This is a genomic window from Pseudorhizobium sp. NPDC055634 (genome assembly GCF_053618655.1).
In genome coordinates this window covers 389,713-444,094 of sequence record NZ_JBSHHW010000002.1, presented here as the reverse complement: position 1 = coordinate 444,094, position 54,382 = coordinate 389,713, and the positions used below count along the sequence as shown (strand labels likewise).

Below are 54,382 nucleotides of genomic sequence, written 5' to 3'. Positions count from 1 at the left end.
CAGCAAAAGGCGGATGGTCAGACGAAACAGGTGGGGGGTCAAAATTGGACGCCGGTCACCCCGCCAGAGGGGTCAATATTCCACGCCTAAACACAGCCTGGCAGGCGCTTGCTCATCATTTCGGGCAGGACGATCTCACCGATCTGTCCTCGTCGCGCCGCCGCTTCGCCCCGCATCTCCTGCCTGACCTGCAATGCGTCATCGAAGAGCAGCTCGCGCCGCTGTCTCCGCGGCTTCTCGGTGTTCACCAGCACCACGAATTCTACGCCCCGAAGCTTTCCGATCTGGTGATCAGCGAAGGCCAGCACGTGGTGGCGCTGACGCCGCTCCAGTATCAGGACATTGATGTCGGGCGGGACGAAACCTTTTCCTCGCTCCATAGCGGGCTCTGGCTCGCCAGGATCGAGGGCAGGCCGCTGGCAATCCTCCTGTCCCAGTTCATGGAGCCCCGCGGGGGCCGCGTGGTCCAGGTCGAGATCGGCTACCTGCCCGGCGATCACGCCAGCGCCTTCGCTCGGGCGTTCCTGCAGAAGATCCAGTCCGCGGGCGAGGCGTCGCGCTTCTATCGCGGTAAAATCCTCTCCTTCGAGCCGAGTGCCGGTTATGACGGCATGCACAGCACGATGAAGGTCCACGACCTTCCCGCTGTTTCGCGCGAGGACGTGATCCTGTCCGATGCCACGATGAGGCGGCTCGACGCGCATGTCTTCGAGTTCGACAGCCATCGCGAGGGGCTGAGACGGCTCGGCCAGTCGACGCGCAAGGGCATCCTGCTTTATGGCCCGCCCGGCACCGGCAAGACGCACGTGATCCGCTATATCTCCGCCAACCTAGGAGGCTGCAGCACGATACTGGCGACGGCCGAGCAGATGCCCTCGATCGGCCAGTACATCGCCCTTGCCCGCACGCTCCAGCCGAGCATCGTCGTCCTGGAGGACGTCGATCTCGTTGCGCGAGCGCGCGAGGAGATCAATAGCCAGAAGACCGAAAGTCTGCTGAATCGCCTCCTGAACGAGATGGACGGGCTCACGCCAGACGCCGACATCCTCTTCATCCTGACCACCAACCGGCCCGAGGATATCGAGGAGGCACTGGCCTCGCGCCCCGGCCGCGTCGACGAGGCGATCGAGATACCGCTGCCCGACGAGGAATGCCGCCGGCGTCTGATTGCGCTTTACGGACAGGCGCTGTCCTTTGCGGACGGTGCGGTGGACGAGGCGGTCCAATGCTCGGATGGCGGCAGCGCAGCCTATGTGAAGGAGATGGTCCGGCGGCTTGCTCAACGCGCGCTGTCGCGCGACGGGGGCAACAGGGTGACGCTCGACGACGTCCGCGCGACCTCGGCGACCTCGCAATTCTGTCCAGTCGCGTCAATCGGCGGATTGTCGGACTGGGCGACCAACGTACCCGCAGGCCAATCGACGGGGACGCCGACAGCTGCTGCGAGGCGTGATTCGTTCTCGTGTCAGTGATGGATAGCCTCGGTGCGAAGGCGCCCGCATCGGCCGTCCGGACTAGAAAAGCTTCGCCCGGGTCAGTTCGCTGGCCGTTCTCCGCAGGAAGTTGACGACCTGGGCGGCGCGGGCTTCGTCCGCCAGCGTGCTGGAAAGCTCCGAGACGCCAAGTGCCGCGCGAACCTCGCCCTTCAGTCCGATCGGGACGGCAATTCCCGTGACTTCATTCTCGAACTCGTTGCGGACGATCGCAAACCCCTTGCGCCCGACAGCCTCGACTTCGGCGGCGATCGCGTCGCGGTCGGTGAGGCTTTCGGCGGTCAGGGGCTGGATCGGCGCGTCGGCAAGATTGGCTGCCGACCACGCGTCCTCGCCATAGGCAAGAAGCACGCGCCCGGCCGCCGTGTGCATCAGCGGAAGGCGACTGCCGATGGTGAAGCCGTAGGTTATGGATGTGGTGCGCAGGGTCGACTGCGCGACGAGCAGCACGCTCGTTTCGTCGGCCATGTAGAGCGATACGGCAAGGCCCGTCTCGCTCGCGCAATCGTTGAGGAGGGGCTGGATGAGCTTGCCGAACTGGTTGCCGCGCAGGAACCCGCTGGCGAGGATCAGGACCCGCGGCGTCAGCGAAAACGTCCGGTTGTTTTTGCGCACGTAGCCCAGGCGCACCAGCGTCAGGACGAGGCGGCGCGCGGTTGCGGGATCGAGGTCTGTGGCCCGCGCAATGTCAGCAATCGACATCTGCGGCTGATCTTCGTCAAACGCCCGGAGAACCGACATCCCCTTCAGGAAGGTCAGGGAGATGTCGCGATCGGATTCCATCAATGATCACTCGTATGATTTCAGTCAAATGACTAGGTTTTAGGCAGCCTGCCGCACCACGACAACTCCAATGATATCGCAGCGATGATAAACTTTCGACAGGAAACATTGTTGCTACCCGTTTTGCGCGATAAACGACGGAACAGGCGTATTCCGCCTGTTTTCCGCTGGCCTCGTGAGCGCAAGCGTGTAAATTGACCGGGCTTTGGCGGGCGCCGGTTGGGTGGCGACGTCATGGAACGAGGTCGCCTGGAGACCGGGCGGAGAGGGAATATGACGAGGATCAAGGGGCGTCGATGGGACGGAGTGTGAAGCAGAAAATTGGCGATGGGGCGCTGGCGCAACTCGGTCTCCTGTCCGATGCCGCCATCGAAAAGGCCGTCGAATTGATCGGCAGGCTTGAAGGCGACGGAGTGGAAACGGTGCGGGTGCTGTTTCCGGACCAGCACGGGGTGCTGCGCGGCAAGACGATCGTGGCCTCCGCACTTCCGTCGATCTTTGCAAGCGGGATGGCGGCTCCCTCGACGGTGCTCCTGAAGGATACGTCCAACCGGACGGTCTTCAGCGTATGGGATGGAGAAGCGAGCGGAGCATGGGTCCCCATGGGCGGCGCTGGCGACATCCTCCTCTGTCCCGATCCGGATACGTTCCGCATTCTCCCCTGGGCGCCGCACTCCGCCTGGCTTCTGTGCGATACCTACGGGAAGGCCGGCAACGCGATCGGGTTTGCGCCCCGGACTGTCCTGAAGCGCGCGCTTGGCGGACTTGATGCGCTCGACCTCGAACTGGTCGTCGGCCTCGAGGTCGAGTTCCACGTCTTCGAGCTCGTGGATGCGAAGGTGGAGCATGCCTCCGCCACGATGCCGGGACAGCCACCCGTCACCCGTCCGCTGGAGCAAGGTTATCAGTTCCTGAGCGAAGTCCGTTACGATCGTCTTGAATGGATCATGGACGAATTGCGGCGAAACGCGCAGGCGCTGAAGCTTCCGGTCCGTTCCACCGAAGTCGAAATGGGTCCGAGCCAGTTTGAATTCACCTTCGATCCGGCCGACCCGCTCACCCATGCGGACAACATGGTGATGTTTCGCACCATGGTGAAGGAGGTCTGCGCCCGCAAGGGGCTGCACGCCACCTTCATGTGTCGCCCGAAGCTCGACAATGTCGTGGCGAGCGGCTGGCATCTCCATCAGTCCATCGTGCGCAAGGGCAGCGGGGACAACCTGTTCATGCCCAAAGGGACCGACTGCACGACGGAGATTGCCGGGCAGTGGATCGCGGGCCTGCTCGCCCACGCGCGGGAGAGCTGCATCCTCACCACGCCGACGATCAACGGCTACAAGCGCTATCAACCGTTCCAGCTCGCGCCGGACCGCATCCAGTGGGGTCAGGATAATCGCGGCGCCATGATCCGGTCGCTGATGCGTGCGGGCGACGGCGCAAGTCGTGTCGAGAACCGCGTGGCGGAAACGGCCGCCAATCCCTACTATTTCTTCGCGTCGCAGATCCTGTCCGGCCTCGCGGGTATTCGCGGAAGGCTAGTTCCACCGCCGCCGGTCGAGACACCCTATGCCAGTGACGCCACCGAGCTTCCGAAGAGCCTGATCGCGGCCGTGGAGGAGTTCGAGGCCTCGACCCTCTATCGCGCCGAACTCGGAGAGGAGTTCGTTAACTACATCTCCCACCTCAAGCGGGCTGAGTGGAAGCGGTACATGATGACCGTCTCGGAATGGGAACAGGCCGAGTATTTCTCGGTATTCTAGGGAGGGGAAATGCCGGATTTCACGCAAGCCTATCTTCGGCGGATCGGCCTCGACCGGATCCCGGCCGGCATCGAGGGGCTGCAACTGTTGCAGTCGATGCAGATGAAGGCCATTCCGTTCGAAAACATCGACCCTCTTCTCGGACGCATTCCCTCCATCGAGCCGACGGACGTCGAACGGAAGACTGTCGCCAGTGGGCGCGGCGGCTACTGTTTCGAGCTCAATGCCCTGGCGGGTGCAGCCCTCGAGGAATTCGGTTTCCAGGCCCGCACGATCCTCGCGCGTGTGAGGAACGGTAATCCGCAGGGAGGCGCCCGCATGCACCAGGCGTTCGTCGTGGAGGAAGCGGGCCGCAGATGGTTGTTCGATACCGGCTTTGGCGGGCCGGGACCGATCGCACCCATCGACCTCGACGACGAAGGGCCGCAGGCGTTCGCCAACGGGACCTACCGCACACGCTTCGACGAAGCCGCCGGAGAAACCGTGCTGGAGCGCCAACAGGCGGACGGGTGGTTTGCGCTCTACGGGTTCGATGACGATCCGGTCCGGGCGATCGATCTGGATGCCGCCAACCATCTGGCGGCCACCTGGCCCAACTCGCCCTTCACCCGCCATCTCATGATGTCGCGGCATGGCGGTGGATCACGGACCACGCTCTTCAACCGCCGGTTCCAGGGCGCGGGAGAGGCAAGGTTGCTGGAAGGTCCGGACGAGCTTCGGAGCGTACTCGTCGAGCATTTCGGCATCGAGCTTTCGCCGGAGGACATTTCGGCTCTCTGGGCGATCATCGAACATGCCCCGACGACCCGTCCGGGCTGAAAAGGCAGGAAACGATGCCCCACTGCGTAATCGAACACTATGGCGCCCTGGCCTCCGATGAGCAGCAGACCGAAGCGATGGAACTGGCGCTCGCGGTCTGCAGCCAAAGCGGGATCATGAATCACGAAGACATAAAGGTTCGTGCCGTGCCGGTCGCGGCCATCCTGTTCGGCGATGGCCGGACGTCGTTTCTCCATCTCACGCTTTCCATGCTTCAGGGGCGGACCGCCGCGCAGAAACTCGCGCTTGCCGAAAAGCTGCGGGACGGCTTCCGGCAACGCTTTCCCGCCGTGCAGAGCATCAGCGTGGATATCAGGGACATGGACCCGGATTGCTACAAGAAATCGCTGGTCTAACGCGCGCTTCGGCGGCAAGCCATCCTCAAATGGAGGGCTTGATCCGCGTCAGGATGTCGAGCGCTTCGGGTGATGCCGTTCCCGGCGTGGCGTCGATCAACAGGTAGCTCATCGGGGTCCTTGCGCTATTGCTCACCAGACCAGGCTCTTCCCCGACCCCCAACGACACGCCGACCGGAGGAGTGCCGTTCGCTGACTGCATCGGGCGGATCGCAGCCTCGCCGTTTTCCATGCTCCAGAGCCAGGACGTCGCCCAGCCGAGGTCCTTGGCCACGCCGGCGAGGACGGAGATATCCTTCTCCGCCTGAACCATGGCGAGGCGGACGTCGAAGGGCGTCTCCTCGCCCGGGTCACGGGAAATGCCCACGCCGCGCACGAATGCCGGCTCCCCGAGCCTCACGGAGGGCGAAAGGTTCGCGCTCCGGTTGGACGGGTCGATCCAGAACCAGTCGCCGCAGCCGTTCAGGCGCGGAGCGCCATCTGCCTGGACCGCCTCGATCGCCATGTAGTCGATCATCCCGGCATAGACCTTGCGCAGCGACAGGGGTACGGGATCGGTGGGGGCGAGGCCCGGCAGGTCCATGGTCGGCGCATGAAGGAGTTGCAGCCACGCGCGCGAGAAGCCCTGGCGCTCCATCATTTGCCGGACCGATTCCTCAAGCGGAAAATAGCCGTCCAGGATGTCCTCGAACGCCCGGCCCCGTCCCTCGAGGAGGTCGTGTTTGGTCAGTAGTGCGGAAGCCATTGCGTCGCCCTTCATGCCTGCGGACGCGGCAGGGCCGCGCCCGTCCAATTCCTGCCGCGTCGGCTTGCTCAGACGGATGCATCCCAGGGGCATTCCGCCCGCCGTTGCATGTCAGCCTGCCAGCTTGCCGCCTGCCAGTCATCGGTCACCGCGATGGCGTCATTGGAAAGCGGGCCGATGATGCGCGCCACGTCGGGCCCCCTCTGCATCAGCAGTGATTCCGTCTTGTCGGTCTCCACCGCCTTGATCGCCTTGCGAAGAAGCAGACGGTAGCGGACGATGGCGGCGTCGCCGCGGCCGAGGTGCTCGCGCGTGCGATCCTGGATCGGCCCCAAACCTTCGACGGCCCACTGGTCGTGGACGTTGATGTCCAGGCCCATGCCGGTATAGGTCAGCGTGCTCTGCTCCTCCGGATTGTAGTGGTAGTTGTTCGACCTGTTCTTCAGCGGCGCGTAATCGGGAAGCCTGTGCTCCTTCAGGCGCTGGTCGCGCATGATCTCTTTGTCGACCGGTTTGGCGAAGCTCGTGAACAGCGTGTACCAGTAGCAGTTCTCATCATCGATCGGCACGTGCCACTGCGTGATGATCATCTCGCGCGACATCGGAATGCAGATCGCCTGCGGGAAGATCTGGTTCGTCACCCGCACATGAGTCAGGTTGTTTTCCATGTGCCGCAGGGCGGTGATCTTGAGGCCGAAATCCGTTTCCTCGACCTCGATATCCGGGCGGGGATACTCCCGCAGGATCTGGGTCATCGGCATGTCGGTATGGGCCGCCTTGTCGCGGAACTGCTTGCCGTAGCTGTCGGAAGGATCTTCGTCTTGCAGGAAGCGGTGAAGGAAGGAGGCGTGCGCCGGATCGATCCCGACTTCCAGGGCCTGCAGCCAGTTGCACTCCCAGAGCCCCTTGAACGCGAAGACATGGCTGTCCGGTGCCCGAAAGCAGTCGAGGTTCGGAAATTCCGGCGGCTCGCCCGGACCCATATAGGTAAAGAAGATGCCGTTCTTCTCCACCACCGGGTAGCGGGCCGCGCCCTCGACCGTCTCGATAGAACCCGGATCGGGAAAATGCGCCGGCGGCTCGTCTGCGGATGCCACGCGTTGCGTCAGCACGAGTTCGCCCGAGGCTTCGTCACGCATCAGGACCAGGCGCTCGCCCAGCAGGTTGACGGGCAGGAGCGGATGGTTGTTGCCCTTAACCTCGTCGGTGAGAGCTGCGGGTTGCCAGTAGCGGCGCAGCACCGCACCAGCCGGCGAGCCGGGGCCGATACGGGTGATCTGGCTGTTCAGCTTTTCGCTAATCATGACGCGTTCCTCTCTTCATATCAGTAGATCGATGGCCGGCGACCGGCCATCCGTCGCGGACGTCTAGATCTGCGCCCCGCCATCGACGGCCGGAGGCTCGCCTTCGCCCATATAGGCAAAGATGGCGCCGTCCTTTTCCACGACGGGATAACTCGGCAGCTTGATCGTCTTGTACATGGTGGAATCTTCCGGTTCTGCCGGCTGCTCCACGCACTGGCCCGTGCGGTCGAAATGCCAGCCATGGAAGGGACAGCGCAATCCGTTGTCCTCGCGCCGGCCGAAGCAGAGGTCGGCGCCCCGGTGGGGGCAGTGCCGGCCGATCAGGCCGAGCTCGCCCTCATCGTCGCGAAAGAGAACCAGGCGCTGGCCGAACAGCGTCACCGGAATAACCGGACGCGGCCCGGCAAGGTCAGCGCTGTCCGCTGCCTTGACCCAGGTTTGCGGCAGTGCCGCCTCCTGCCGTTGTGCGCCCGGAGTGTCCTCGAGTTCAGTCACATGCATCCCCATTGTCCGCACCGGCCTTCCGCGATCCGTGTCTTGCAAAAGCTCATTTTGTGCGATATTCGAGTTTTCTATCGTTTATCGAAGATACGTTGTTTTTTCGGTAAGTCAACGTCGACGGCTGACGATGCTCGTTCTGGAATCATGGCTTGCTTCCCGAATGCTCGAATGCACTGCGCCCCTCCGGAAGGCGAAGCTCGTGGCGGCGGCGGAACATGGGAGCTCTTATAATGTCGGCAAAGATCGCCATCGTGGGATCGGGCCCATCCGGCTGCTATCTCGCCCAGGCGCTGCTGAAACTGGATAGCGGTCTCCAGGTCAATGTCATCGACGCGCTGCCCGTGCCGTATGGCCTCGTTCGCTACGGCGTGGCCGCCGATCATCAGGGCACGAAAGCCGTCACACGCCAGTTCTCCCGTATATTCGAACGGCAGGGCGCGCGGTTCTTCGGCAATGTCCACGTCGGACGCGATATCTCCCTCGATGCGCTGCGCCAGGCGTTCGACGTCGTGGTCCTGGCCGCGGGGCTTTCGCTCGACCGCCGGCTGGGCATTCCGGGCGACGATCTGCCCGGCATATATGGAGCATCCTGCCTGACCCGGGCGCTGCATGAGCATCCGGAAGCAAAGACGCTGCCGGATCTCGGGCCCAATCCCGTGATCGTCGGCAACGGCAATGTCGCCATCGACCTGCTCCGTCTGCTTGCGAAATCGCCGGACGAACTGGAAGGCACCGACCTCGGACCGCTTCCTTCCGACTGGCTGGGACGCAATTCGTTCGAGAGCATCACCATCCTCGGTCGCTCGCCTGCCTCCCAGGCGAAGTTCGATCCGGTCATGATCCGCGAACTCGCCAAGCTCAGGAACGTCTCGATCGAAGTGATCGGTGCCGACCAGGCGGAGGACGCCGAGCAGGCGAAGCGGCTGGAGGCTCTGGCCGAGATCCACAAGCCGTCGCAAGCCCGCACGGCCATCCGATTCCGCTTCGCCCTCCAACCCGTCGCCGTAGAGGGAGAGGAAAGCGTGACCGGCCTGCGCGTCCGCGATTCCTCCGGCGTCGAGGAGGTCATATCCGCATCCAGCATCGTTGCGGCGATCGGGTTCCGGGCGAGCGGCGATCTCGATCGCGACCGCTGGATGACCGAAGGCGTGAGCGAGACGGGAAGGCTCGCGCCGGGCCTCTATGCGGCAGGCTGGTTTCGCCGCGGCCCGCGGGGAACGATCCCCGAAAGCCGGGAAGAGGGACAGCTGCTGGCTTCCACGATCCTGGCTGAAACAGAGCCGGCGTCGGACCGTCCGGGCCGGGCAATCCTGGAGCGCCTGCCCGGCGTCGTGGATTTTGCCGGATGGCAGCGTATCGACGAGATCGAATTGAGTTCCGCACCGCCCGGCAGATGCCGCCGGAAGCTATCGACCACTGAGGATCTGTTGCGCGTCGCGACGGATCAGGAGCATTCCATATGAAAATCTCGATCCTATACGGTACCCAGACCGGCAATGCGGAAATGCTTGCCGACGACATTCAGTCCGCGCTCGAGGCGGATCATGAGGTGGCCTGCGCCGATCTCGCGGAAACCGAGCCCGCCTCGCTCACGGGCGAGGAGTTCGTCATCATCGTCTGCTCGACCTACGGGGACGGCGAGCTGCCGGCGTCCGCGCAGCCTTTCGTGGCCAAGCTGGAGGCCGGCGCCTTCGATTTGACGAATGTACGCTTCGCCGTCTTCGGCCTCGGAGACAGCGAGTATGCCGATACGTTCGCCTTCGGCTCGAAGAAGATTGCGGAAAAGCTGGTGGCGTGCGGAGCCGTTCAGGTCGGGCCGCGGCTCACCCACGACGCTTCGGGGGGCGACATGGCCGAAGAGGTAGCACTTCCTTGGGTCGAGACCATCATCCAGGAGATGACGGAAAACGTCTGATGCGAAAGGGGCGCTGCCGAAAGCGACAGCGCCTATTATTTTTTCCGGGCAGGGCTTGTCAGCCCATGTGGAGCGCGGATACGCCCAGGTACTTGTCGATCAGCTCGGGATTGTCGGCAAGGCTCGCCGAAGGACCCGTCCAGACGATGCGGCCCCGCTCCATGATCATCACCACGTCTCCGAAGGAGAGCGCATTCTTGATGTGCTGCTCCACCAGCAGGATGGTCATCCGGCCGGTTGCCGCAAGCTCCGAGAGTGTCGCCATCAGTTCCTGACAGATGACCGGCGCAAGGCCCTCCAGCGGCTCGTCGAGCAAGAGGATGGTCGGCTGGCCGAGAAGCGCTCTCGCGGTCGAAAGCATCTGCTGCTCGCCCCCGGACAGCTGCCATCCGAGATTTGTCCGGCGCTCCTTGAGACGCGGAAACAGCGTGTAGGCTTCCTCGATCTCGGAGCGATGGCGACCCTTGAGCCCGCTGAGGAGGTTTTCCTCCACCGTCAGCGTCCGGAAGATATCGCGCGTCTGCGGAACGTACCCGAAGCCTGAAAGCGCCCTGCTGGCGGGAGAGGACGCGTCGACGCGCGTCCCGCCGATCTCGATCGTCCCGCCGTGATGGGTGGTCAGGCCCATCAGCGTGGCGAGAAGCGTCGTCTTGCCCATGCCGTTGCGGCCGATGATCGAAAGCCTCTGGCCGGCCGGTACCGAGAACGCGACCTCCTCGAGGATGACCGTGCGGCCGTAGCCTGCGTTTAGACCTGCCACTTCAAGGTTTGCCGCCGGCATCAGATTTCATCTCCGAGATATGCTTTGCGCACGTTTTCATCCACCGCAAGCTTGTCGGGCGTTCCCCTGAAGATCACGGTACCCGCACTGAGGACGATGACGTCGCGCGCGAACTTGCGGATCAGGTCCATGTCGTGGTCGATGAGGAGGACGGCGAGATCCGGCGGCAGTTCGTCGAGCGTGGCGACCACACGGTCCATGTCGCTGCTGGGAATGCCGGCGCCCGGCTCGTCGAGCAGAAGCACTTTCGGCTTCAGAACCAGAGCGATCGCGATTTCGAGGAGGCGCTGCTGCCCGTAGGCGATCAGTGCGACCTGGTGATTGGCAAGCGAGCCCAGCCGAAGCTTCTCGAGCGTCTGCATCGCTTCGGCGACGACGTCGGGCATGCCGTGATACGACCGGAACATCCCGGAAGTCTTCCCGTCGCGCTGAAGGACTGCAAGCGCGACGTGGTCCAGGACCGACATGTCTGGGAAGAGACGGGTGATCTGGAAGCTGCGGATCAACCCGAGCCGAACCCGCTCGGTATCGCTCAGCGAAGTCACGTCCTGTCCCATAAGGTGGATTTGACCCGCATGCGGCCGGTAGGAGCCGGCGATGAGGTTGATGAGCGTGGTCTTTCCGGCGCCGTTCGGTCCGATCAGCGCGGTCCTGCTTCCGGTCTTGAGGGTCAGCGACACGTCGTTGGTGACTTTCAGCCCGCCGAACGAGAGCGAGAGGTTCTGGACGTCGAGATAAGTATCCATGATCTCAGGCACCCCTACGATCAAGCAGGCCCGCAACGAGCCCGTAAAGGCCCTTGGGAGCGAACAACACGACGCCGATCAGGAGGATGCCGACGAGGATGAGCCAGTGGAACGGGCTCGCCGCCGAGACGACATGCTCGAACCACATGAAGACGAATGTGCCGACCAGGGCGCCGAACACCGAGCCCGTACCCCCGAAGATCAGCATGACCAGGGCTTCGGCGGACGTGGTGAAGCTGATGCTGTCCAGGCCGACCACCTGGGTCGCGACGGCCTGCAGCGCGCCGCCCAGGCCGGCGACGAAGCCCGCGATCGCGTACATCTTGAGGAGCGGAAGAAAGATCGTCGCGCCCATGGCCCTGACGCGGATCCGGTCCCGGTGGATGCCGCGGCAGATCATGCCGAAGGGTGAGCGGATGACCCGGCGCAGGATGATGGCGACGACGATGACGATGGCAAGCGCCAGCCAGAAGGCGGTGCGACCCCAGAGATCGAACTCGAACGCGCCGAAGAGCGGACCGATGGTGAGGCCGGACAGGCCGTCGCTGCCGCCGGTGATTGACGACGCCTTGTTGACGCCCTCCGAAGCCAGCTGAACCAGCGCGATGGAGATGACGAGCTGCGACAGGCCGTGCCCCTTGAGGATGAGGGCGCCCGAGACAACCCCGGCGACGGTCCCGGCAGCGGCGCCGATCAGGAGGAGGACCAGCGGATCGGAAACGCCATTGACGCTCGCGATACCGGCCGCGTAGGCCCCGGCGCCGTAGATGAAGGCGTGCCCCAGCGTGGCGACGCCGCCGACGCCCGTCACAAGGTCGAGCGACATGACCAGGAGCGCGGTCGACAGCAGCATCGTCAGGAACGCGAGATTGTCCGGGAAGACAAAGTAGCAGCCGACTCCGACCAGGAGGACGATGGTCGCGCCGAGAAGGTCACGGAGATTGTTGCGGGGCACGAGGGGCCTTTCAGCCGATACGAGGGTCATTGGCTGGCCTTCCTTCCGAAGAGACCGTTCGGGAAGACCAGAACGATGAGGATGACGGCGGCGTAGAAGAAGAAGGCGCCGTAGGACGGCAGCAGGTAGCGGGCAAGCGTGTCCACGAAGCCGAGAATGAGACAGGCGGTGAGCGCGCCGCCGATGGACCCGGCGCCGCCGACGCAGACCACGACCAGCAGCATCACCATGTAGGTAAGGGCGTAGTAAGGCTCGATCGGCAGCAGTTCCGCGCCGATCACGCCGCCGAAGGCCGCAAGGCCGGTTGCGAGGGCGAAGCTGAGGGAGAAGATCACGCTGGTGCGGATGCCGAGCGATGCGGCGATCTTCTCGTTCTCCACGGCTGCGCGCAGCTTCACGCCGAATGCGGTTCTCTCGATGACGTACCACAGGCCCACCGCGACCGCTGCGCCGCAGAATGCGACGAAGACGCGGTGGGAGGCCATCGTCCTGAAGCCGAGATCGACGTTTCGGCGCAAGGGCTCTGGCAAGGGAATGGTCTTCAGGGTCGGGCCGAAGATGTAGTTGGCGACGCCGATTATCACGAAGGTGATCCCGATCGTCATCAGCACCTGCGTCAGCTCGCTTGTGCCGTATATCCGCCGGTAGAGAACGCGTTCGAGCGGAACGGCGATCAGCATCGCGCCGAGGACGGCGACGACGACCGCAAGCGCGTAGGGAAGCGCCTGTTCCTGGGTCATGAACGAGGCGATATAGCCGCCGATCATCGCGAAGGCGCCATGCGCGAGATTGACGATCTTCATCAGGCCCATGGCGAGGGACAGGCCGACGGAGATGGTGAACAGGACCATTCCGTAGACGAATGCGTCAGAAAGAATGTTGAGAAAAAGGATCATGGGCTCTTCGCTGAATGGTGCAGGAACAGGCTGTAGCACGGCGACCGCAGGGCGCAGGGGCTGATCTCGCGGATCTTGTGAATCTCAGAGGTCTTGATGGACAATCCGGCCCTCCATCATGGTGAGGACCGATCGTGTCTTGGAAACCTCTTCCGGCGCAAGGTCGAACGGATCGCGGTCGAGGACCGTCAGGTCGGCCGCGCAGCCTGGCTGAAGCCGTCCCCGGAATGTCTCGTGGCGCATGGCGAGCGCGCCGCCTGCAATATAGCCGTCGATCGCCTCCCGCGCGGTGACCGCTTCGCGCGGGCCGAGGACCTGGCCGCCGGACGACAGGCGGTCCATGGCGGAACGCACACCGTCCCAGGGGGACACGAGGCCCGTCGGAGCGTCCGAACTCAAGGCGAGGAGGGCGTCGGAATCCGTCACGCTGCGAACCGGATAGGCATGGTCCGTCCGTTTGCCGAGCCCGGCACGGATGGAATCGCCCATCCGCCAGAGAAAGCTCGGCTGGGTCACGACCATCGCCCCGATCTTCCTGAGGCGCGGGAAGACGCCGGGCGAGGGACAGAAACAGTGCTCGATCCGGTGCCTCCGTTCGACCGGGGAACTGGCATGGGCGCGCTCGTAGGCACCGGCGACCAGTTCGACCGCCCGATCGCCCGTCGCATGGACGGCGACACGCCAGCCTGCGGTATGGGCATCCATGATGGATTGCTCGATCTCACTTTCCGACAGCATGAAGGTGCCGGTACCGCCGCGATCACAGAATGGCTCGGACAGGGCGCTGGTCCGGCCGCCGACGATACCGTCCGCGAAAAACTTGAGCGTCTCGCGGCTCCAGCGCCGATCGAACGAGGGAACTAGGCCGCGGGCCGCAGCCTCGCGAGCATCCAGCTGCGCCATGAAGCCGAAGCGGACGGGAAGGCCATCGTCATCGCGAAGGCTTTCCCAGATCTCGTTTTCCCGGTCGTACCCGATCGAGAAACCGACGGCCGCTTCCACCAGCGACGTCAGGCCGAGCTTGGTGCAGTCCGCGACCGCATCGCGGATGCCCTGGCGGATCAGATGGGCCGGAGGGACGGGCGCCGACCGGAAGATGGCTTCCGCCGCCCTCTCGTATGCCAGCCCGTTGAGGCTTCCATCGTCGAAACGCTCGAAATGGCCGTATTGAGGATCGGCTTGATGTTCGCCGAGCCCCAGGAGCCGCATTGCGGACGTATTGAAGACGGCGACATGCCCGCAGTAGCGGCGCAACAGCACCGGTCGGTCGCCGACCGCCTCGTCGAGTTCGCGACGGTTCGGCATCCTGCCTTCCGCGAGCCTCGCTTCGTTCAGGTCGCAGCCCTGCAGCCAGTCGGCGCCGGGGTTCCGTGCATTCTCCTGCCTGAGAATGTCGAGGACCGCCGCGACGGATTGCGGGCGGCTCGCCGTGAAATCGACCTGGAGGCGCGAGAGCGCCATGGTGAAGATGTGGATATGCGCGTCCGTCAGTCCGGGCAGGACGCTAGCCCCCTGCAGGTCAACGACCCGCTCGGCGGCTGGGGCATCATGGAGATCCCCCATCCAGGCGATCTCGCCGTCGCGCACGAGAAGCGCCGAAGCCGGATCGCGATCAGTCGCATCAGAATAAAATCGCCCATTACGGAGAAGGGTCGACGCAGTCGATTGGCTCAAGACAACACCCGCCCTGAAAGTTGATGGGACCGACTGCCCCTGCCCGGATTTCGGGCAAGGGCAGTCGCTGGCCGATCAATTCTTGACGAGACCCCAGTCGCGCTGGGCTTCGAATGCCTTCAGTTCCTTGTTCACGTACTGGCCGTCCTCTTTCGCCACTTCGCGAAGATAGACGTTCTGCGTGATGTGGCGGGTTTCCGGATCCATGCTGACCGGGCCGCGAGGGCTTTCCCACTGCATGCTCTTGACTGCGTCGACGGCGGTCTGCGGGTCCTGCTTGCCACCGGTGACGTTGATCATTTCGTAGATGAGCTTGGCGCCGTCATAGGCGGCGACGGCGGCCATGGTCACCTTGGTCTTGTCGGCGCCGATCGATTCAAGGGCTTCCATGAAGGCCTTGTTTGCCGGTGAATCGTGCGAGGCCGAATAGTGGTAGGTGGACCTCGTTCCAAGCGCGACGTCGCCGAGGGCGGGGAGATCCGGCTCGGTCAGCAGGTCGCCGGTCGAGATGAGCTTGACGCCGGCTTCCGCAAGGCCGTTGCCGATATAGGATTTCATGAAGCCGAGGGTCGGCGCACCGGCCGGGAAGAACGCGAAGACGGTGTCGGCGCCGGACTGCTTGATGCGCTGGGCGACGGGATTGAAGTCGCTCGTCGTCAGCGGAAGGCGGATGGTCTCGACCAGTTCGCCGCCGGCCTTTTCGTAGGTTTCCTTGAAGCCGGTCTCGGCATCGACGCCCGGGCCGTAGTCGCTGACCACGGTCATGGCCTTCTTGCTGCCGTCCTCGATCGCCACGGTGGCCGCGGGGACCGTGTTCTGCCACATGGTGAAGGAGGTGCGCAGGATGAGCGGGCTTTGCTCGACGATCGACGAGGTCGCGGCATTGAGGACGACGAAAGGTACGTTGCCCTGCTTCAGCAGCGATGCGATAGAGAGCGCGTTCGGGGTGAAGTAGGCGCCGGCGAGGTACTGCACCTTGTCCTTGACAATCAGTTCCTGGGCAAGCGCGCGGGCCTTTGCCGGATCGACGCCCGGAAGATCGCGATAGACGAATTCCACCTGATGTTCGCCGACGGAAGCACCGTTCACCTTGGCGTAGGCCTGCATGCCCCACTGGAAGTTCTGGCCGTAAAGGGAGTAGGGACCGGACAGCGGGCCGATGACCCCGACCTTGATGGTATCGGCCTGGGCAGCCGAAACGAAGCTGGCGAAGGTGGCGGCAAGGGCGCCGACAAGACATTTCAGGTTGGACATTCCAAGTTCTCCTCTATCGCCCGATTGTTCCGCAGAGGGATGACATCCGGCTTATTATTGTCGATAAACGCACAAAATGGATATATGCGCACAGGAGGCTTGGCAAGGTATTTTTGATTTCCATCAAGCGCTCCCGACCGCCCGACTACTGGCTTCTATCCCGTCGCGCACTTCATACGCAGTGACCGCCCGCGGCGATATTCAGAGGTATCCGTGCGCCCGCGCTCCCCAGAGGTCAGCCGTGACCGAGCAGCCGGTCCTGCTCCGGCTCGTCGAAGCCCAGAAGTCCGCCGTGACGGTTTCGGCGCACCCGGTCCACATGAGCGCGCGGACTGAGGCCGATCGTACGCTTGAACATTCGCGAGAAATAGTAGGGATCGGAGTAGCCGACCTCCGCCGCCGCTTCCGCCACGGGAAGGCCGGCCTCGAGGAAGTGCATGGCCCGTTCCATGCGCTTGAACTCCTGGTACTTCCGGGGCGTCCGGCCGACCCGCTTCTTGAACTCGCGCAGGAAGTAGTCGGGATTGAACGAGGAGGCGCGGATCGCCTTCATGGCGATGTCGCCATCGAGAGGATTGGCGGCGATCATGGTCGCGGCCTTGACGACCGCGAGATCCAGCGCGTCGGCTCCCTCCGGCTGGTAGGCGGCGCGGTCGCGCCAGCCCAGGAACGCGTCATCGATGTAGGCGATCAGCAGGTACATGAAGAGATGGTGCTGGCTGAGCGTGACGGAGGAGGGCGGTGCGGTCTGCCGGTATTGGCGGACGAGCGGCTCGAGGAGAGGCCATCGGCTGAGGTGGACCTTGGGCTGCAGTTCCATCTGCGAGATGAGGTCGTGCCGACCGTAGATATCCAGCGTGAAATGCTGTGCGATCCCGGTATAACTGCTTCTTCCCTCGTTCCATCCCTGGAAGCGCTGGCCGCGGGTGATCAGCATCGCGTCCCCGGGCTCCATCGTCCTGCGGTCCCCGTCGATCAGGTATTCTCCGCGTCCGCCAAGGCAGATCACCAGGTCCTCGACCGGATTGATCTTCTCGATCCTCCAGGTTCTCGAATGCTCCATCCGGATGGTCGCCCGGGTCATCGTCAACGCAAGCGCCGAAGGGGGAATGCTGGAAAGGATACCGCCTTCGATTTCGTCCATCTTTTTCCCCATGATCGTTTATTTATTCTGGTCGAGAATTCGGGTTAAGTCACCGTCACACTGCTCGGAGGAGCGGAATTTTGATCTGGGAGGAGATCAGAAGGTGGTTGCGGGACCTGCATGTCCCGATGCCCCTGCTGGTCCGGGAGCTGTGATTTGTACGAAAACGTGATTCGTCACGGCGCTGTCCAGGCCATGTCCGGATGGTCGCGATGAAGGGGCAGCGGCTGCTTGGATACGGATATCTGACGCCATACCTGATCGGCCTGGTGGTATTCACCGCGGTGCCCTTCCTGACCTCCCTATATCTCAGCTTCACCAAATACGACCTGATGAACACGCCGATATGGACGGGACTGTCCAACTACGAGCGCCTGTTCACCCGCGACCGGACCTTCACCAAGTCCCTGAACGTCACGCTGAGCTACGTATTCCTGACGGTGCCGCTGAAGCTTGCCTTCGCGCTCTTCATCGCCGCGATCCTCAATTACAGGCTGAAGTTCATCAACCTGTTCCGCACGGCCTTCTACGTGCCGTCCATCCTCGGCGGCTCGATCGCGATCGCGGTTCTCTGGCGCTACCTTTTCGCCACCGAGGGGCTGGTCAACATGGCGCTCGCCGGCGTTGGACTTGCTCCGGTCGACTGGTTCGGCGACCCGACCAACGCGCTCTTCACGATCACGCTTCTCCGCTGCTGGCAGTTCGGCTCGGCCATGGTCATCTTCCTCGCCGCGCTCCAGTCGATCGACAAGTCGCTCTACGAGGCCGCTGCCATCGATGGCGCGGGCAAGGTGACCACCTTCATCTTCATCACGCTGCCGCTGCTCACTCCGGTGATCTTCTTCAATCTGGTGATGCAGATGGTCCAGGCATTCCAGGAGTTCAACGGCCCCTACATCATCACGCAGGGCGGCCCCCTGAAGTCCACCTATCTTCTGCCCCTCTACATCTACGAGGAGGCCTTCAAGAAGTTCAACATGGGCTACGCCTCGGCGATCGCCTGGGTGCTCTTCGTCATCATCACGGTCCTGACCCTCGTCGCATTCTGGTCGTCCAGGAAGTGGGTCTATTACGCCGGCGACAAGAGGAACTGACCATGGCTGACCTTCACCTTGACAAGGCGGCCATGGACGCTTCCGATGAAGTGGCGGCGACCCGTCGCGCCAGATGGGACCTGGTCTCCGCGACCATTCGCTACGCGCTGCTGTTCGGCGTCGGCTTCCTCATGCTCTATCCGCTGATCTGGTTGGTCGGCGCGAGCTTCAAGACGAATTCGGAGATCTTCTCGGGCGCCGGTTTCCTCCCCGAAAACCCGACGCTGGACGGTTACGTCAAGGGGTGGCAGACCTCGACGCCCTACACGTTCGGCCGCTTCTTCTGGAACTCATTCCTGATCATCCTTCCCAAGGTGATCGGCACGGCGATTTCCTGCACCATGGCTGCCTATGCCTTTGCCCGCTTCGACTTTCCCTTCAAGAAAATCCTGTTCGGCTCGGTTATCGCGCTGCTGCTTCTCCCGAACGTCGTCACCCGCATTCCGCAATACATCCTGTTCCGCGATCTCGGCTGGCTCGACACCTTCCTGCCGCTCTGGGTGCCGTCGGCGCTTGCGGGCGATGCCTTCTTCATCTTCATGCTCGTGCAGTTCCTGCGGTCGCTCCCGCGGGACATGGAGGAGGCGGCGCGTGTCGACGGGGCCAACAGCCTTCAGACCCTCGTCTACATCGTCGTGCCGATGCTGTCGCCGGCGCTGATCTCGGTCTGCCTTTTCCAGTTCATGTGGACGATGAACGATTTCCTCGGCCCGCTGATCTACATCTCCTCGGTCGACAAGTACCCGGTGAGCCTCGCTCTCAAGCTCTCGATAGACACAACCGAAGCCTTTGAATGGAACCGCATCCTGGCGATGTCGGTGCTGACGATCGCCCCTGCGCTGATCGTCTTCTTCGCCGCCCAGCGGTACTTCATCGAAGGCATCTCCGCTGGAGGCAGGAAAGGCTGACATGGCACGCGTTCAACTCAGAAACCTGGAAAAAGTCTACGGTGGCACGCTGAAGGCGGTCCACGGCATCAACCTCGATGTCAGGGACGGCGAGTTCATGGTGCTCGTGGGTCCGTCGGGCTGCGCGAAGTCGACGACGCTGCGAATGATCGCCGGGCTGGAGGAGATCAGCGGCGGCGAGATCATCATCGGCGACCGCCGCGTCAACGACCTGCCGCCGGCCAAGCGCTCGATCGCCATGGTATTCCAGAACTATGCGCTCTATCCGCACATGAAGGTCAGGGGAAACCTTGCCTTCGGGCTGCGGATCGCCGGCCGGCCTCGCGCCGAGATAGACGCCGCCATCGACCACGTCGCCCGTATCCTCGAAATCGAGCCCCTGCTCGACCGGCTGCCGAAGCAGCTGTCGGGCGGCCAGGCGCAGCGCGTTGCCCTTGGGCGGGCCCTGATCAAGAAGCCGGGCGTATTCCTCTTCGACGAACCGCTCTCCAACCTCGATGCCAAGCTGCGCGCCTCCATGCGTGTCCGCATTACCGATCTTCACCGGCAGCTCAAGGCGGACGGGTTGTCGTCCACGGTCGTCTACGTGACCCATGACCAGACCGAAGCCATGACGATGGGAGACAGGATCTGTGTCATGGAGGCAGGGCGCATCATGCAGGTGGCGACGCCGAAGGAACTCTATAACAACCCCGCCAACCTCTTCGTCGCCGGCTTTATCGGGATGCCCGAGATGAACCTCATGGATGGCGCGATGGAGGGAAGCGAGTTTGTCGTGGGCAGCCAGCGACTGCCGATGGGAGGCGACCTTTCCGGCCGTCTCTCCGGCCGGCCGCAGGAGGTCGTTCTCGGCATCCGGCCCCAGCATTTAAGCCTCGCCGACGATGGTCCGGCGCTCAAGGCGCGGCTGACGAACGCCGAGTTCATGGGCCACGAAGTCTATCTCCATGCCGATTGCGAGGGGCATCGCCTGGTCAGCGTCGTGGGAGCCGCGGAATTCGACGGGCTCGGGCGGCAGGACGTCATCCAGCTCCGTCCCGATTTTTCCAGCATGCACATTTTTGACAAATCCGACGGCCGCAACGTCTCGCTGCGAGGAGGCAGCATGGCGGCCTGAACCAGAGGAGGAAAGCATGACCAAACGTAGGTACTCATCCGTGCTCGCAAGCACGGCTCTTGTCACCCTCGGTCTCACGACCTTTGCCGAGGCCGCGGACTTGCGGATGTCCTGGTGGGGCGGCGAAAGCCGTCACGTGGCGACCCAGAAGGCGCTGGATGCCTGTGGCGCCAAGCACGGACATACCGTGAAGGGCGAGTTCACCGGCTTCGACGGCTATCTCGAGAAGCTCACCACCCAGATGGCCGGGCGGACGGAAGCCGATATCGTTCAGGTGAACTGGCCCTGGCTGCCGCTGTTTTCCAAGAACGGCGACGGCTTCGCCGATCTGCGCAACCTGAAATCCCTCGACCTGTCGAACTGGACGGACGCAGAGCTGGAATCGAGCTCGATGAACAATGTCCTGCAAGGCATCCCGGTCTCGACCACGGGCCGCGTCTTCTTCTTCAACACGACCACGTTCGACAAGGCCGGGGTCCCCGTCCCGACGACATGGGAAGAATTGCGCGCCGCCACCAGGACCATCAAGGAAAAGCTCGGCGAGGGCCATTACACCTTCAACGCGGTCAAGGAGACGGCCCAGCTGGTGACCACCATGGTCGTCGTGCAGCGGACGGGCAAGGACATGGTCGATCCGCAGACCAATCGCGTCGCCTGGACACCGGAGGAGCTGGCCGAGGGCATCAGCTTCCTCGGCAAGCTGGTCGAGGAGGGCGTGATGAAATCCCAGAAGGAAGAGGCGGCAGACGGAAACGTCAACCTCTTCGAGAAGCCCGAATGGTCCGACGGCAGGATCGCCGGTTCGTATGAATGGGATTCGACCTTCGAGAAATATTCCGCGCCGTTGGGCGAGGGGCAGGTTCTGAAGCCTTTCCCGCTGCTCAAGGTCGAGGGTGCGGTGACGGACGGAATCTTCCGCAAGCCCTCCATGGTCTTTTCGATCTCCAAGCACTCTAAGGATACCGAGGCCGCGGCCGAGATCGTCAACTGCCTTTTGAACGAGCCGGAAGGCATCGACGCTCTCGGCACGACGCGCGGCATTCCAGGCTCCAGGGCGGCTTCCGCGCGTCTGGGGAACGAGGGCCAGCCGGAGGTCCGCGAGGCGAACGCCATCGTCATGGCGTCCTCGGGCCCGACCGTCTCGCCGTTCAACGAAAACCCCGAAATCCGCGGCATCTTCCTCGATACGCTCGAAGAATATGCCTATGGGCAGCTCGATGCCCAGGCGGCGGCGGAGCAGATCATCGAAGGCACCAACGACGTTCTGGCTGAGTTCGACTAGGCATCCAATCGCCCGCCGCGCAAGCGGCGGGCACTTACCGAGACGAGAGCATGATTGAACTTATTGCAGTTGCGGTGTCCGCACGGATGGCCGCAATCCGAATTGCTGTGCCCGGCGCATGCTACCATCTGCCCGATCCGTCTTCCTGGCGTCTCCATGCCACGGGCGGAGGGACGGCGGTTCGCGAGGGCGCAACCGACGGGGTGGTGACCCTCCTGGACGGTCTGGAGCCCGCAACGGACTACCTGTTCAAGGTCGAGGGGCTTGGCCGGCTCGAATTCAGGACAAGGGATTGCGCCGGCCTCGTGGAGGCAGGCTCGTACGGCCTCCTTGCGGATGTCGCGCTGGAGGATACCGACGCTGCACGCCGGAACGCCGAAGCCTTGCAGCGGGCGATTGCCGACGTTCCGGTCGGAGGCACGCTTCTGATCGGTCCCGGCCGATGGACGGCGCTTCCGGTTGCGTTGCGGACGGACATGACGCTCCACCTCGCGGAAGGCGCGGAACTGCGTTCTCCGAGCCGCCGCGACGGCTGGCCCATCCTTCCCGCCCACGATGGGGAAGGCCACATGCTGGGCAGCTGGGAGGGTGAGCCGGCAGCCTGCTTCGCAGCACCTCTCCATGCGGTGGGCGCAAAGCGGCTGATCCTGGAAGGCAGGGGTGTCCTCGACGGCTCGGGCGAGTTCGGCGACTGGTGGGACTGGCCGAAGGAGACGCGTGAAGGCGCCCGCCGCGCCCGCGGCCTCCATCTCGTGAACTGCTCCGAGGTGACATTGCTCGGCTTCACGATCCGCAATGCGCCGTCCTGGACGATCCACCCGCAGGGCTGCGACCGGCTGGTCGCGGCGGGCCTGACGATCGAGGCGCCCCATGACAGCCCCAACACCGACGGCTTCAATCCCGAGGGATCGTCCGGGGTCCGGATCGAAGGCGTCCGCTTTACGGTGGGGGACGATTGCATCGCCATCAAGGCCGGCAAGCGCGGCCCTTCCGGCGAAGCCGCCCATCTGCGCGAGACGCGGGACGTCCGGATCCGGCATTGCCTTATGGAACGGGGCCATGGCGGGGTGGTCATCGGATCGGAAATGTCCGGCGGTGTTCACGACGTCCTTGTCGAGGACTGCGAGATGGTCGGCACCGACCGCGGGCTGCGGCTGAAGACGCGACGCGGCCGGGGCGGTTCCGTCACCGGCATCGCGATGCGGCGTGTCCGGATGGACGGTGTCCTGACGGCCTTTTCCGCCAATGCCCACTATCACTGCGACCGCGACGGCCACGACGAATGGGTGCAATCCCGAGAGGCTGCGGCTGTCGGTGAGGGAACGCCGCAGATCGACGGCATCACTATCGAGGATGTCGATCTCCGGCGGGTGGGACATGCCGTGGGCGCCTTTCTCGGCCTGCCTGAGGCACCCATCCGCAATCTCGTCATTCGTAGCGTGCGCGTCCATTCCTTCGATCCGACGGCCATGCCCGCCCCACCCATCATGGCGGACGGAGTTCGGGCGATGGTTCACGAGACGGTCGTCTGCGAACATGCCGACATCCGCTGCGACGACCCCTCCCTTCTTTCGCCCTCGCGTCTTTCGATCCCCAGTTTTCAGGCAGTGTCATGACGTATCCGGAATATTTCGAGCAGTTCTGCCAGCGCTACCAACCCTACAAGCAGGGCGCATGGTGCTACGAGGACGGCTGCATCTATCGCGGCCTGATGCTTCTCTACCGGTCGAGCGGCGAGCGGCGCTGGCTTGACCACCTCACGAGGCTTGTCTCGCAGCAGGTCGGGGCCGATGGCGAGCTGCTCGGATACGACCCGCGGGAATTCAACATGGACAACATCCTCCCCGGCCGCGTCCTGCTCTTCCTCGCCGAGGAGACGAAGGACCCGCGCTACATGGCGGCCGCCGGGCGCCTGATCGACCAGCTGGATCATCATCCGCGGGTTCTTTCCGGCAATTACTGGCACAAGGCCCGCTATCCGCATCAGGTCTGGCTGGACGGGCTCTATATGGCGCTGCCTTTCCAGGTCGAATACGCCCTTGCGACCGGCGACCGCTCCCGCATCTCCGATGCCCTCCAGCAACTGGCGACGGCGCTTGTGCTGACATCGACATACGGGGGGCTGCACGTCCACGGCTATGACGAGAGCCGCCATCAGGCCTGGGCGGACAGGCAGACCGGAAAATCCCCGGCGGTCTGGGCGCGCGCCATGGGCTGGATGGTGATGGCTCTGGTCGATGTGCTGGCCATTCTCCCCAACGACCGCGCGACGGCCGCGCTGCGCACGCGAACGCGGGCGATCCTGCTTGCCGTCCTCGACCGCCAGCAGGGTTCGGGGCTTTGGCCCCAGGTGCTGGATGAGCCGGACCTGGCCGGCAACTATGCCGAGACGTCCGCATCGGCGATGTTCGCCTATGCCTTCCTTGCCGCGGGCCGCCTGGGGTCGCTTGCCCCGGAGGAAGCCCGCCGCCTGGAAGAGAGCGCGAGGCGGACCCTCGATACGATCCTGACGACGCGGCTCGTCAAGGAGGACGGGGTGGTCCGGCTTGCGGGAATCTGCCAGGTCGCGGGACTGGGTGCCCTGTCGGGTCCTTACCGCGACGGCACGCCCGCATACTACCTCACCGAACCGGTCGTCGCCGACGACGCGAAGGGAGTGGGTCCGCTGATGATGGCGGTCGCCGAACTGGGGCTTTGCGCCGCTGCCGAAGGCGATCGCGCCCTCGTGGCGTCCCTCAATCGGTGACGTCGCCGTCGGTTCCGCCGCCGCGGAGGAGCGCCCGCGGCGGTAACGATATCGCCTGGTTTATCCGCGCCAGCTCAGGAAGCGACGTTCGATCTGGCCGATGACGTAATTCACCACCAGGCCGAGCGCGGACAGGATGGCGACGCCCGTAAACAGCTTTTCGAGGTCGTAGAGCGATCCGGCCTCGAGAATGTAGGAGCCGACGCCATACTGCGCGCCGAGCATCTCGGCCGCAACGAGCAGGATGATGGCGATCGAGATCGAAACGCGAAGACCGGAGAGGATGGCCGGAAATGCACCCGGCAGTACGATCTTGCGAACGATCGACCACCAGCTCAATCCGAAGCTTTGCCCCATGCGGATCAGTGAACGGTCGACATTGTCGACCGCCCCGTAGGTCGCCACCACCGTGGGCGTGAATGTCCCGAAGGCGATGAGCGCGTACTTGGACATCTCGTCGATGCCGAACCAGATGACGAAGAGCGGCAGGAGCGCGATCTTCGGGATGGGAAAGAGCGCGGCCACCAGCGGGACGAGGCCGGCCCTCACATAGCTGAAGAGGCCGATCAGCACGCCAAGCGAGATGCCGACCGCGATGCCGAACGCGGCACCCACGAAAAGGCGCTGAAGCGAGGGAAGGAGATGGCGCCAGAGGCCGCCGGTCTGCCAGAGTTCGACCAGCGTCTCGAACACCGCCGACGGGCGGGGCAGGGTGAGGCTCGAGATCACTCCGGTCCGGGTGCCGGCCTCGGCGATGACGAGCAGCCCGACGAAAACGGCAAGGGCCATGCCGGGCACGGGGATGGGTGAAAACCCGCCGCCCCGAAACGGAACCCGTTTCACATGTGTCGTTTCGGTCTCCGTGCCGACGACCGACCGTGCCGGAACCACGCTTGCATCAGACATCGGCCAGTTCCTTGTCGGCAGCCATTGCTTCTTCGCGCATCAGCTCCCAGAGCTGCTTCTGCTTTTCTTCGAGCACCGCATCGCCGAGATGGCGTTCGGAAAGCGGAATGTCGATGTCGACGATCTCGCGGATCTGTCCGGGGCGGCGTGAAAGCACGATCACGCGGTGTCCGAGGCGAACGGCCTCGTTCAGGTTGTGGGTCACGTAGACGGAGGTGAACGGCTGGCGGGTCCAGAGCGCGATGAGGTCGTCCATCAGGAGTTCGCGCGTCTGGCTGTCGAGCGCCGAAAGCGGTTCGTCCATCAGCATGACGGCGGGACGGACCGCAAGGGCACGGCTGATGGCAACGCGCTGGCGCATTCCCCCCGACAACTGCTTCGGAAGCGCGTGACGGAAATCCGAGAGCCGGGTGCGTTCCAGGACGTCCGTGACGATCGCATCCATTTCACGGCCCTTCAGGCCATGGTCTTCGAGGACGAGCTTGATATTGCCCTCCACCGTGCGCCAGGGCAGCAGCGCGAAATGCTGGAAGACGTAGGTCAACGGGTTTAGGCAGTCTTTCGGTGGCTCGCCGACCTGCAGGACTTCACCCTTGTTGGGGCGTTCCAGTCCGCCGAGAAAGCGGAGCAGGGTGGATTTTCCGCAACCCGAGGGCCCGATGAGACAGGCGATCTGGCCCTGCGGAATGTCGAGGGAAATATCCCGCAGAACTTCCACGGAACCGTAGTGGTGCGTTATGTTCTTGAGCTTCAGGTCCATGGAGCCTCCCGGCGGAGGCCCGTGGTGGGCCTCCGGTCTGTCTGCGGGTCGATCAGATCGACTTGACGTAGGATGTGTCGAAGAGCTGCTCGTTGCTGATCGTGTCCTTGACCATGCCTTCGGCCTTGAACCATTCCAGCTGCTCGGTGCAGCTCTTGAGGGACAGAGCCAGGCCGGAGTTGATGCGCATCGCGCCTTCGACCAGGTTCTGCTTGGCAACCTCGAACGGGCTGTCCTTCTCCACGTATTTGTGGACGAGCTTTGCCAGCGCGTCGCGCTCGTCGTCACCGGCGGTCTTGTCCACGAAGGCGGCATTGTAGTCCTCGATCGCCTTTGCATAGGCGGCGATGAAGGCTTCGGTAAGCGCGCGATTATCCTTGGCATTCCGCGTGGAGGTGAAGGCCGTCGTCACCTGGTAGTCGGGTGCATAGTCGGACACGAGGCCGATCTTCTGGGCCGCACCTTCGCGGATCATCTTGTTGGCGACATTCGCCTGGATCGCCCAGGCATCGATCTGGCTGGTCGAAAGCGCCCCGACGATCGCGCCGAGCTTCTGAAGCGGCCGCAACTGGATATCGGCAAGGTCGATATTGTTCGCGGCAGCGATCTTGTGCGCCATGAAGTGGAAGGAGGAACCCGCGGTGGTGATGCCGAAGCTCTTGCCGGCAAGCTTCGAGGGCTCCGTCAGGCCCGCCTCATAGGCCTTGTTGGACGCGAGGATGACGGCGCCGACAATGCCCTTCTCCTCGGTCAGCGCGCCGCCGACAACCTTCACCGCGTCCTTTTCGGCAAGGCTGATCAGTCCGCCGCTCATTGCGGTGACCCCGAATTCCGCATCGCCGGAAGCGATCGCGACGGCCATCGGCTGCGCCGCTTCGAAGAACTTCAGTTCAATGTCGAGGCCCGCATCCTTGAAGTAGCCGCGCTCGTAGGCGATGAAGCTCGGCGCATGGCTGGCGAGGCTGAGGACCGCGAGGTTGCGCTTCTCGGCGGCACGGGCCGGAAGGCCGAAGGCGGCTGCGGCACTGGCGGCGCCCATTGCCATAAGCGTCTGGCGGCGGTTCAGGGTAATGCTCATCTGGTAGATCTCCTCCGTATTGGCGTATCAGCGGCGCCATAGCTTCCGTGCCACCCGCCTTAGGCGACGACGACAAGCAATGATTTTCTCTTCCATGCCTTGGACATGGTGGCGAGCCATCCTTCGGGGTTAGAGCGTGGCCGGCGAAAGCGCAAGCTTACGGGCAAGAATCTCGATCAATTTCCGGACGCGGTCCGGACGCGGTTCTCTGCGCGTCACCATCATCCTCCTGTGACACCTGCATATTTCCGCAGGAACGGGATCAGCACGGCGAGCATTTCGTCCGGCACGGTTTCCTGTGGCAGGTGACCACCGCGAAGGGCTCGGCCCTCGACGGTGTCGGCCCATCCGGTCCATATGTCGAGCGGTTCCCGCCCGCCGTGGCGTCGCCCCTCCTCCCAGAAAAGCAGCATGGGAGCCGCAATGCGGCGTCCCGCGTCCCGATCGGCAAGGTCGTCGACTTCATCGGTGGTCGCGCCGGCCCGATAGTCCTCGCACATCATGTGCCGCACCTCCGCGCGATCGAAGGCGAGGCGATAATCCTCGAGCGCCAGCGGGTGCAGCTTGTCGAGCCCGCCCGCCATCTTGCCGAGCGTGAGGTCGATCAGGAACCGCGGGTCCGCCGCCATCAGCTTTTCCGGAAGCGGTTCAGGCTGCGCCATCATGAACCAGTGCCACGCGGCCATTCCGAACGCCTTGCCCGCTCCGTCCCACATGTCCGGGGTCGGCACCACCGTCACGGAGACCAACGCTTCCACGGAGTCCGGAAAATCGAGCGCCATCCGGTAGGCGATGCGCCCGCCGCGGTCATGTCCGATCACGGTGAAGCGGTCATGGCCGAGCGACTTCATCATCGCGTGCAGGCATTTCGCCATGCGCCGCTTCGATCCTATGCCCTGGGATGCCTCTGCCACCCTGCTTTCTCCGTATCCCGGCAGATCGGGAACCACGACGGTATGGCTTGCGGCGAGCACCGGCGCGATCCGATGCCACGTGGCCCGGGTCTGCGGATAACCGTGCAGCAGGAGGAGGGCGGGACCGGATCCCGCGGTCAGGACTGCGAGTTCCGCGTCCCCGGTCTCCACGATCACATCGTTGAAGCCCGGGAACAGCGAGTTTACGGCGCGTGGCATGGCTTGATGATTCCTTCGGGGAAACTGCTCTCGGCCAGGGCGGCGGTGCGGAGCGCGGCAATCAGGCTGTCGACGGTCTTCGGCCGGGGGCGCAGGCGGCTGGTATAGACATAGGCGGAAATCGAAACGCTGTTCTCGATCGGAACCGCCGCCAGTCCCGAGGTCGCGCAGTCGATGGCGGAGAAGGCATCGAGTATGGTGACGCCGATCCGCTCGGCAACGAAGGAGAGTGCGGCCTCCACGAAGTGGACATAGATCGCCGTGCTGCGCACCGCGCCGCATCGTTGATAGGTCTCGTCGATGAAAAGGCCGTGGGTCGTCGTCGAACCGAAGGAGATCAGCGTTTCGCCCGAAAGCTCCGTGGGATTGATCGATGCCCTTGTCGCCAGCGGATGGTCGGCCGGCATCACGCAGACGAGACCGGCTTCGGCGATCGGCATCCCTTCGATGACGGGATCGTCGATCCGCGCGATCGTGGCAACGCAGGTCCCCCGCCCGAAGAGCAGGTAGTCGCGAACGTCCCGCAGCGGAAGGGAATCGCAGTAATAGGTCCCCGCCGTTTCCGCCAGCTGCAGCCGTCTCAGGGCCTTGGGGATCAGCCGCATGCCGATGCTCGGCGTTGCCCCGAAACGGAAGGTGGAGGCATTGCCGCGGGCGATCGAATAGATCGAATCCGACAGCATCTCCGCCTGCTGGTGAACGCGCTCCACCTCTTCGAAGATGAGCTGTGCTTCCTGGGTGGGAACGAGCTTCCCCCCGATGCGTCCGAACAGCGCGACGCCGAGCTGGTCCTCCAGCCGCTTGATCGCGATCGACAGGTTTGGCTGCGAAACGCCGAGATGCCGTGCGGCGGCCGTCAGCGAACCGGTCGCCATCACGATCCGGAAGATTTCGATCTGGCGTTCCTTCAGTTTCGGATTCGCCACCGTCGCCCTCGCTCCCCATAAATCCGGTTTATGAAGTGCACCGGTTTCCATATTAGCGTCAATAGCAGGCGGCTTCTAATCTTCCGGCAGGAAAGAGGATGCTACCCACCATGATAGGCAGTGCCACCCGCCTGGTCGCGATCATCGGAACGCCGATCGCGCAGGTCAAATCACCGCAGAACTTCAACGCTTATTTCGATGCGGCGCGACACGATCGAGCGATGATCCCGATCGACCTTCGCTCCGAACAGGTCGAGGATTTCGTCAACGCGGTTCGCGGCTGGGAAAATCTTGACGGCTTCGTCGTCACCGTTCCCCACAAGACAGCCATTGCCCGCCTGATCGATGACATGACGCCGCGGGCGCAATTCCTCGGCGCCGCCAATGTCGTCAGGCGCCACGCCGGCGGCTGGCTGTCCGGCGATATGACGGATGGCGAGGGCTTTCTTCTGGCTCTCCGGGAAAACGATTTTTCCGTCGAGGGAAAATCAGCACTGCTGGTCGGCGCCGGAGGAGCCGGCCGGGCGATCGGCCACGCCCTGGCGGAAGCAGGCCTGTCGGATCTCTTTGTCAGCGATATCGACACCGCCCGGGCCGCCACGCTTTCCTCACAGCTGGGGGAGGCGTTCCCGCATGTCGTCTTCGATGCGGGTGCCATTCCCGACAGGGCATTCGATCTCGTGGTCAACGCCTCTCCCTGCGGAATGGGCGACGCCGATCCCCTGCCTGTCCCGCAAGCCGTCATCGACCTCATCCCGCCGGACGGGCTTGCGGCGGATGTCGTGACCAGTCCCGAGCGCACGCGCTTCCTGGCGCTTGCGGCCCACCGGGGCCTGAAGATCCAGTTCGGGCATGAAATGGCAAGGGCGCAGCTCATGGCCCTCGGGCGGGCGATGGGCGTGATCGGGGAGACACAATCGCATGGCTGAGGCGCGCGACGAACGATATGACGTGGTCGTCGTCGGAGGCGGCACGGCGGGCATGAGCGCCGCGGTCGCGGCCGCGGGCACGGGGGCAAGGGTCGCGCTGATCGAAAGATACGGATTCCTGGGCGGGGCGGCGGCCAATTCCCTCGTTCTTGCCTATTGCGGCTTCTATCAGAAAGCCACGCGGGAGATCGTCGCGGTCCGCGGCATCGGCGAACAGTTCCTTAAGATACTTGAAAGTGTCGGCCAGGACGTGGCACCCGTCGTATCGCGCACCGGCAACAGGATCATCCTCCTCGATCCGGAAGCCGTGAAATTCGCCGGCGACCGTCTCGTCGAGGACGCCGGTGTTTCCGTCCTGCTGCACAGCCGCGTCACGGGCGTGACCGCCGAAGGCGGCAGGATCACTTCGGTTCTCGTCACCGACCATGCCGGAACCTTCGAGATCAGCGCCGACACCTTCGTCGATGCGAGCGGCGAGGCGACGCTTGCCTTTCTTGCGGGCGCGGCGATGACCGTGGACAGTGCCGGCGAGCACCACGTTCAACCGGCGTCGATGCCGGTCCGCATCGGGGGGGCGGCCCCCGACCTCAAGTTTGACCGCCGCCGCATGGCGGATCTTATCGCGGCACACAACCGGAGTTCCGAGCAGCAGATCCCGCGGGCCGATGGCGGCGTCATGTTCCGCCTGCCGATCTCGGGCGATTACTGGTGGATGACCATCGACCTCGTCACGGACGGCCTGACCGGGGCCGATCTCGGTGCCGCGGAACGGCAGGCGAGGCGCGAGGCATGGCGCAACCTCGCCCTCCTGCGGGAACTGCCCGGCTTCGAGAAGGCCTTTATCGTCGCGACCGGCCCGCAGATCGGCATCCGCGAAACTCGCCGCCCGAAATCCAGGGAAGACCTGACCGGCAAGGCGCTCGAGCAGGGCCTTCGACGCGAGGACGGGATCGGTCGCGCCGCCTGGCCCATGGAAGTGCATGAGGCGCCGGGTCGGGCGCGATTTGTCGATCTCGGCGGCGAGGGCTTCGCCGACATTCCCCCGGGATCGCTGCAGGCTGCCGAATTCCAGAACCTTTACCTGTCCGGTCGGGTAGCCGGCGCCGATCAGACAGCCTACGGCTCGTCGAGGGTCATGGGCACCGCATTCGCCACCGGCCAGGCAGCCGGCGTCATGGCCGCACTCGGCGCCGACTCCGCCGGTGGGATGGAGGCGGTGCGCAGGGAACTTCAGGACAAGAACGCCCTCATCTGAATGCCCGGCTCGCCGGCGGTCACGGTTTTAACGCGTCAATGCTTCGGCTGGGGATGTCTTTCGTTAAGACGACGTGGTTATTCCGCTTGTTTTTGTTCCGGTGGGTGGCGTAGCTTGCGAGTATCGATAAAGGGGAACATGCAGGGCAGGCCAGTGCAGGCGAGCCCGTGTGAGTATTTCCGGGATCGTATTCTCGTCTGGCAGGTGTAGGTCGTCTTGAAGAAAACAATACAGAAAATCAGCCGCGAGTTATACTGGAAGCCGCGGTATCGGCTGGCCGAGCGCATCTGGCGTCTCACCGGCATAGACCTCATGACCTTCAAGGCGCTTGAGAAATTGCGGGATGCCCACGCCGGAAAACGCGTGGTGGTCATGGGAAATGGCCCGAGTCTTTCGCGCATCGATTTCGATGATCTGAAGGGCGAGATCACCTTCGCCTCCAACAAGATCTTCCTGGCCTTCGACAAGACGGACTGGCGGCCGACCTATTACAGCGTCGAGGACGATCTGGTCATCATCCAGAACATCGGGAAGCTGAGGTCGAAAATCGACCCGGCCAGCACCGTCCTGATGCCCTATATCTGCAAGGTCTATGAGAGCGACCTCTACGCCGACGTGTTCTTCGGGTACAGCTTCCGCAAGATATTCGACCGCAAGCAGCACTTCGGCACGAACGCCTTCGACGAGATCTATAACGGCTTCTCGATCGTCTATACCCAGATCCAGCTTGCCATGTTCATGGGCGCGTCGGAGATCGCGCTGATCGGCGTGGATTTCAGCTTCTCCACGAGTGCGGAAAACCGGAAGGACAACGAGCTCGTCGGAAACGGCGAGGTCAACCACTTCCTTCCCAATTATCGGAAGGTCGGCGAACGTTGGAACCTGCCGCATCTCGACAGGCAGCGCCTCGCATTCGCTCTGGCCGAGGAGCAGGCGCGGGCAGTCGGGGTGAAGATCTACAATTGCACCGAGGGCAGCAAGCTCGACGTCTTCGAAAGGAAGCCGTTCGCGGAGTTCCTTTCAGGTCCTGACGGCAGTCGATACTCCGGCGGCAGCGGGGTCCGGGAAAGACCGGCGGTTTCGTGAGGCAGGCGGCCTTGAGTAGTGCCGTCCGGCAGGAACTTCTCCGTCCTGAGGAACCGTCCATGACAGTGCCGATGTCGAAGATCATGATTGGCTGCAGCCGGGTCGGGTCTCTCGGGAACATGACGCCGCTCGCCGAGACACGTCTTATGCTCCGCGAAGCGGTCGAGGCCGGCATTCGCGGCTTCGACACCGCGAATATCTACGGGCAGGGCGACAGCGAGCGCGAACTCGGGAGGCTACAGGCCGCATACCCGCAGGTCGAGCTGAACATCGTGACCAAGGCGGGCTTCCGGCACGGCAGGAAGGCCGAGATCATCCAGAAGGTGAAGCCTCTCCTCCGCCCGCTTGTCCGGCTGGGCTCGGTCAAGTCGAAGGTGCAGCAGGTGCGCGCGGGGATCGACCGGCAGTGCTTCGAGCCCGGGTACCTTCAGGGCTGCGTGGACGGCAGCCTGGAGCGCCTCCGGCTCGCCCGCCTGCCGGGCTTCCTGCTGCACGATCCGACCGAAGAAGACCTGCGGAAGCCCGAAACGGCATCGTTTCTCCAGTCGCTTCGATCCGGCGGGAAGGCATCGTCCGTCGGCGTCTCGCTCAGGGACGGCTCGGGCATCGCCGCGGCTCTCGCCCTCGCGCCGGTGGACCTCCTCCAGCTTCCGGTCACGGCCTACGAATCCATCCGGGGAACGGGAATGGCCGACGAGATCCGCGACCGCGGAATTCACCTGAGCGTGAGGCAGGTCCTTCGGCGCCCTGACGGACGCGTGGCGACCCTCGACGAGGCCTTGCCGCCGCTTCTGGCAGACCCGCTGGTCGGCGCCGTGATCATCGGCATCAGCAAGCGCAGCAACCTTGCCGAACTCCTGGAAAGCGCCGCCTGACATGAACCCGAAGCCGGATGATGTTGACGTTGCGATCATCGGCTCGGGTCCCGTGGGGCTTGCCATGGCGAGCGCGCTTGCGGCGACGAGGCTCCGCATAGCGGTGATCGAAGCGGGCGGGCTGCGCCAGTCTCCCGAGGAGGAGAAGGAGAGCCTCGCGGCGACGATGAAATCCCCGCCCGCCCATCCGGACGCCTATCTGTTCCGCAGGCGTGTGCTGGGGGGAAGCTCCACCGTCTGGGGCGGCCGCTGCCTCCCCTTCGACCGGATCGACATGGAGCCGCTGGCGGACCGGCCGGGCTGGCCGATCGGCTATGACGACGTCCAGCCCTTTATGCCGCGGGCGCTCGATTTTCTCGACGCCGGCGATCCTGTCTTCGATGAGAGCGCCTTTCCCGCGCCGATGCTGATGAACCGCGAGGGAAGCACGCTTGATCTCGATTTCATCGAGCGTTTCTCCAAGCCCACCAACCTCTGGAAGAAGACGGGCAGCGATCTCGCGGCCCGCGATAATGTGGTCATCCACCGCAACACGCTGGTCCGGGAACTGGTGGTCGAACCGGAGAGCGGCAGGATCCGCGAACTGGACATCGTCGGTACGCAATCGGGCCTGGCCTCGAGGTTGCGGGCGAGGCATGTCGTCCTCGCCGGTGGCGGGATCGAGAATGCGCGGCTGTTGCTCTCGTCCCGAAGCGTCCTGCCCGCGGGCGCCGGCAATCAGCACGACAATGTCGGCCGCTATTACATGACCCACCTGATCGGCGATGTAGGAGCCCTGAAGCTCTCGGCAAGCATCGACCAGGCGAAGTTCGACTACCGGCTTACCCCGGACGGGACCTACGCCCGCACGCTCATGAAGCTGTCGGAGAGCTTGCGGGCGAGCGAGGGCCTGCCGGGCGCCACCTGGAGGCCGAACATTGCGCCCATCTGGGATGCGGGCCACCGTAGCCCGGTCCTGTCGGCGATGCACTTCGCGAAATCGCTTGTCGCCCGCGAATACGCCTACCGCCTGAGCGTCCAGGGGGGCGGGCGGCCCGACGGGACGCGGTCCGCCCACCCGGCGACCGCTCACCTTCTCAACATCCTCCGCAGTCCGCTGGAGCTTGCCGCCTTCGGGCAGAACTGGGTGCGCAGGCGCATCCTCGCCGACCGCAAGCTTCCCTCCGTTTTCCTTCTCACCGCCAATCGCACATACCCGATGGAGATCAACGCCGAACAGTTCCCCGACCGGCAGTCGCGGATCGGCCTCTCAGACCGCGTGGACCGCTATGGCATGCCCCTGATCACGCTCGACTGGCGGCCCGGCGAGAGGACGCTTGACGGGCTTGCCCGGTCGGCCCGGCATTTCGCCGACGCGGTGGAGGAAGCCGGGGTCGGAGAATATCTCTATTCGCCATCCGAGATCGAGACGGGCTTCGTGCCCCAGGGCGGCCACCATATCGGCACGACGCGCATGGCGTCGGACCCGCGGGACGGCGTCGTCGACAGGAATTGCACCGTCTTCGGCATCCCCAACCTCCATGTTGCGGGCGCCTCGGTCTTCGTGACTTCGGGCTACGCCAACCCGACCCTGATGGCCGTGGCGCTCGCCTTCCGGCTGGCGGAGCATCTCAGGCGCGAGGCCGCGCCATGATGCGGCGGCGCGCCGACGGGCCCGCGAACCAAACCACGCGGCGGGGCATGCCGCGGTCTATCCCGCATAATGGGCGGGTCTGGAAGATCCACGATGGGGAAGGGTGAGGCTGGGGCCGATGGGACACAATCCTGCACGACAATTCGCGGTGCTGACGACGCTCTACCGCTCGGATCGGCTGGACTATTTCGAACTGGCGATCCGTTCGATCGAGACCCAGGAGACCGATGCGTCGATCCGCATATATCTTTGCATCGATGGCGATCTTCCCCAGGAGCACGAAGCCTACCTGAGCGCCAACGGGACGAGGTTTCACAGGATTGTCCGCAACAGCGAAAATCTCGGCCTCGCCAGGTCCCTGAACAGCCTGATCGATGTGCTCGAGGACGAAGAGCTCGTCTTCCGCATGGATGGCGACGACATCAGCCATCCCCGCCGGTTCGCGGTCCAGGCGGCGTACATGGACAGCCATCCAGAGATCGGGCTGATCGGTTGCCAGGCCTATGACATCGACGAGGAGGGCGAGATCGTCGGCAAGCGGGAGTTCGCGACCGATCCGCAGGATGTCGCCCGGCTGATGTCGAGGATGACGTCGATCCTGCATCCGACCTTCTGCATCCGCCGCTCTATCCTTCGCGATCCGGAGGCGCGCTATCCGGCCGCCTATCTGACCGAGGACGCCGCCTTCATCGTCCTTCTGCTCGGCAGGGGCGTAAAGGTCGCCAACATCGAGGACTTCCTGTTCTACTGGCGCGTCAGCCGGGATTTCTTCCATCGCCGGACGTCATTCAGGCGCGGTCTTGCGGAACTGACGTGGTACGGCAAGGCAACCCATATCAATTACGGGGTTTTCACTCCGCAATACGTCTATCCTCTGGCGCGGTTTGCAATAAGATGCATGCCGAACGCGATCGTAAGAAAGATCTACGGAAGCGGAATTCGGCAGCGCGCGATAAAAGGTTAGTTCGTGTTCAGCGGCAGGCGCCAACCACATGGCCATGCAAGTCGGTCGAAAAACCCCGAATTAACGTAGATATATTGTATTGTTACTTGGGTTATCTTTGTTATTAGGAATAAGATGTCTGAACTCGGGATCGTCATGGGAGGAAGTGGCTTCATCGGCGGCCACCTTCTCAAGCACCTTGTTTCCACTCGGCGCCATCGGAGATTGATATCCATCGATATCGCTCCGCCGCCGGAAAGGCTTAGGGGCGTAGACTATGTCACGGCCGACCTTTGCGACGAGCTGGATCCTGGTCTCGGAGCGACAGGCTCGGTCGTATACAGCCTCGCGGCTCACCGGAATTATCCCGGCCACCCGGATCAGGACTACTACGTCAACAACGTCGTGAGTTCGCAGCGGATCATCGATTTCGCCGAAACGACCGGCGCGCAGGCGATCGTCTTTACCAGCACGATGTCTGTCTACGGTCCGGGCGAGGAACCGAAGACCGAGAAGAGTGCCCTCAACCCGGTAAATCCCTACGGCGCATCGAAGATGATCGCCGAAACCCTCCATCGCGGCTGGCGGGAGCGGGACGCGACGCGCAAGCTGGTGATCTGCCGGCCGGCCGTGATCTTCGGATATCGGGACGATGGCAACTACACGCGCCTCGCGCGCGCACTTCAAAAGAGGATGTTCGTCTATGCCGGGCGGAGCGACACCGTCAAAAGCGCCGGCTATGTGGGGGACCTCGTGGAGTCCTTCACCTTCGCCCTCGACCACGGGAAGAACGATATCCTCTACAACTTCGCCTATCCCTATCCGTACACGATAAAGGAAATCGTTGAGGCCTTTGAACAGGTTGCTGGCTTTTCCAGGCCCTGGGGCGTGATGCCGGTGGCCATGCTCAATGCCGCTGCAATCCCCTTTGAAGCGGCGAATGCGCTTGGGTTCAGGAACTCGATCCATCGCCAGCGCATCCGCAAGCTCTACGAGGATACGCATATCGTTCCTGAATGGCTGACGCAGAATGGATTTGTGTTTTCGACCGACCTTCCGGCGGCATTGCGCCGTTGGCGGGAGGAGTCTCCCGGCGGCCGGTTCGTCTGACGTCGCGCCGAAGGCGGGGCGACTCCGAGCCGGGCGCATTGCAAGCAGGGGCTAAAACTGCCCCCGTTTACACTATTGCGGAAATTGCATTTACAACGGACGCGCATACAAATATTTGGAACCTGAGGGAAAATCAGTTGCCGGCACAGAAAAACTGTCGCCAAGTCTTCATACTGCCGCACGCTGACGAAGTCCTGGGGTTACAGCCCTTCCTTTGTGGGGGTACGACGGCCGGATGCGCAACGCGGATTGAATGACATGGCACTACGCACGGCGATTATCGGCTACGGCAAGATGGGGGAAATCCGTCGTGCGGCGATGGAGCGGCACGGCGGCTACGAGGTCGTCGCCGCCTCCGACGTCAATACCGACCGCGATATCGGCATACCCCTCTACGGCAATCCGGACGACGTCTACCGTCACGATCCGCAGGTCATCGTCTGCTCGGTTCCCAACCGCTTCATTCCGACTGTGGTCTGCAATGCGCTCAACCGCGGGTGCCACGTCTTCTCCGAGAAGCCGCCCGGCCGCCACAGCGGCGATGTCAGGCTAATGGCCGAGGCGGCAGCGGCAAGCCCGGGCCTTGTCCTGAAGTTCGGCTTCAACCACCGTTTCCACGACGCCGTCGAGGAGGCCCACCGCCTGATCTCGTCGGGCGCGCTCGGCGAGCTCTATTTCATGCGCGGCGTCTACGGTAAGGCCGGTGGCGTCAACTATTCGGCGAACTGGCGTAACGATCCCGAGCTTTCGGGCGGCGGCATCCTGATCGACCAGGGCATCCATATGCTGGACCTGCTCCTGATGTTCGCGGGAAGCTTCCCCGAGGTGAAATCGGTCGTGCAGCGGAAGTTCTGGAAGTCCGCGGACGTCGAGGACAATGCCTTTGCCCTGATGACCTCGCCGACCGGCGTCGTCGCGACTGTCCATTCCTCGGCGACCCAGTGGCGCCACACCTTCAAGCTGGAACTCTACCTGAAGAACGGCTTCGTCTCCGTCGATGGCATCCTGTCCGCCTCCGGAAGCTACGGAACGGAGGTGCTGCAAGTGGCGCTGAACAGGTTCGGGGCCGATGGAAGCCCCTTGCCGAATCCCGAATGCCAGGAAATCCGCTATACCGAGGATCGCTCATGGGACAAGGAAATGGCCGAGTTCCACGAGGCGGTCGCTGACGGCCAGCCGATCCGGAAGGGCACGGTCCAGCAGGCCTATGATGTGATGAAGCTCGTCGAGACCATCTACGCGGCCGATCCCGGTTGGCAGCAGCGGGAGATCCTCGAAGCGAAGATCGGGGCGGCAGAATGACCAGCGGCAACGTGCTCCACAGCCCCGTCTTCCTGGACAACCTGCCGGATGTTACCGACATCCGTAACCGTCACGCCGCACCCTATCTCCTCGAGCGCGAACAGCAGCTCCTGTCCTTGCTGAGGGACCCGGAGGTTACATGGCACGACAAGGAATGCCCGGCCTGTGGCCCGTCGGGCAGGCCGAGGCATTTCCTGCTTGGCCGGCTTTCCTTCTTCCGCTGCCAGCGCTGCAACACGATCTATGCCGCGCGGGCGCCGGATCAGGCCGTGCTCGATGGTCTTCGCTGCGAACTCGTGCAGCCGCCGGGCGTCACCGACGACCGGCTGCAGGAATTCACCTCCATCCTGAACTGGATCCGGCTTTCCTCCGCGCGCTACGAGCGCCCCTTGATCGAACTGCTGGACTACCGCTTCGACAGCCATGCGCCCGGATTTGCGGAAGCCGTCATCAATCTCAGCAACAGCGAACGCCATTGGCGGCATGTTCCCTTGCTCAAGGACGGCGGGAGGGATGACGCGCCCTTTGCCGACCTGTCGCGGGTCCTGTCGACACGGCCCTTCCAAGCTGTCCTGATCCAGGCCGAAATCGATCGCAGCCATTCCCCGCGCCGCCTGCTGCAGGTCCTCAGGGATAATCTCGCCCCCGGCTCGCTGGTCTTTGTCTCGACCTCCTGCGCCGATGGCCTCGAATACGAGATTCTGGGTGCGGAATCACCGAGCTTCGTCGCGCTCGACCGCCTCAACCTCTTCTCCGTACAGGGCTTCCGCATGCTGTCGGAGGATGTCGGGTTCCGGTGCCTCGAGATCTCGACACCCGGCCGTCTCGACGCCGCCATCCTCAAATCCTACTTCAACGAACCGACGAGCAACGACATGCCATTCTGGTCGAGCTTTTTCCGGGAAGCCAATCGCGACAGGCTGCAGGATCTCCAGGTCCTGCTGCAGCGCAGCCTGCGCTCGGGTGTGATGCGCGTCGTGCTCGAAGTCTGATCAGTCAACTTATTTTCAAAAGGTGTCTTCAATGAGCAGCCTGTTTCCCGCCTCGCCCTTTGATACCTGCTCTTCGTTCGCGAAGTCCTATTTCGAGACCCTCTACCAGGCCACCCGTGCGCTTGATCTGCCTGTACTGGACCGGATCGCCGACGCCCTCTCGGAAACCATCGCCAGCGATGGTTTCATCTATATCTGCGGCAACGGCGGCTCCGCCGGCATCGCAAACCACTCGCTCTGCGATTTCCTGAAATGCGTCCGGACCGATACCGGGCTGCGGCCCCGCGTCATGTCCCTGGCCGCGCACACCGAACTGAACTCGGCGCTCGCCAACGACATTTCCTACGAGGAGGTCTTCGCCTACCAGCTCACCTCCATGGCGCGTCCGGGCGACCTTCTCTGGACCGTCTCCTCCTCCGGCGACTCCCCCAATGTCGTTCGTGCGATCGAGGTCGCGAAGGACATTGGCATGAAGACGATCTCCTTCACCGGCTTCAGCGGCGGCCGCTCGCGCCAGTCGGCGGATATCAACGCCCATGTCGATGCACAGAACTACGGCGTCGTCGAAGATGTCCACATGGCCTTTATCCACATCATCACCCAGTTCCTTCGCATGACGAACATGGATCACGGCCTCATCGGCCAGCGCAAGTTCTGATCCGTCGTGGGCGCGCCCCCTATCGGAGAACCGGATTGGAATTCCCGGGAGAACCGGGTCACCGATGCGTTGCGGCTGCGGCTGGTCGAGCTTGTCGAAACGGTTGCCGATGGGGTTTTCGGCGACACGGCGGTCGTCAGCGACAAGGGAGATGACGGCATCGATCTCGTGACGTCGATCGACTACCTGATGCAGCAACGTCTCGTCGCCGAACTGCCCGCCCTTCTTCCAGGCTCCGAGGTTGTCGGCGAGGAGGATTTCGCCGGCATCGACATGTCGCGCCGCCATGTGTGGCTGGTCGATCCCCTGGACGGCACGGTCAATTTCGTCGCCGGCCTGCCCTTCTATGGCGTGGCCGTCGTGCTGCTGGAGGACGGGATACCGGTTCTCGCGGCGATCCGCGATGTGCCCCGCTCGGTAACCTATTCGGCCCGCAAGGGCGGCGGCGCGATGCGCGACGGCAGGCCTCTCGTCGTCGCCGACAACAAGGCGAGGCTAGGCGCCCTGAGTTCCGGCCTCGTCCGCAATCTCGCGACACATGCCCCCGCAGTCCTGGCCGATCTGATGACCGGCTGGAAGCTCCGCAACCTCGGCAGCCAGGCCCTGCAGCTCTGTCACGCCGCCGAGGGCAGCCTGAAATTCGTGGCGTCCTACGAAGCCCGGTCCTGGGATGACCTCGCCGGCAGCCTCATCGCGCGCGAAGCCGGACTTGTATACGGCCATTACAGCGGCAACGCCCGGCCGCCCGCCGATGCGCCGCAGATGAGCCTGTGCACCCGCGCCGAACTCTTCGACGAACTGGCCGGGCAGCTGGCCCGGTCGCAGCCCCCTTCCGTATCGCAGGCCGGCGCGCCGGGCGCGGGCGCGCCAAGGTAACTTCTGGAGAATGTCATGAAAGTCGTCGCAATGATCCCCGCCCGCCTGGGCAGCCAGCGTCTGAAGAAGAAGAACCTCGCCCTGCTGGACGGCAAGCCGCTGATCGCCCACGCGATCGAAAAATGCTTCGAGGCCGCCTGCTTCGATGCGGTCTATGTCAATTCGGAGAGCGCGGAGATCGGCGCGGTGGCGGAGAGCTACGGCGCGAAATTTTACCAGCGCCCGGAGGATCTCGGCAATTCCGTCGCCACGTCCGAGCAGTTCGTCTACGACTTCATGAAGAATGTCGAATGCGACGCAATCGTGCAGGTCCATTCGATCGCGCCGCTCCTTTCGGCGACGGAGGTGAAGGAGTTCACCGCCACCTTCACCGGATCGGGCCACGATGTCCTGCTCTCCTGCATAGAGGACCAGATCGAGGTGGCCTACGAGGGCCGGCCGGTCAACTTCACCTTTGCCGAAAAGACCAATTCGCAGGACCTGACGCCGGTCCAGCGGATCACCTGGTCGATCACCGGCTGGCGCACCCGGCCCTATGTGGAGGCGGTCGAAGCCGGCGGGATCGGCACCTATAACGGCTCGATCGGCTTCTTCCCGGTCAGCTCCATTTCCGGCCACGTCATCAAGACGCAGCTTGATCTCGACGTCGCCGAAGCTCTGATGAGCGTCTTCCGCAAGCATGAAGGATGAATAGATTGCGTGTCCTCGTCTCCAATATCATGATGATCAACGAGCGTGACCGCTTCGACGCGGCATTGCGCGAAAAGGGGCTGGAGCCGGTCTGGCCGGTCGTCAACCAGTTCATGGACGAAGGCCAGTGCCTGGAATATGCCGGCACGGTGGATGGCTGGCTCGCCGGCGACGACAGGATCACGAGGACCGTTCTCGAAGCCTTCCTTCCGCGCCTCAAGGTCATCTCCAAATGGGGCACCGGCATCGACAGCATCGATCTGGCGGCCGCCCGCGAACTCGGCATTCCGATCTGCAATTCGCCGGGCGCCTTCCGTGATGCGGTGAGCGAATATGCGATCGGCATCCTGCTTTCCGCATCGCGGCGGGTGGCTCTGACGGACCGCAGCATCCGCGCCGGAAAATGGCCGAAGGGCCGCTATATCGGCCTTGCGGGCGGTACGATGGGGATCGTCGGCTATGGCGCGATCGGCCAGGGCCTCGGCCAGCGCGCGCGCGGCATGGGAATGACCGTCATCGCCCACGATCCATTCCTCAGGGAAGCACCGGACGGAACCGAACTCGTGACCTTCGAGGCGCTCCTTGCCCGCTCGGACGTGATCTCGCTTTGCTGCAACCTGACCAAGGAGAATTACCATCTCCTCGATGCCGATGCCTTCGCGGCCATGCGCGACGATGTCATGATCGTCAACGTGGCGCGCGGCGGCATCATCGACGAGGCGGCGCTGACGGATGCGCTCGCAAGCGGCAAGGTGAGCGCGGCGGCGCTCGACGTCTTCGAACAGGAGCCGGTACCGATGGACCATCCGCTGCTCTCCTTCGACAATGTCGTCGTCTCGAGCCACAACGCCAATTCGACCGTCCAGGCGATCGAAGTGGTCCATCAGAACACACTCTCCAACCTTTACAGGCATCTCGGCCTTTGACGGCCGGTTCCACGCATCTTGCGTGGAACCACCTTTCCGGAGCAATGACGTGACCTACGACCGACTGAAAGCCGAACTGCAAGCCGCGCGCCGGGAGGGCCGCCACGCAAGCGTGGAGGTCACGGACCTGCCGGACGATCTTGCGGAAGCCTACCGGCTGGCCTTCGGCCTCATCCCGCCCGAAGACGTCGCGGCCTGGAAGATCGGCGGCGCCAATCCGTGGTCGCAGGCAGCCTTCGGCAATACCGTGCCCTTCTTCGGCGCCCTGTCGCGCCGCGAGCTCATCCTGGGCTCGACCCCGGTTGACCTGACAGGCCTTGTATCGCCGCTCGCGGAACCGGAGATCATGCTGGAACTCGGCTCGCTTCCCGACGGGGAAGGCAATGCCGTCTTCTCCCGCATGGGCCTCGGCGTCGAGATCCCGGCCTCCGTCCTTCCCGACGCCGCCAAGAAGACGCTCGCCGGACAGATCGTCGACCGCGCCGGTGCCGGTCTGATCTGGGTCGGCGATATCCGCCCCTACGACGCGATCCTGCTCGACAAGGTGGTCCTGCGCTTCGGCAAGGCCGGCGCCGAACTCGCGGAGGGTGGAAGCCACAACGTCATCGGCGGCCCGCTCGGCGCGACGAAGGCGTTCCTCAAGCTTGCCAGATCCCTCGCTGCACCCCTTTCCCCCGGCCAATGGATCGCCACCGCCGGACTGGTGAAGGCGGTACCGGTCACGGGAGGGGACAGCGTGACGATCCTTGCGGGGGAGAAACGCATCCACATCCCTTTTGCGTGATGATGCTGCCTCATCCTTCAAGCATTTTGCATATGACTGATGACCAGAGGCTAATTGAACCATGAAGAAAGATTCAACCGTTGCCTTGGCTTTCTTCAGCAGCGGAGCAACGGTTGTTCTTCGAGGAATTATTGGGCTTGCCGCATTCGTAATTATTGCCCGTCAGGCAACCGGAAGTGAGCTTGCAGTTTATGCAATCGCAAGTTTCTTCTGGGGGATAAGCTATGCGAGCGGCCAAAGTCTTGCTGCCCAGCCACTAATCGACATGCGTCGGATCACCTCGGATGACGTCATGAGTGCGCAGGTGATCGCAATAGGACTGTCTGCAGCCATTGGGCTAATAGTATTTTTGTTAAGCCCAGTCCTCGGGGCGATCTACAGCAATATCACCGGCCTACAAGCCGGACTCCAAACCCTGCTCTGGCTCGCGCCGCTCTCGGCTTTGGGAGGCGTTGAGTTTTCCATGCTGCAACGCCAAATGCGGTTTTCGAGAATTGCTAAGCTTCAGACGGCAGCAGTCCTCATGGCGGGGGGCATTGCAACAGCGCTTGCCTATTTCGTCGATACGGTAATTGGATTGCTCTGCATCCAAGGTTTGAGTGGACCGATTTTCGCCCTTCTGTCGATGGCCGCAAGGTCCGGCAGACTCAAGGGTCGGCCTAGCATTAGTGCGGCGCGAAGAGTGTTTAAGGTAGGGCGCCACTTGCTTCTCGAGGCAAACCTGGCCGTTTTCGTCACGCAAGGTCTTGTTCTGCTGCTGGGTCTTGTCCTTCCGGCGACCCAGACATCACTATTCGTCGCAATATCGCAGTTCGTATACTTAATCACGTCTCAGCTGGGTCGGATCGCCAACATAGTTTTGCTCCCGATGGTCAGGCGGTCGGCCCACGATAAGGGCCGCGTTCAAACTACTGTTCTCAACACATCCTACTTCTCCAATGGGCTAGTCATTGCGCCTCTGATAGCGATGTATGGAGCCCCCATCTTCATTCTGGACCTTCTGAATATCCAGACAGATGACTATGTGGTGAACGTATTTCTGCTTCTGGTGGCTCGCCAGATTTTCGATGCCACCGGCAACACGGTTTTCAGCACCTTTCGGGCTGTTGGTCGGCCGGACGCGGGATGGAAGTGGAGCCTTTTTTACTCGCTGCTCTGGTTTCTTGTGTCAGGCGTGGCTTGGGTGTTGGAGCTTGATCTCCTCGGCGTCTCAATCGTACTGCTTGTTGTAGCAAGCCTTCGGCTGGGCGCAGTCTATTGGCTTTGCACCGTCGTCAAGATTCGCTTCGGCTTATATGTACGGTTTTTGATGCCGGTCTACGCGTGCGCTGTCGCCGCCGTAGTTGTCTCGGAGCCTCTTCGTCAGATGATGGCCGACCTACCGGGGCCTCCCCAGCTTGGCGAGCTCGCGGGATCGACCTCGTTGATGCTAGCCTATCTGTCGGGCATTATAGGTATCTACTTCTTTTCCAGACGACGCTCCCTAACAAAATAGTCGCCGCAGTTCGAGTTTGTCTGCGGATGTGGGCGTATTTCGCTCTTGGTAAGGTAAGTCGTCCATCGATGCGGAGGTCCACTTTGAACTCGCCATTGACGCCATAGAATTATGAGGATTTACTAAAGAAGCGTGATCCATTTCCGGGGAGGCGGGTTTGGAGAGGCGGGAGATCTACAGCATACTGGAACGAGACTACTTCGGTCCCAATGCGATCGAGGCTGATGAGCTAAGGTTGATCGAGCCTTATTTGAGGGAGGCGGATCTTTTCGTCGATCTAGGCGCCAGCCTCGGACAATATACCAAGTTCGCCAATGAGAAGATGCGGCCTGGCGCATCCATCATCAGCGTCGAGGCCGATCTTGTAAGATACGAGCGCCTGGTCGAGGTGTCGGCGGGCTGGGCGAAAGCGTCAAACCGGCAGATAGAACCTGTCCATGCGGCAATATCGGACAAAGCCGGAAGAGTAAGCTTCAGCGTGACGGACAGCAATGTGAGCGGTTCCCTGACCCCGATCGCGGGGCGCGGCGATGCCTGGCGGACGGTGGAGGTTCAGTCCACAACGCTTGACTCGCTGCTGGGGAGCGAAAAGCGGAAGTCCATTCTCATAAAGATGGACGTCGAAGGTTCCGAGTACCTTGCGTTAGCGGGAGCACGCGAACTGCTGGCCTCTGACAATGCAGTGGGATTTTTCATCGAATTGCATCCGTGGGGCAATGGCGGCAAATATGCAGACGACTGCATCAAGCTGCTAAGGCAGGCGGGATTCGGCGCGGTGAAGCTCGCTGGACATACCTATTTCGCGCGCGGGCTTTCCCAGAAACGGATGGGCGCGATGGCCCGTCGCGAATATGCGAAACGCATGTTGCGTCAGGTACCGGGACTGCTGAAACTCAGGCAGGCGATACGCCCGTACCTCTGACCTTCCGGGGCCGTCTGCAATCTCGCCAAACCCAGGCCCAAAGCCCAACGGTGCTCTACACCGCGCCCAATCACGATCTATTGACCAAGGTTGCATCGGCGTCGAGGGCTGTTACGATTTCTCTTCGGCCACGCTACGCGCCGGATGCCCCTACCGGTCAACGACGAAGGAACCGTGCATCATGTCAAGGATATCGGCCTCCACATTGCTTTGGGCGACCTGCGCATCGTTATTGCTGGTCCCTGTTCATGATATCCGGGCACAGGACAGACCTGCCGTCGATCAGGCAGTGATCAACCAGCTCTCTGAGAGGGCCGCCTCCGGACAGGAGATGCAATCGGTCAGCGCTCTTGAGGAATTGACGAAGCTCGCCGGCGCTGGCGATACAAAGGCACAGCGCGCGCTCGGCGATCTCTATTCTCGGGGCGGACCCATCCCGATAGATGGACCAAAGGCGGTCGCTTTCTATGAGCAGGCGGCTGCGGGCGGCAATAACGGGGCGCTCGTCCGGCTTGGCGAGATCTACCGGGATGGATCCCTCGTGCCGGCAGACCCGCCCAGGGCCGTATCCTACTTCCAGAAGGCTGCGGACGCTGGGATCGACTGGGGCGCCATTGCAATCGGCGAAGCCTACGTGAAGGGCGCGGGCGTTCCCGTGGACGTGGCCCGTGGCCTGCAGACCCTTGAAGCCGCCGCATTGAAGAACAAGAGCGCCCTCGTTGCCCTCGGCGATGTATACGCCCGCGGCACGGGAGTTCCGGCCGATGCGCAGAAGGCGTTCGATTATTACCAGCAGGCTTCCGACGCGGGGATCGCCAGCGGAACGCTCAGGCTTGGCGAGGCATACCTGAACGGCAGGGGCGTAGAGGCTGATGTCGCGAGGGGGATGAGCCTGGTCGAGGACCTTGCCGCCAACGGGAACGCAAGCGCGCTGTACCTCCTGGGCGACCTCTACGCGAACGGAGGAGTGGTCCCGTCTGATCCGCAGAAGGCGGTCGAATATTACCAGGAGGCCGCGGATGCGGGCCATTCCTGGGCGTTGGTGCGTCTTGGTGAAATCTATCGCGACGGCAACCTCGTCCCCGGCGACCCTGCCCGGGCATTTTCCTATTTCCAGCAGGCGGCCGACTCCGGACAGTTCTGGGGAAGGGTCCGACTGGGTGACGCTTACGTCAAGGGCATCGGAGTACCCGCCGATGTTCAAAAGGGCATGCAGATGCTGGAGGATGCGGTTGCAAAGAACCCCTCGGCGGCGACGGTCCTCGGCGACCTCTATGCGCGCGGCGGCGCTCTGTCTCCCGACGGCACCAAGGCCGTATCCTACTACGAGACGGCCGTGGCTGCGGGAAGCACCGGCGCGCTTGTGCGGCTGGGCGACTTGTTCCGGGATGGCAAGGTCGTGGCCCAGGACCTTCCGAAGGCTGCCTCCTATTATCAGCGCGCCGCCGATATGGGGGACATCGAGGCAAAGGCACGCCTGGGCGAAGCCTATCTCAAGGGCCTTGGGGTCGAGAAGAATCCGGATCGTGGTCTCGCGCTGATTGCGGAGACCGCGGATTCCAGCAAGGCCGACAAATGGGTGCTGCTGGGGGACTATTACGCGAAAGGCGTCTTCACCAATATCGACGGGCGTGCTGCAGTCGAGGCTTACGAAAAGGCGGCGGAAGCGGGCGATCCGACTGGTCTGCGGCGCTTGGCGGAAGCCTATCGCGATGGCTACATCGTCCCGAAAAATCCAAAGCTTTCGATGGAATATTATCGCAAGGCCTTCGACGCCGGCCAGACGAGCGCGGTCCGCGCGCTCGCAGAGGCACATATATTCAAGAAGTTCGGGGCCAGTTCCCGGCCTGAACTCGGCGACCGGCTTCTTCAGGAGGCTGAGCGGGCCGGCGACAAGAATGCCGTCGTGGTTCGTGCCAATCTGGCCTTCTGGGGCTCTCCGCCCAATCCGCGACGCGGGCTGGCGCTCCTGACAGCCGCGGCCGAGGAGAACAACGACGCCGCCGCGCGTGCGCTGGTGGAGGTTTACAGGGACGGTCGCGGCAGGACGTTCCCGAGAAATCTCTCGAACGCGCGGGCGGCGCTTGAGAAATACGCATCCGCCTTCTCGTCCGGCGAACTGGTTCGCCAGCGTCTCCTGATTTCAGGCGCCGCCGCAAGAAGTGCAAAGGATTTTGGCCAACTATCCGACGAACTTGCCGACGCCCCGGCGGGCGTGCGGTCAAACGTCATCCTGACGCTGCGTTGGGTCAACCCCAATGCCTATGTCTACATTATCCAGAAGGAGCTGCAGGATCGCGGACTTTATACGGGCACCCTGAATGGCATGCTTACCCGGCAGTCCGTCAATGCATTCAATTCATTTTGCCGCCAGAGCATGAGCCCGGGGCAATGCGACCTCGGGCCGCTGAATGCTCGGGTCGCCGATGTCCTGGTCCAACTCCTTTAAGGCATCGACGTCCAGAGCAAGCGAAGGAGCGTTGATTGCGCGAGGCGCATTTGGTTGGGTAAATTGTAAAGGCCGTCTGATAGAAACCGGTGCGACCGGGCGCTGGAGATTTCATGACTTCGTCGATGACCGACCCTCTGGGGGAGAAGGGCAGTAGCGGCAGACTTGTTTCGCTGCTCTGCATCGTATTCATCGCGTGCCTTCCCTTCAGCACCGTCAGCCACATCGGACTTCTTGGGAATTTCGATTCCAACCTTTCCCTTTACCCGTTCGTTCCCTTGTTCCTGATAGTTCTGATCAGCGGCATCTTTACCAGAACCCTTCTTCAAGGCGGGCCGGAGGGCGATATCCTCCGCACTCTCTTTTTGATGTTTATCGCCGTGGCGGTGTTCACGGTTATCAACGGCTTTTGGCTGAAAAGTCTGGGCTATTCCGCCTACGGACTTGATCCGCTGCACAAGTCACTCGTGACCTCGATCGTTCCCCTGCTGATCGCGGCGCTCTATATCACGACGGCTGCTCTCGCCAGATACATGGAGCCGGGCAAGCTTGAAGCAGCCCTGATGCTCGGCTTCTGGCTTGCCGTAGGCTATGCCGGTGTGCAGGTAATGTCCTACCTTGTCCCGAATGCTCTCTACAGTGCCGTGTGGCCCTGGGTGGAGGGCGCAAAGGATCGCGGCGGCGTCCCCTATTTCTCGATCTACCAGCGAGTAAACGGCCCCACGTCCGAACCCGCGGAATTCGTGAAGACCCTGCTCATCCTTTACCTTCCGTGGATCATCTACCCGTTGGACGGAAAAATTCGCTGGGGTAAATTCGTCATCGTCACCGTGCTGACGGGCGCCTCGCAGTCCATTACCGGCTACGTTATTCTCGCGTTTGTCTTCGCGATGCTCTTCTTCAGCGGACGGGTGAACTTCCTCCTCAAGGCGTCAATCACTTACCTTGTGTTGACCGGCCTTGTCCTGGTCGTCGTAACGGACGGCGAGATCCTGGGAGGATTGAGTGAACGCCTGAGCCGCCTCGGTGAAGATGCTTCGGCAAATGTGAGGGCGATCTACAATCTGACGGCCCTGCAGGTCGCCGGAGAAAATCCGCTCATCGGTATCGGCTGGTCGAACGAGGTCTTCATCTTCCCTCAGCGCCTCGCAGATGCCCCCTACCTCTGGGAAATCAGGCAGAACCTCGAGGACGGCGTCGCCCTGACGGCGAAGAGCCTCCTGTTGCGCCTGCTGATGTACACCGGCATTCCGCTGTTCGCCATCGTGCTTGCCGTCATCGTGTTGAAGCTGGTGAGTGGCCGGTTGTCAGGCAGCAGGCTCGATATAACGCGGACCAGACTGACGTTCATGTTGTTGTTCATCGGCGGCGTCGTTGATGGCGGCATCGTCACCTCCTTCTACATCTGGGCGGCGACCGCGCTTCCTCTCGGCTACCAGATGCGGAGAACGGCTATCATCGATACGGCCCGGACGTCCCGGCGCCCGACTCCCTCCTGGAAACCGGCACGGGCTGGAGCGGATCCCGTTGCGGCAAAGTCATCGCTCCCGGCCTGATCGAACGGACAGGCGAACGGACACACCCCCCACCCCGATCTTGCGAAGACCACCCTCTAGGCCGGCAAATCCGTGCGGACTTCCGCGCATGCCGGAAAGTCGTTACCGTGACGGTCCGAACTCCAGACAAGGAGCCGAGCCGCGATGACAAGACTGACCTCGTCGCTTTCCACCCGGTCCGACCAGTACCGGGCGAATGTCGAGGCGCATGCCGCGGCCATGGGCGTTATCCATGAGGCTGCGGCGCTCGCGGTCGAAGGTGGCGGTGGCCAGGCGCGGGAGCGGCATGTGGCCCGAGGCAAGATCCTGCCGCGCGATCGCGTCGCGAGGCTTCTCGATCCGGGCTCGCCCTTCCTCGAAATCGGCATGTTCGCCGCCCACGGTCTCTATGACGGGGCGAGCCCTTCGGCCGGCATGGTGACGGGCATCGGGCGGGTCTCGGGCCGCGAGGTCATGGTCGTCTGCAACGACGCCACCGTGAAGGGCGGCACCTATTACCCGATGACCGTCAAGAAGCACCTGCGGGCCCAGGAGATCGCCGAGGCGAATTGCCTGCCTTGCGTCTATCTCGTCGATTCGGGCGGGGCGAACCTGCCGCAGCAGGACGAGGTCTTTCCGGACCGCGATCATTTCGGGCGCATCTTCTTCAACCAGGCCAACATGTCGGCCAGGGGCATCGCCCAGATCGCCGTCGTCATGGGATCGTGTACGGCGGGCGGGGCCTATGTCCCGGCCATGTCGGACGTGACCATCATCGTTCGCGACCAGGGTACGATCTTCCTCGCCGGCCCTCCGCTCGTCAGGGCGGCGACGGGCGAGGTGGTCTCCGCGGAGGATCTCGGCGGCGGAGACGTGCATACCCGGCTCTCCGGCGTGGCGGACTACCTCGCCCGTGACGATGCCCATGCGCTGGCGCTCGCCCGCCGTGCGGTCGCCAATCTCAACCTGACGAAGCCGCGCCAGATGGAACTCGCCCCCATCGAGGCTCCGCTCTACGACCCCGAGGAAATCCTCGGCGTCGTCCCGGTCGACCCCAGGACGCCCTACGATATTCGCGAGGTGATCGCGCGCATCGTCGATGGCTCGCGCTTCGACGAGTTCAAGGCCCGCTACGGCACCACCCTGGTCTGCGGCTTCGCGCATGTCATAGGGATGCCGGTCGGCATCCTCGCCAATAACGGCGTGCTGTTTTCCGAAAGCGCCCTGAAGGGCGCGCATTTCGTCGAGCTCTGCTCGCAGCGCAAGATCCCGCTTGTCTTCCTGCAGAATATCAGCGGCTTCATGGTCGGCCGCGCCTATGAGGCGGGCGGCATCGCAAAGGATGGCGCAAAGCTCGTGACCGCGGTGGCGACGACGAAGGTCCCGAAGATCACCGTCCTGGTCGGCGGGTCGTTCGGAGCCGGCAATTACGGCATGGCCGGTCGCGCCTACAGCCCGCGCTTCCTGTGGACCTGGCCGAACTCGCGCATTTCCGTGATGGGCGGCGAACAGGCGGCCGGCGTCCTGGCGACGGTGAGGAGGGAGGCGCTGGAGCGATCCGGAAGAGCCTGGTCGGAGGAAGAGGAGGCCGAGTTCAAGCGCCCGACGATCGAGATGTTCGAACGGCAGTCGCATCCGCTCTATGCCTCGGCCAGGCTATGGGATGACGGGATCGTCGATCCGCGAAAGACGCGGGAGGTCCTGGCGCTCTCCCTCTCGGCCGCCTTGAACGCACCGGTCGAAGACACCCGCTTCGGCCTGTTCCGGATGTGAGGGCGGGGCGATGTTTCAGAAGATCCTGATAGCAAACCGGGGCGAGATCGCCTGCCGCGTCATGGCGACGGCCGCCCGCATGGGGATAGGGACGGTGGCTGTCTATTCGGATGCCGATGCCCGGGCAAGGCATGTCGCCATGGCCGACGAGGCCGTGCGCATCGGCTCCGCCGCGGTTGCCGACAGCTACCTGCGGGGCGAACGGATCATCGAGGCGGCGTTGCGAACGGGCGCCGAGGCGATCCATCCCGGCTATGGCTTCCTGTCGGAAAACGCCGGGTTCGTGGAGGCCGTCGAGGGGGCGGGCCTCGTCTTCATCGGTCCTCCGGCCTCGGCCATCCGTGCCATGGGGCTGAAGGATGCGGCAAAGACGCTGATGGCGAAAGCCGGCGTCCCGGTCGTTCCGGGCTATCACGGCGAAAACCAGGATCCGGATTTCCTGGCGGGGGAGGCGGAGAAGATCGGCTATCCGGTGCTGATCAAGGCCCGTGCGGGAGGCGGCGGCAAGGGCATGCGTCTCGTCCAGAACCCCGGCGATTTCCGCGATGCCCTGGCCGGCGCAGGGCGGGAAGGCCAGGCGAGCTTCGGCGATCCGGCCTGCCTGGTCGAGAAATACGTCACTCACCCCCGCCATATCGAGATCCAGGTCTTCGGTGACAGCCAGGGCAATGTCGTCCATCTCTTCGAACGGGAATGCTCGCTGCAGCGCCGCCACCAGAAGGTGATCGAGGAAGCCCCGGCGCCGGGCATGCCCCCGGCCGTGCGCGACGCCATGGGCCGTGCGGCGGTCGAGGCGGCAGGCGCGATCGGTTACCGCGGCGCCGGCACGGTGGAATTCATCGTCGATGGCTCCGGCCCGCTGCAGGAGGACGGCTTCTGGTTCATGGAGATGAACACCCGCCTCCAGGTGGAGCACCCGGTTTCCGAAGCGATCACCGGGCTCGATTTCGTCGAAATGCAGCTGCGGATCGCGGCAGGGGAACCGCTGCCGGTAAGGCAGGAGGATCTGGCGATCGATGGCTGGGCCTTCGAGGCGCGTATCTATGCCGAGGATGTCGCGAAGGGCTTCCTTCCCGCAACCGGCCGGCTGGAGCATCTGCATTTTCCCCCCGCAGCCGCGTTCGAAAGAGGCCCCGTCCGGATTGATTCGGGTGTCCGCCAGGGAGATGAAATCGGTCCGTGGTACGATCCGATGATCGCCAAGCTGATCGTCCACGGACCGACCCGCGCCGAAGCGCTGAACAGGCTCTCCGGCGCGCTGGAGGCCTGCAGGATCGTCGGCTCAGCGACCAACGTGGACTTCCTTGCCGCACTCTCCCGCCATGAGGGGTTTCGACGGGGCGAGGTCGACACCGGCCTGATCTCCCGCGATCTCCCCGACCTCCTCCATCGCCCGGAGCCCTCGAGCGAAGTCCTGGCTCTGGCGGCGCTCGCGGGCCTTGGCCTTCTCGGCAGGAAAGAAGGTCCCGATCCGTGGGACACCCTCGTCGGCTGGCGTCACTGGTCGGATGCCCGCGATTTCGTCCATCTGGAGTATGACGGCGAGCGTATCGAGGCCGAGGTGACCTGCCACGGCCGGGACCGGTTCACGGTCGCCGTTGCCGGAAAGAGCGTCACGTTGACGGTGATGAGCGCCGGCGAGACAGGCGTCAGGGTCGAGGTCGACGACCGCCAGTTCCCCGCGGAGATTGTTCGCGAAGACGATCGCGTCTCGGTATTCGCAGGCGGGCGCTCGTTCTCCTTCGGCCTGCCCGACGCGCTTGTCGATGTCGACGAGGAGCAGGCCGGAGGCGACACGATCATAGCCCCGATGCCGGGCATGGTCCGGGCGGTCTACGCAAAAGCGGGTGCTGCGGTCCAAAAAGGCGAGGCACTCCTCGTCCTCGAGGCGATGAAGATGGCGCACACGCTCGTTGCCCCCCGCGACGGGATCGTCGCGATCGTCTCGGCAAGCGAGGGCGAGCAGGTCGCGGGCGGAGCGCTGCTGCTGGCGCTGGAGCCGCAGGATGGCTGAGCACGTGACGATCTTCGAGGTTGCTCCCCGCGACGGGCTGCAGAACGAACCGGGGATGATCGCTACCGCCGACAAGATCCGGCTCGTGGACCTGCTGGGGATCTGCGGTTTCACCAGGATCGAGGTGACGAGCTTCGTCAGCCCGAAATGGGTGCCGCAGATGGCGGACGCGGCCGAGGTGATGGGCGGCATCGAACGGCGCGAGGGCGTCTCCTACGCGGCGCTGACGCCCAACCTGCAGGGCTTCGAGGCGGCGCGGGCGGCCGGCGCAGACGAAGTGGCGATCTTCACCTCCGCATCCGAAGGCTTCAGCCGCGCCAATATCAACTGTTCGATCGCCGAAAGCCTGGCGCGTCTCGGTCCGGTGGCCGATGCTGCCCGGGCGGCTGGCATGCCCGTGCGCGGCTACGTGTCCTGCGTCACCGATTGCCCCTACGACGGCCCGACCGATCCGCGGAAGGTGGCGGAGGTCGCGGCAAGCCTGCTCGCCATGGGATGCTACGAGATCAGCTTGGGCGAGACGATCGGCGCGGGTACGCCCGAAACGATCTCCCGCATGCTCGATGCGGTGCTGGGCTCGGTCCCGGCCGACCGGCTGGCAGGGCATTACCATGACACCGGCGGGCGGGCGCTCGACAATATCCGGGTCAGTCTCGATCGCGGTCTGCGCAGCTTCGATGCTTCCGTGGGCGGGCTCGGTGGCTGCCCCTACGCCCCCGGCGCAAAGGGCAATGTCGCCACCGAGGCGGTGGTGGAACTCGTCGAGTCGATGGGATTCGAGACCGGCATCGACCGGCGGCGGCTGGCCGAGGCGGCGGCGTTTGCCAAGGGGTTGAGGAGCGCGCAATGATCTACGAGACGCTGGATGTCCGGGTAGACGAGCGGGGTGTCGCCTATGTCACCCTCAACCGTCCGGAAAAACGCAACGTCCTGTCCTCGCAGATGATCGACGATCTGACCCGGATGGCGGAGACTGTCGGCACCGATCCGGCGCTGCGCGCCGTCGTCCTATCCGGTGCCGGAGAAGTCTTCTGCGCGGGTGGTGACCTGTCCTGGATG

At 63.4% G+C, this 54,382-nt stretch carries 50 protein-coding genes (1 of these 50 cut by a window edge); 34 read left to right on the top strand and 16 right to left on the bottom strand.

Annotated features, from left to right (window positions below; genetic code table 11):
• The first annotated feature begins 44 nt into the window (after window positions 1–44).
• A complete protein-coding gene (locus tag ACWGPT_RS05160; protein WP_452604504.1) occupies window positions 45–1,472 on the top strand; it encodes an AAA family ATPase in 1,428 nt (475 codons plus the stop codon).
• A gap of 42 nt (window positions 1,473–1,514) precedes the next feature.
• Here ACWGPT_RS05160 and ACWGPT_RS05155 read toward each other — a convergent pair whose 3' ends face one another.
• Window positions 1,515–2,276 (bottom strand): IclR family transcriptional regulator domain-containing protein, encoded by a 762-nt coding sequence (locus ACWGPT_RS05155; protein ID WP_452604503.1) that lies wholly within the window; start codon window positions 2,274–2,276, stop codon window positions 1,515–1,517.
• A 308-nt stretch (window positions 2,277–2,584) separates the two neighbouring features.
• Between ACWGPT_RS05155 and ACWGPT_RS05150 the strand changes: the two genes are divergently transcribed.
• The 3 genes from ACWGPT_RS05150 to ACWGPT_RS05140 are packed head-to-tail and all read left to right on the top strand — an operon-like array spanning window position 2,585 to window position 5,211.
• Complete coding sequence (locus tag ACWGPT_RS05150; RefSeq protein ID WP_452604502.1) at window positions 2,585–4,036, top strand: glutamine synthetase family protein; 1,452 nt, start codon at window positions 2,585–2,587, stop codon at window positions 4,034–4,036.
• A 9-nt stretch (window positions 4,037–4,045) separates the two neighbouring features.
• Window positions 4,046–4,855, top strand: a complete 810-nt coding sequence (locus ACWGPT_RS05145; protein ID WP_452604501.1) for an arylamine N-acetyltransferase family protein — start codon at window positions 4,046–4,048, stop codon at window positions 4,853–4,855.
• 14 nt (window positions 4,856–4,869) lie between these two features.
• Window positions 4,870–5,211, top strand: a complete 342-nt coding sequence (locus ACWGPT_RS05140) for a 5-carboxymethyl-2-hydroxymuconate Delta-isomerase (RefSeq protein ID WP_452604500.1) — start codon at window positions 4,870–4,872, stop codon at window positions 5,209–5,211.
• Between the two features lie 25 nt (window positions 5,212–5,236).
• Here ACWGPT_RS05140 and ACWGPT_RS05135 read toward each other — a convergent pair whose 3' ends face one another.
• From ACWGPT_RS05135 to ACWGPT_RS05125, 3 genes are all read right to left on the bottom strand, one after another.
• Entirely contained in the window at window positions 5,237–5,956 is a 720-nt protein-coding gene (locus tag ACWGPT_RS05135) for a hypothetical protein (RefSeq protein ID WP_452604499.1), read from the bottom strand.
• 68 nt (window positions 5,957–6,024) lie between these two features.
• Window positions 6,025–7,260, bottom strand: coding sequence for an aromatic ring-hydroxylating dioxygenase subunit alpha (locus ACWGPT_RS05130; RefSeq protein ID WP_452604498.1), 1,236 nt, complete (start codon window positions 7,258–7,260; stop codon window positions 6,025–6,027).
• 63 nt (window positions 7,261–7,323) lie between these two features.
• Window positions 7,324–7,755 (bottom strand): Rieske 2Fe-2S domain-containing protein, encoded by a 432-nt coding sequence (locus tag ACWGPT_RS05125; RefSeq protein ID WP_452604497.1) that lies wholly within the window; start codon window positions 7,753–7,755, stop codon window positions 7,324–7,326.
• Between the two features lie 236 nt (window positions 7,756–7,991).
• On the opposite strand from ACWGPT_RS05125, the gene ACWGPT_RS05120 reads away from it, so the two are divergent.
• Both ACWGPT_RS05120 and ACWGPT_RS05115 read left to right on the top strand, forming a co-directional pair.
• Window positions 7,992–9,224, top strand: a complete 1,233-nt coding sequence (locus tag ACWGPT_RS05120) for an FAD-dependent oxidoreductase (RefSeq protein WP_452604496.1) — start codon at window positions 7,992–7,994, stop codon at window positions 9,222–9,224.
• Window positions 9,221–9,676 (top strand): flavodoxin domain-containing protein, encoded by a 456-nt coding sequence (locus ACWGPT_RS05115; RefSeq protein ID WP_452604495.1) that lies wholly within the window; start codon window positions 9,221–9,223, stop codon window positions 9,674–9,676. Before ACWGPT_RS05120 ends, ACWGPT_RS05115 begins: the two co-directional genes overlap by 4 nt.
• A gap of 58 nt (window positions 9,677–9,734) precedes the next feature.
• Here ACWGPT_RS05115 and ACWGPT_RS05110 read toward each other — a convergent pair whose 3' ends face one another.
• The 7 genes from ACWGPT_RS05110 to ACWGPT_RS05080 form a co-directional block, all read right to left on the bottom strand.
• On the bottom strand, window positions 9,735–10,457 hold the full coding sequence (locus ACWGPT_RS05110) for an ABC transporter ATP-binding protein (protein WP_452604494.1): 723 nt from the start codon (window positions 10,455–10,457) through the stop codon (window positions 9,735–9,737).
• Window positions 10,457–11,203: an ABC transporter ATP-binding protein gene (locus ACWGPT_RS05105; protein WP_452604493.1), complete on the bottom strand. Its 747-nt coding sequence runs from the start codon at window positions 11,201–11,203 to the stop codon at window positions 10,457–10,459. Before ACWGPT_RS05105 ends, ACWGPT_RS05110 begins: the two co-directional genes overlap by 1 nt.
• A gap of 4 nt (window positions 11,204–11,207) precedes the next feature.
• Window positions 11,208–12,188, bottom strand: a complete 981-nt coding sequence (locus ACWGPT_RS05100; RefSeq protein ID WP_452604492.1) for a branched-chain amino acid ABC transporter permease — start codon at window positions 12,186–12,188, stop codon at window positions 11,208–11,210.
• Window positions 12,185–13,054 carry a branched-chain amino acid ABC transporter permease gene (locus ACWGPT_RS05095; RefSeq protein WP_452604491.1) on the bottom strand — a complete coding sequence of 290 codons (870 nt, stop codon included), beginning with the start codon at window positions 13,052–13,054 and terminating at the stop codon, window positions 12,185–12,187. The genes ACWGPT_RS05100 and ACWGPT_RS05095 overlap by 4 nt, the downstream gene beginning before the upstream one ends.
• A gap of 84 nt (window positions 13,055–13,138) precedes the next feature.
• On the bottom strand, window positions 13,139–14,728 hold the full coding sequence (locus ACWGPT_RS05090) for an amidohydrolase (RefSeq protein WP_452604490.1): 1,590 nt from the start codon (window positions 14,726–14,728) through the stop codon (window positions 13,139–13,141).
• Between the two features lie 75 nt (window positions 14,729–14,803).
• The gene (locus ACWGPT_RS05085) at window positions 14,804–15,982 is read right to left on the bottom strand and encodes an ABC transporter substrate-binding protein (protein ID WP_452604489.1); all 1,179 of its coding nucleotides are present in this window, start codon (window positions 15,980–15,982) and stop codon (window positions 14,804–14,806) included.
• A 235-nt stretch (window positions 15,983–16,217) separates the two neighbouring features.
• Window positions 16,218–17,126, bottom strand: coding sequence for a helix-turn-helix domain-containing protein (locus ACWGPT_RS05080; RefSeq protein WP_452604488.1), 909 nt, complete (start codon window positions 17,124–17,126; stop codon window positions 16,218–16,220).
• 212 nt (window positions 17,127–17,338) lie between these two features.
• Between ACWGPT_RS05080 and ACWGPT_RS05075 the strand changes: the two genes are divergently transcribed.
• Genes ACWGPT_RS05075 through ACWGPT_RS05050 form a run of 6 tightly spaced genes read left to right on the top strand, consistent with a single transcriptional unit; the run spans window position 17,339 to window position 24,273 of the window.
• Window positions 17,339–18,220: a carbohydrate ABC transporter permease gene (locus tag ACWGPT_RS05075; protein WP_452604529.1), complete on the top strand. Its 882-nt coding sequence runs from the start codon at window positions 17,339–17,341 to the stop codon at window positions 18,218–18,220.
• A gap of 32 nt (window positions 18,221–18,252) precedes the next feature.
• Entirely contained in the window at window positions 18,253–19,128 is an 876-nt protein-coding gene (locus tag ACWGPT_RS05070) for a carbohydrate ABC transporter permease (protein WP_452604528.1), read from the top strand.
• Window position 19,129: 1 nt separating this feature from the next.
• The gene (locus ACWGPT_RS05065; RefSeq protein ID WP_452604487.1) at window positions 19,130–20,245 is read left to right on the top strand and encodes an ABC transporter ATP-binding protein; all 1,116 of its coding nucleotides are present in this window, start codon (window positions 19,130–19,132) and stop codon (window positions 20,243–20,245) included.
• Window positions 20,246–20,261: 16 nt separating this feature from the next.
• On the top strand, window positions 20,262–21,527 hold the full coding sequence (locus ACWGPT_RS05060; RefSeq protein ID WP_452604486.1) for an ABC transporter substrate-binding protein: 1,266 nt from the start codon (window positions 20,262–20,264) through the stop codon (window positions 21,525–21,527).
• A gap of 50 nt (window positions 21,528–21,577) precedes the next feature.
• Window positions 21,578–23,143: a polygalacturonase PglA gene (gene pglA / locus ACWGPT_RS05055; protein WP_452604485.1), complete on the top strand. Its 1,566-nt coding sequence runs from the start codon at window positions 21,578–21,580 to the stop codon at window positions 23,141–23,143.
• Window positions 23,140–24,273 carry a glycoside hydrolase family 88/105 protein gene (locus ACWGPT_RS05050; protein ID WP_452604484.1) on the top strand — a complete coding sequence of 378 codons (1,134 nt, stop codon included), beginning with the start codon at window positions 23,140–23,142 and terminating at the stop codon, window positions 24,271–24,273. Before pglA ends, ACWGPT_RS05050 begins: the two co-directional genes overlap by 4 nt.
• Window positions 24,274–24,333: 60 nt before the next feature.
• On the opposite strand, the gene ACWGPT_RS05045 is transcribed toward ACWGPT_RS05050, so the two are convergent.
• The 5 genes from ACWGPT_RS05045 to ACWGPT_RS05025 form a co-directional block, all read right to left on the bottom strand.
• Window positions 24,334–25,062, bottom strand: coding sequence for an ABC transporter permease (locus ACWGPT_RS05045; RefSeq protein WP_452604527.1), 729 nt, complete (start codon window positions 25,060–25,062; stop codon window positions 24,334–24,336).
• A gap of 109 nt (window positions 25,063–25,171) precedes the next feature.
• The gene (locus tag ACWGPT_RS05040) at window positions 25,172–25,939 is read right to left on the bottom strand and encodes an ABC transporter ATP-binding protein (RefSeq protein ID WP_452604483.1); all 768 of its coding nucleotides are present in this window, start codon (window positions 25,937–25,939) and stop codon (window positions 25,172–25,174) included.
• A 52-nt stretch (window positions 25,940–25,991) separates the two neighbouring features.
• Window positions 25,992–27,017, bottom strand: coding sequence for an ABC transporter substrate-binding protein (locus tag ACWGPT_RS05035; protein ID WP_452604482.1), 1,026 nt, complete (start codon window positions 27,015–27,017; stop codon window positions 25,992–25,994).
• A 221-nt stretch (window positions 27,018–27,238) separates the two neighbouring features.
• Window positions 27,239–28,150: an alpha/beta fold hydrolase gene (locus ACWGPT_RS05030; protein WP_452604481.1), complete on the bottom strand. Its 912-nt coding sequence runs from the start codon at window positions 28,148–28,150 to the stop codon at window positions 27,239–27,241.
• The gene (locus ACWGPT_RS05025) at window positions 28,135–29,076 is read right to left on the bottom strand and encodes a LysR family transcriptional regulator (protein ID WP_452604480.1); all 942 of its coding nucleotides are present in this window, start codon (window positions 29,074–29,076) and stop codon (window positions 28,135–28,137) included. Before ACWGPT_RS05025 ends, ACWGPT_RS05030 begins: the two co-directional genes overlap by 16 nt.
• Before the next feature lie 98 nt (window positions 29,077–29,174).
• On the opposite strand from ACWGPT_RS05025, the gene ACWGPT_RS05020 reads away from it, so the two are divergent.
• The 22 genes from ACWGPT_RS05020 to ACWGPT_RS04915 form a co-directional block, all read left to right on the top strand.
• Window positions 29,175–30,005 carry a shikimate dehydrogenase family protein gene (locus ACWGPT_RS05020; protein ID WP_452604479.1) on the top strand — a complete coding sequence of 277 codons (831 nt, stop codon included), beginning with the start codon at window positions 29,175–29,177 and terminating at the stop codon, window positions 30,003–30,005.
• Entirely contained in the window at window positions 29,998–31,260 is a 1,263-nt protein-coding gene (locus ACWGPT_RS05015) for an FAD-dependent oxidoreductase (RefSeq protein ID WP_452604478.1), read from the top strand. The genes ACWGPT_RS05020 and ACWGPT_RS05015 overlap by 8 nt, the downstream gene beginning before the upstream one ends.
• 216 nt (window positions 31,261–31,476) lie before the next feature.
• Window positions 31,477–32,346, top strand: a complete 870-nt coding sequence (locus tag ACWGPT_RS05010; protein ID WP_452604477.1) for a 6-hydroxymethylpterin diphosphokinase MptE-like protein — start codon at window positions 31,477–31,479, stop codon at window positions 32,344–32,346.
• Window positions 32,347–32,405: 59 nt separating this feature from the next.
• Complete coding sequence (locus ACWGPT_RS05005) at window positions 32,406–33,221, top strand: aldo/keto reductase (RefSeq protein WP_452604476.1); 816 nt, start codon at window positions 32,406–32,408, stop codon at window positions 33,219–33,221.
• A gap of 1 nt (window position 33,222) precedes the next feature.
• Window positions 33,223–34,854 carry a GMC oxidoreductase gene (locus ACWGPT_RS05000; RefSeq protein WP_452604475.1) on the top strand — a complete coding sequence of 544 codons (1,632 nt, stop codon included), beginning with the start codon at window positions 33,223–33,225 and terminating at the stop codon, window positions 34,852–34,854.
• A gap of 118 nt (window positions 34,855–34,972) precedes the next feature.
• Window positions 34,973–35,818 carry a glycosyltransferase gene (locus ACWGPT_RS04995; RefSeq protein WP_452604474.1) on the top strand — a complete coding sequence of 282 codons (846 nt, stop codon included), beginning with the start codon at window positions 34,973–34,975 and terminating at the stop codon, window positions 35,816–35,818.
• 114 nt (window positions 35,819–35,932) lie between these two features.
• Complete coding sequence (locus ACWGPT_RS04990; protein WP_452604473.1) at window positions 35,933–36,907, top strand: NAD-dependent epimerase/dehydratase family protein; 975 nt, start codon at window positions 35,933–35,935, stop codon at window positions 36,905–36,907.
• Between the two features lie 258 nt (window positions 36,908–37,165).
• Entirely contained in the window at window positions 37,166–38,209 is a 1,044-nt protein-coding gene (locus tag ACWGPT_RS04985) for a Gfo/Idh/MocA family protein (RefSeq protein ID WP_452604472.1), read from the top strand.
• A complete protein-coding gene (locus tag ACWGPT_RS04980; RefSeq protein WP_452604471.1) occupies window positions 38,206–39,201 on the top strand; it encodes a hypothetical protein in 996 nt (331 codons plus the stop codon). Before ACWGPT_RS04985 ends, ACWGPT_RS04980 begins: the two co-directional genes overlap by 4 nt.
• Before the next feature lie 31 nt (window positions 39,202–39,232).
• Window positions 39,233–39,859, top strand: coding sequence for a D-sedoheptulose-7-phosphate isomerase (locus ACWGPT_RS04975; protein ID WP_452604470.1), 627 nt, complete (start codon window positions 39,233–39,235; stop codon window positions 39,857–39,859).
• Window positions 39,860–39,865: 6 nt separating this feature from the next.
• Window positions 39,866–40,735 (top strand): inositol monophosphatase family protein, encoded by an 870-nt coding sequence (locus ACWGPT_RS04970; protein WP_452604469.1) that lies wholly within the window; start codon window positions 39,866–39,868, stop codon window positions 40,733–40,735.
• A 15-nt stretch (window positions 40,736–40,750) separates the two neighbouring features.
• Window positions 40,751–41,425, top strand: a complete 675-nt coding sequence (locus tag ACWGPT_RS04965) for an acylneuraminate cytidylyltransferase family protein (RefSeq protein ID WP_452604468.1) — start codon at window positions 40,751–40,753, stop codon at window positions 41,423–41,425.
• Window positions 41,426–41,430: 5 nt separating this feature from the next.
• Window positions 41,431–42,351 carry a phosphoglycerate dehydrogenase gene (locus ACWGPT_RS04960; RefSeq protein WP_452604467.1) on the top strand — a complete coding sequence of 307 codons (921 nt, stop codon included), beginning with the start codon at window positions 41,431–41,433 and terminating at the stop codon, window positions 42,349–42,351.
• Between the two features lie 49 nt (window positions 42,352–42,400).
• Entirely contained in the window at window positions 42,401–43,135 is a 735-nt protein-coding gene (locus ACWGPT_RS04955; RefSeq protein ID WP_452604466.1) for a hypothetical protein, read from the top strand.
• A 61-nt stretch (window positions 43,136–43,196) separates the two neighbouring features.
• On the top strand, window positions 43,197–44,630 hold the full coding sequence (locus ACWGPT_RS04950) for an oligosaccharide flippase family protein (RefSeq protein ID WP_452604465.1): 1,434 nt from the start codon (window positions 43,197–43,199) through the stop codon (window positions 44,628–44,630).
• A 157-nt stretch (window positions 44,631–44,787) separates the two neighbouring features.
• On the top strand, window positions 44,788–45,552 hold the full coding sequence (locus tag ACWGPT_RS04945) for an FkbM family methyltransferase (RefSeq protein WP_452604464.1): 765 nt from the start codon (window positions 44,788–44,790) through the stop codon (window positions 45,550–45,552).
• A gap of 331 nt (window positions 45,553–45,883) precedes the next feature.
• A complete protein-coding gene (locus ACWGPT_RS04940; RefSeq protein WP_452604463.1) occupies window positions 45,884–48,001 on the top strand; it encodes an SEL1-like repeat protein in 2,118 nt (705 codons plus the stop codon).
• 113 nt (window positions 48,002–48,114) lie between these two features.
• Window positions 48,115–49,557 carry a hypothetical protein gene (locus ACWGPT_RS04935; protein WP_452604462.1) on the top strand — a complete coding sequence of 481 codons (1,443 nt, stop codon included), beginning with the start codon at window positions 48,115–48,117 and terminating at the stop codon, window positions 49,555–49,557.
• A 144-nt stretch (window positions 49,558–49,701) separates the two neighbouring features.
• A complete protein-coding gene (locus tag ACWGPT_RS04930; protein ID WP_452604461.1) occupies window positions 49,702–51,309 on the top strand; it encodes a carboxyl transferase domain-containing protein in 1,608 nt (535 codons plus the stop codon).
• A gap of 10 nt (window positions 51,310–51,319) precedes the next feature.
• Window positions 51,320–53,323 carry an ATP-binding protein gene (locus tag ACWGPT_RS04925; RefSeq protein WP_452604460.1) on the top strand — a complete coding sequence of 668 codons (2,004 nt, stop codon included), beginning with the start codon at window positions 51,320–51,322 and terminating at the stop codon, window positions 53,321–53,323.
• Window positions 53,316–54,173, top strand: a complete 858-nt coding sequence (locus ACWGPT_RS04920; protein ID WP_452604459.1) for a hydroxymethylglutaryl-CoA lyase — start codon at window positions 53,316–53,318, stop codon at window positions 54,171–54,173. The genes ACWGPT_RS04925 and ACWGPT_RS04920 overlap by 8 nt, the downstream gene beginning before the upstream one ends.
• Window positions 54,170–54,382, top strand: the 5' end (the start) of a protein-coding gene (locus ACWGPT_RS04915; RefSeq protein WP_452604458.1) for a crotonase/enoyl-CoA hydratase family protein. 576 nt of this gene lie beyond the right edge of the window; only the first 213 of its 789 coding nucleotides appear in the window; its start codon is at window positions 54,170–54,172; its stop codon lies beyond the right edge, outside the window. The genes ACWGPT_RS04920 and ACWGPT_RS04915 overlap by 4 nt, the downstream gene beginning before the upstream one ends.

Coding starts and splice junctions, on each gene's coding strand:
- ACWGPT_RS05155 (WP_452604503.1), bottom strand. CDS start 2,276: ATGGAATCCGATCGCGACATCTCCCTGACCTTCCTGAAGGGGATGTCG.
- ACWGPT_RS05145 (WP_452604501.1), top strand. CDS start 4,046: ATGCCGGATTTCACGCAAGCCTATCTTCGGCGGATCGGCCTCGACCGG.
- ACWGPT_RS05140 (WP_452604500.1), top strand. CDS start 4,870: ATGCCCCACTGCGTAATCGAACACTATGGCGCCCTGGCCTCCGATGAG.
- ACWGPT_RS05135 (WP_452604499.1), bottom strand. CDS start 5,956: ATGGCTTCCGCACTACTGACCAAACACGACCTCCTCGAGGGACGGGGC.
- ACWGPT_RS05130 (WP_452604498.1), bottom strand. CDS start 7,260: ATGATTAGCGAAAAGCTGAACAGCCAGATCACCCGTATCGGCCCCGGC.
- ACWGPT_RS05120 (WP_452604496.1), top strand. CDS start 7,992: ATGTCGGCAAAGATCGCCATCGTGGGATCGGGCCCATCCGGCTGCTAT.
- ACWGPT_RS05115 (WP_452604495.1), top strand. CDS start 9,221: ATGAAAATCTCGATCCTATACGGTACCCAGACCGGCAATGCGGAAATG.
- ACWGPT_RS05110 (WP_452604494.1), bottom strand. CDS start 10,457: ATGCCGGCGGCAAACCTTGAAGTGGCAGGTCTAAACGCAGGCTACGGC.
- ACWGPT_RS05105 (WP_452604493.1), bottom strand. CDS start 11,203: ATGGATACTTATCTCGACGTCCAGAACCTCTCGCTCTCGTTCGGCGGG.
- ACWGPT_RS05100 (WP_452604492.1), bottom strand. CDS start 12,188: ATGACCCTCGTATCGGCTGAAAGGCCCCTCGTGCCCCGCAACAATCTC.
- ACWGPT_RS05095 (WP_452604491.1), bottom strand. CDS start 13,054: ATGATCCTTTTTCTCAACATTCTTTCTGACGCATTCGTCTACGGAATG.
- ACWGPT_RS05085 (WP_452604489.1), bottom strand. CDS start 15,982: ATGTCCAACCTGAAATGTCTTGTCGGCGCCCTTGCCGCCACCTTCGCC.
- ACWGPT_RS05080 (WP_452604488.1), bottom strand. CDS start 17,126: ATGGACGAAATCGAAGGCGGTATCCTTTCCAGCATTCCCCCTTCGGCG.
- ACWGPT_RS05075 (WP_452604529.1), top strand. CDS start 17,339: ATGAAGGGGCAGCGGCTGCTTGGATACGGATATCTGACGCCATACCTG.
- ACWGPT_RS05070 (WP_452604528.1), top strand. CDS start 18,253: ATGGACGCTTCCGATGAAGTGGCGGCGACCCGTCGCGCCAGATGGGAC.
- ACWGPT_RS05065 (WP_452604487.1), top strand. CDS start 19,130: ATGGCACGCGTTCAACTCAGAAACCTGGAAAAAGTCTACGGTGGCACG.
- ACWGPT_RS05060 (WP_452604486.1), top strand. CDS start 20,262: ATGACCAAACGTAGGTACTCATCCGTGCTCGCAAGCACGGCTCTTGTC.
- pglA (WP_452604485.1), top strand. CDS start 21,578: ATGATTGAACTTATTGCAGTTGCGGTGTCCGCACGGATGGCCGCAATC.
- ACWGPT_RS05050 (WP_452604484.1), top strand. CDS start 23,140: ATGACGTATCCGGAATATTTCGAGCAGTTCTGCCAGCGCTACCAACCC.
- ACWGPT_RS05045 (WP_452604527.1), bottom strand. CDS start 25,062: ATGGCCCTTGCCGTTTTCGTCGGGCTGCTCGTCATCGCCGAGGCCGGC.
- ACWGPT_RS05040 (WP_452604483.1), bottom strand. CDS start 25,939: ATGGACCTGAAGCTCAAGAACATAACGCACCACTACGGTTCCGTGGAA.
- ACWGPT_RS05035 (WP_452604482.1), bottom strand. CDS start 27,017: ATGAGCATTACCCTGAACCGCCGCCAGACGCTTATGGCAATGGGCGCC.
- ACWGPT_RS05030 (WP_452604481.1), bottom strand. CDS start 28,150: ATGCCACGCGCCGTAAACTCGCTGTTCCCGGGCTTCAACGATGTGATC.
- ACWGPT_RS05020 (WP_452604479.1), top strand. CDS start 29,175: ATGCTACCCACCATGATAGGCAGTGCCACCCGCCTGGTCGCGATCATC.
- ACWGPT_RS05015 (WP_452604478.1), top strand. CDS start 29,998: ATGGCTGAGGCGCGCGACGAACGATATGACGTGGTCGTCGTCGGAGGC.
- ACWGPT_RS05005 (WP_452604476.1), top strand. CDS start 32,406: ATGACAGTGCCGATGTCGAAGATCATGATTGGCTGCAGCCGGGTCGGG.
- ACWGPT_RS05000 (WP_452604475.1), top strand. CDS start 33,223: ATGAACCCGAAGCCGGATGATGTTGACGTTGCGATCATCGGCTCGGGT.
- ACWGPT_RS04995 (WP_452604474.1), top strand. CDS start 34,973: ATGGGACACAATCCTGCACGACAATTCGCGGTGCTGACGACGCTCTAC.
- ACWGPT_RS04990 (WP_452604473.1), top strand. CDS start 35,933: ATGTCTGAACTCGGGATCGTCATGGGAGGAAGTGGCTTCATCGGCGGC.
- ACWGPT_RS04985 (WP_452604472.1), top strand. CDS start 37,166: ATGGCACTACGCACGGCGATTATCGGCTACGGCAAGATGGGGGAAATC.
- ACWGPT_RS04980 (WP_452604471.1), top strand. CDS start 38,206: ATGACCAGCGGCAACGTGCTCCACAGCCCCGTCTTCCTGGACAACCTG.
- ACWGPT_RS04975 (WP_452604470.1), top strand. CDS start 39,233: ATGAGCAGCCTGTTTCCCGCCTCGCCCTTTGATACCTGCTCTTCGTTC.
- ACWGPT_RS04965 (WP_452604468.1), top strand. CDS start 40,751: ATGAAAGTCGTCGCAATGATCCCCGCCCGCCTGGGCAGCCAGCGTCTG.
- ACWGPT_RS04950 (WP_452604465.1), top strand. CDS start 43,197: ATGAAGAAAGATTCAACCGTTGCCTTGGCTTTCTTCAGCAGCGGAGCA.
- ACWGPT_RS04940 (WP_452604463.1), top strand. CDS start 45,884: ATGCAATCGGTCAGCGCTCTTGAGGAATTGACGAAGCTCGCCGGCGCT.
- ACWGPT_RS04935 (WP_452604462.1), top strand. CDS start 48,115: ATGACTTCGTCGATGACCGACCCTCTGGGGGAGAAGGGCAGTAGCGGC.
- ACWGPT_RS04930 (WP_452604461.1), top strand. CDS start 49,702: ATGACAAGACTGACCTCGTCGCTTTCCACCCGGTCCGACCAGTACCGG.
- ACWGPT_RS04925 (WP_452604460.1), top strand. CDS start 51,320: ATGTTTCAGAAGATCCTGATAGCAAACCGGGGCGAGATCGCCTGCCGC.
- ACWGPT_RS04920 (WP_452604459.1), top strand. CDS start 53,316: ATGGCTGAGCACGTGACGATCTTCGAGGTTGCTCCCCGCGACGGGCTG.